Below are 53781 nucleotides of genomic sequence, written 5' to 3'. Positions count from 1 at the left end.
CGCTGCTCTGAAGTCCGCTCCACGAAAATAGGTTTCGGGGGCGACCGAAGAAACCGTCGCCCCCAACTTATCCACAGGTCTCCCAGCGAGGACTCGCCTCTAACTTCTGGAGATCACTGTGTTATTCTGAATGTAATCGAACGGCGTGTCGACTTTTCAACAGTCCGCCCACGTCCGCTTCGCCCTCGGGAAATCGTCCGCATGCCTCCATGGAATGCGGGGGGATGGTACGGCCCCACTGCACCGGCGCTCGGCTCGGCATCCGCCGAGCACACCGATCGAGGTGGGGGTGCAACCGTCGCGTCGAGGTCCATTGCATTGGAAGACAGATCGGCACAGCCGTCCCCCATACCGCCTCACAGAGCTCGGTAGCCCGCAGCGCCCCTTTCGGGGCCACCCTTTGGAGGACCCGGTGCGGCGCAGGACCGCCCCGAGGACGAATCCGAGGTAGCACCGGGTGAGTCCGGGCGTCTATGCCCAACTGCGAAACCTGACTCAAGTATCGAACTTCATTGGCTTAATTTCAGTCCCTGGCGCACTGCGAAAACGGCTTCGCGGCCCCCGCGCTCTGCCCTCCGGACACCAGGCGCCAAAACTCCCGACGCGGGTCGGTGATTTTCACGACGCGCTCACGATTGCAGAGCAAAACCCGCTCATCTCGTCGTCAAGAGGCTAAAGGCAGCTGATTTTCCAGCTTTTTTGGGAACGCGGAGGTCGTCCAGCACAGACCGACCGGCGCGAGGCGTTCTCGGGGGGCCGAGAATTTGTCCCCAGGGCCTCGGTCTGAGGTATGGCGAAGCGATGCGGTCGGGGATCCGGTTGACAAGGGGGGCCCTCCTGGCGCAGCGGCCGTCGCGCCGGGCGGCGTCGACGACCGCCGCGCGGGCCATGGCCTTCTCCGCTGCAGGCGCGCTCGCGCTGGCGGCGGCCGCGGGGCCGGCGGCGGCCGAGGAGCTGCCGCCGCAGCTCGCCTACGCCTACGGAGAGAACGAGACGCCCCGCGCCGCGGCCCTCGGCGGCGCGCTGCGCGCCCTCGGGAACGGGACGTCGGCCATCTTCCTGAACCCGTCCGCCATGGTGGAGACCCGCGTCTACCACCTCCAGGCGCTCTTCCAGGGCAGCCCGGAGGCCGAACGCCACGCCTACGGCGGCGTCGTCGTCGACTCGGTCACGGGGAACCTCGCGGGCGCGCTCTCCTTCGTCGGGGGCTACGTCGACATGGGCGAGGGCGGGCTCAGGCGCTCCTACCTCGACGCGCGGGCGGCCCTCGCCTACCCGATCACCGATCGCATCTTCGTCGGGGTCACCGGCCGCTACGCCAAGATCACGCAGGACGGCACCCGCGGCGGGCGGTGGCTCGACGCCGGCCCGGTCTCCGGCGGCCTGCGCGACAAGGACGACGCCGTCGTGAGGACGAACGCGGCCGGCGAGGCCGAGAGCATCCCGGTGGGGCGCCACTCCTTCGTCAACGAGTTCACGTTCGACGCCGCGCTCACCGTCAAGGCGACCGACAACCTCTACATCGCCGCCGTCGGGCAGAACCTCACCTTCCCGGACCACGGGCTGCTCCCCACGACCGTCGGCGGCGGCGTCGGGTTCGGCACCGACGACTTCTCGATCGAGGTCGACGGGCTCGCCGACCTCCACTCCTACCGCGAGACCTCGTACCGCCTCATGGCGGGCGGCGAGTACCTCGTGGCCGATCGCTTCCCGCTCCGCGCCGGCTACCGCTTCGACCAGGGCGCAGGCCAGCACGCGCTGTCGCTCGGCGCCGGCTACGTGGGCACCCAGTTCGCCGTCGAGGGCACCGTGCGGCGGGCGCTCGCCAGCGGAGGACCCACCACGTTCGTGGTCGGGCTCTCGTACCACCTCGAGTCGAGCGGGCTGACCCGCGCGCAGTCCGAGGGCCTGTAGCCCGCCTCCGTCGCGAGGGCTCCGCGCCGGGGCGCGACGGCTGGCCGCCGCCGCCGCCCGCCTCCCCCTTCTCGCCGCGCCGCGCCTGCTCTAGGTCGGCCCTGCGTGCTGTGCCTGACCCTACCGACCGATCCACGCTGGGCTGACGTGGCGCTCGCCGACCTGCCGGCGCTCCTGACCGACCACGCCCACTGCGAGATGAAGGCGGCGTCGAACGCGCTGTCCCTCGCCGCGCGCTGGCCGTCGATGCCGCGCCTCGCGCGCGCGCTCGTCGACCTCGCCGAGGAGGAGCTCCGGCACTTCCGCGCGCTGCTCGACGTGATCGAGCAGCGCGGCCTCGCGCTCGGCAAGCCGGAGACCGACGTCTACGCGAGCGAGCTGCGCAAGGCGGCCTCCACCACCTGCGCACGCAACGCGAAGGCCGCCCTGGTCGATCGGCTGCTCGTCGGCGCCATCATCGAGGCCCGCTCCTGCGAGCGCTTCCGCCTGCTCGCCGACGGGCTCGCCGCGCGCGCGCACGAGCTCGCGCCGCTCTACGAGGAGCTCTTCGCGTCCGAGGCGCGGCACTACCGGACCCTCGTCGATCTCGCCGTCGAGGTCGCCGGCGACGAGGTCGCGACGCGGGCGCGGCTGGCCGAGCTCGCGCGCGCCGAGGGCGAGATCGCCGGGCGGCTCGGGACGGCACCCGCGGTGCACGGGTAACGGGGGTAGATGCGCATGGAGATCGATCTGCTCCGCCTCGATCGGGACGTCGCTCGAGCGGCGCGCGCGCTCCGCGCGGCGCTCGGCGACATCACCCGGCGCGGTCCGGCCCCGCCCGCCGAGGACCAGGGCGGCCCGAGCGCCGCCGAGGCGCGGGCCCGGCTCGAGAACCCGCTCGAGCCGTTCCGGCGCGCCAGCGCGCGGTCGACCTACCTCGAGCTCACCGGCAAGACCCCCGGCCTCGGCGCGGAGCTCGGGCTCGCGAGCCCGACGGCGGCCGCCGCGCCGGACCCGACCGGCCTCGCGGCCCCGCTCGCCGACTGGGTCTACACGCTCACGCTGGAGCGGGTCGTCTGGCCCGACCGCGTCCGGCTCGCCGCCGCCTGGCACGCGGCGTCGCTCACGATCGATCTGCCCGAGCCGGCGCGGGTGTCGCCGCGCGAGGCGCGGCTCCGGCTGCTCGCCGATCCGACCGACGCCGGACGGCAGACCTTCGCGGAGGTGCTCGCCCGCGGATCCGGCGCGGTCGCCGACGCCGCGCGCATCCTCGTCGAGCGGCGGCACGAGGCGGCGCGGCTGCTCGCGGAGGAGGGCCTGCGCGCCATCGAGATCCCCTGCGACCCCCCGGACGCCGCGATCGCCGCCGCCGAGGCGCTGCTGCGCCGGACCGAGCCGATGATGGAGCGCGCGCCGACCTGGTACGGCGCGCTCGGGCGCGCCGTCGGCCGCGACGCGGCGTCGGGGTGGCCGGCGCGGCTCAGCCCGCGGTGGATCGAGGAGCTGTTCCGCGCGACGAAGCTCACCGAGGGCCTCGCGATCGATCTCGGGCCGCTGCCGCGCCCGCTCGGCGCCGCCTCGTTCGCGCGCGCGCTCGCCCGCTTCGGCGCGGCGCTCGCGCGAGCGTCGGGGCGCGGGCCATTCGCGCTCGCCCGCGCGCCGTTCGATCTCCGCGAGGCGCGCCGCGCCGCGCTGTTCGGCGGCCTCGTCGCCGATCCCGTCTTCTGCGCCCGCGCGCTCGGGCTCGGCCGGGGCCGCGCGCTCGATCAAGCGCGCGCGACCGCGCGGAGCCTCCTCCTCTCGATCCGCCTCGACGCCGCGACCGTGGCGCTCGTGTTCCGCTCCGGCCAGGACGGAGGCGGGCACGTGCTGCTCCGGGGCGCGCGGGACCGCAGGGATCGCTTCGAGGAGGTGACCGCGCGCGCGCTCGGCGCGCCGATCCCGGGAGCGCTCGCCGGGGTCCTCCCGGCGCTCGATCCCGGCGCGACCGCCCGGCTCGCCGGGGCGGTCCTCGCCGCGCGCGATCGCCGCGATCTGATCGAGCGCTTCGACGAGGACTGGTTCCGCAACCCGCGCGCGGCCGAGGCCCTCCGCGACGACGACGGCGCGCCGAGGTCGACGGCGTCGCGGCGCGCGAGCGAAGCCGATCTCGAGGCGGGCCTCGGCGAGCTCGTGCGCGCGCTCGCGAGCCTCTAGCGTCCGGTCCAGCGCGCAAAAAACGCGCGCTCGGAGCGGCCCGATCGCGCCGGCGAGCGGGCGCATCGAGCGGCGAACGCGAGGGGCGCGCAAGCGCTGCGCGGCGCGAAGAGGCGGGCCGGCGGCCCTGCCGAGAGCCCTTCCAGCTTTGACTGACACGTGCTAGGTGCCGGCTCGCGAAATCGCCCCCCTCCGGGGCGCGCGGCGAGCAGCTCCCGCTGCGCCGCCCTCGTCGCCGAACAAGCACCCGTGAATCCGAACGCAATGCACCCTCTCCTCGCGTCCGGCGCCAGCGCCATCTCCGTCGACTTCGATCTGACGTTCCTGGCGCAGGTCGTCCTGTTCTCGACGTTCGTCGTCGTGCTCAAGCCGCTGCTGTTCGATCCGCTGCTCCGCGTCTTCGAGGAGCGCGAGCGGCGCACCGACGGCGCCAAGCGGGAGGCGCGCGAGATGGACGAGCGCGCGGGCGAGCTGCTCACCCGCTACGAGGCCGAGATCGAGAAGGTCCGGCGCGAGGCCGGGGTCGAGCGCGAGCGGCTCCGCGCCGAGACCGCGAAGATCGAGGCGCAGATCATGGCCGAGGCCCGCGCCGAGACGGCGCGCATCCTCGAGGACGGCAAGGCGAAGATCGCGGCCGAGGTCGCCCGCATGCGCGGCGAGCTCGCCGCCGCCCAGCCCGCGCTCGCGGCGGAGATCGCCGCCAGCATGCTCGGCCGCGAGGTGCGCCAGTGAAGAAGACGCTCCGCCGCTCATCGCTCGCGCTCGGCCTGGCCGCGGCGCTCACCGCGGGCACGGCGCTCGCGCAGCAGCCGGCCGCGCAGCCGCAGCCCGCCGCCCAGCCCGGGCTGCCGCCCGGGCACCCGCCCGTCGGCGCGCAGCCGGCGCAGCCCGGCGCGGCCCAGCCCGGCGCGGCCCAGCCGACGCCCCGCCCGCGCGAGGCGCAGCCCGGCCGGCCGCTCGGCCCGGGCGGGCGCCCGCTCGTCCCGGGCCACGGGCTCCGGCCGCAGCCGGGCATGCAGCGCGCGCGCACCGCGCCGCCGGAGACCACGGAGCACGCCTCGCACGGCGAGGAGCACTGCCCCGGCCACGGCCCGACCGATCCGCCGCCCCACGTCAACTGGTGGCACGGCCTCATCGGCGTGAACAACGAGGCGGCCGCGAAGGGCGGCATCAACGCGCTGCTCTGGCGCTACCACAACGAGCAGAACCCCTGCGATCCGAAGAACGAGCCGCCGCCGTTCCTCGCCTCGGTCCTCAACGTCAGCCTCCTCGCGTTCATCATCTACCGCTTCGGGCGGAAGCCGATCGCCGAGGCGCTGAAGAAGCGCAAGCAGACGATCACGCAGGAGCTCGACAACGCCTCGCGCCTCAAGGAGGAGGCCGAGGAGCGGCTCGACGAGTACGAGGACAAGCTCACGCGGCTCGAGGAGACGCTCGCGGAGCTCAAGGCCGAGCACGCGGCGCAGGCCGAGCGCGAGAAGGCCCACGTGCTCGCCGAGGCGGAGCAGCGCCGCGTCCGGATGCGGCGCGACGCCGAGTTCCGCATCGAGCAGGAGCTCAAGGCGGCGCGCGCCATGCTCCTCCAGGAGGCGGTGCAGAGCGCCGTGGCCGCGGCCGAGGAGCTGCTCCGGCAGCGCGTCGGCCGGGAGGACCTCGAGCGGGCCAACGAAGAGTACCTGAAGGCCATCCCCGCGGCCGTCTCCGCCGGCGCGACCCGCCGCGGGGCCCAGACCACCGGAGCAGCGATATGAGCTACGAGGCCGTCGCCCGACGCTACGGGCGCGCGATCTTCGAGATCGGCAAGGAAACCGGCACCCTCGCGGCCCTCGCCAGGGAGATCGGGGACGCCAGCGCGACGTACGCGGCGAGCGAGGAGCTCCGCCTGGTCCTCGACAACCCGCTCATCCCCGAGGCGCAGCGCGAGGAGCTGCTCCGCGAGATCGGCGCCCGCGCCGGCTTCTCGGAGGTGACCAAGAACACGCTGCTGCTGCTCGCGCGCAGGCGGCGGCTCGCGGCGCTGCCCGAGATCTCCCGGCAGCTCGCGCTGCTCGTCGATCAGGAGCAGAACGTCGCCCGGGCCGTGGTCACGAGCGCGGGCCCGCTGACCAGCGATTACCTCGACCGCCTCCGGGCCGAGCTCGAGAGGGCGACCGGCCGGAAGATCTCGATCACCCACAAGCAGGATCCCTCGCTCATCGCGGGCGTGGTCACCCAGATCGACGATCAGGTGATCGACGGCAGCCTCCGGACCCGGCTGTCGGCGTTCCGTGAAAACCTGCTCCGAACCTGAGGGGACGCGAACACGCACCCCTGTTTCCCACGAGGTCGGGGCTCGGCGTTCGCCGACCCCTTGACCTTGACGACGTTGACTCCGAAGCCCAAGCGTCTCCGGACAGAGGACTCCGCATGCAGCTCCGCGCCGAAGAGATCTCTCAGATCATCAAGAAGCAAATCCAGAACATCGACAAGGCCGCCCAGGTCACCGAGACGGGCACCGTGCTCACGGTGGGCGACGGCATCGCCCGCGTGCACGGCCTGAGCCGCGCCATGGCCGGCGAGCTCGTTGAGTTCACCGGCTCGGAGGGCGCCAGCCTGATGGGGCTCGTGCTGAACCTCGAGCAGGACAACGTGGGCGCCGCCATCTTCGGCGATACGAGCCTCATCAAGGAGGGCGACGCCGTGAAGCGCACCGGGCGCATCATGGAGGTGCCCGTCGGCGAGGCGACCCTCGGGCGCGTCGTCAACGCGCTCGGCATGCCGATCGACGGCAAGGGGCCGCTCGAGACGAAGGAGCGCCGCCGCGTCGAGGTGAAGGCGCCCGGCATCATCCAGCGCCAGCCGGTCACCGAGCCGATGCAGACCGGCATCAAGGCGATCGACGCGATGATCCCGGTCGGCCGCGGCCAGCGCGAGCTCATCATCGGCGACCGGCAGGTCGGCAAGACCGCCGTCGCGGTCGACGCGATCATCAACCAGAAGGGCAAGGGCGTCATCTGCGTCTACGTCGCGATCGGCCAGAAGCTGTCGACGGTGCGCCAGGTGGTGGACAAGCTCGATGCGCACGGCGCGCTCGAGTACACGATCATCGTCGCCGCGACGGCGAGCGAGACCGCGCCGCTCCAGTTCATCGCGCCATACACGGGCGTGACCATCGGCGAGTACTTCCGCGACAGCGGGCGCCACGCGCTGTGCATCTACGACGACCTGTCGAAGCAGGCGGTCGCGTACCGCCAGCTCTCGCTCCTGCTCCGCCGCCCGCCGGGCCGCGAGGCGTACCCGGGCGACGTCTTCTACCTCCACTCCCGGCTCCTCGAGCGCGCGGCGAAGATGGCCGACGTCTTCTACGTCGTCTCGAAGGGCACGAAGGTCGAGGGCGGCGACCCGGCGTACCGCGGCGTCGACGGCAAGGCCCACGTCGGGGCGCACGGGATGCACTCGGCGAAGGACTCGCTCTGGAAGACGGTCGACGCGGCCCTCTTCGAGAAGCTCGAGCAGGCGCGCAAGGAAGAGAAGAAGGACGAGATCAAGAAGCTCGAGCAGCAGCTCTCGGATAAGGCGAAGGCGAGCGACTACGAGATCGTCCGCGATCCGAAGTCGGGCGGCTCGCTCACGGCGCTGCCGGTCATCGAGACGCAGGCCGGCGACGTGTCGGCGTACATCCCGACGAACGTCATCAGCATCACGGACGGGCAGATCTTCCTCGAGGCCGACCTCTTCTACTCCGGCGTCCGCCCGGCCATCAACGTCGGCATCTCGGTCAGCCGGGTCGGCGGCAACGCGCAGATCAAGGCGATGAAGTCGATCGCCGGCACGCTCCGCCTCGACCTCGCGCAGTACCGCGCCATGGCGGCGTTCTCGCAGTTCGCCTCGGACCTCGACGCGAAGACCCGCGCGCAGCTCGAGCGCGGCGCGCGCCTCACCGAGATCCTGAAGCAGGGCCAGTACGTGCCGCTCGCCGTCGAGAAGCAGATCCTCATCATCTACGCCGGCACGCAGGGGCTGCTCGACGACCTGCCGGTGAGCTCGCTCGCGCGCTTCGAGGACGAGCTCTACAAGTTCGTCGAGGGCAAGCACCCGCAGATCTTCGCGGACATCCGGGAGAAGAAGGCGCTCGACGACGACCTCAAGTCCCGGATGACGAAGGCGATCGAGGCCTACAAGAAGCGGTTCGTGGTGGACGCGCGCGGCGCCTCGACCGGGGCCGCCGCGGAGGCCGCGGACGACGCGGGCGACGAGGACGAGGAGGCGCCGGCGCCCAAGGCGAAGTCGAAGAACGGGAAGAGCGCCTCGAAGGCCAAGGAAAAGTAGGCAGCCGTGCCCAGCCTCAAGTCCATTCGCAAGCGGATCTCGAGCGTCAAGTCGACGCAGAAGATCACCCGCGCCATGAAGATGGTCGCGGGCGCCAAGCTCAACAAGGCGCAGCAGCGCATCACCGAGCTCCGGCCCTACGCCGTGAAGGTGCAGGAGGTGCTCTGGCAGATCACGCGCGATGCGGTCGCGGCCTCCGCGGCGGAAGCGGCCGCGGCGGCGGGGACCGGGGCGGAAGGCGAGGCGGGCGCGCTCGCCGGGCGGGAGGGGGCGGCGCATCCGCTGCTCGTGACCCGCCCGGAGCGGCGCGTGCTGCTCCTCGTGCTGACGAGCGACCGCGGGCTCTGCGGCGCCTTCAACACGAACATCAACAAGCGCGCCGAGCGCGAGTGGAAGAGCCGGACCGAGGCCGGCCAGGAGGTCCAGCTCGCGGTCATCGGCCGCAAGGGGCGCGACTACTTCAACCGCCGCAACGCGCCCATCCTCGAGTACCTGCCCGGCGTCTGGGACAAGCTCAGCCTGGAGACGGCGCAGGCGGTCGGCGCGAAGATCCTCGCCCCGTTCAACAAGGGCGAGATCGACGCGATCTACCTCGTTTACAACGAGTTCAAGAGCGCGATCACGCAGACCGTCGTCGTCGAAAAGCTCCTGCCTGCCGGCGGGGCGGCGCAGGAGCAGGCGGACGCGGGCGATCACGCCTCGCCCGGGGCGGCCGCGGAGTTCCTCTACGAGCCGGACAAGGGCGCGCTCCTGGAGCGGCTCGTCCCGATGTACGTGGACATCTCGATCCTGCGCGCGCTCTACGAGTCGATGGCCAGCGAGCTCGGCGCGAAGCTCACGGCGATGGACGCCGCGAACAAGAACGCCAAGGAGATGATCGACACCCTGACGCTCGAGTACAACAAGGCGCGTCAGGCGGCGATCACCAAGGAGCTCATGGAGATCATCGGCGGCAGCGAGGCGCTCAAGGAGTAGCGCCGCGCGTCCGCCGGGCCTGCCGGGCCCGGGACGGCTGCCTCGCGGCCGTCGCCGGTCTGCGGCCGGCTCGTCTCTCGGGGCGTCGCCCCGCCCTCTTCCGTCTCAGCAACCGCTCGTCGGGCCGGCAGCGCTGGTCGCTCCTCGCGGCCAGCACTGGCCGAACCGCCCGGGCGACCCCATGGTGTCGGTCCCGTGCTCCAGCCTATCAACCCCGATCATCCGGAGCCGCGCAAGATCGCGCGCGCAGTCGACCTGCTGAACAAGGGGGAGGTCATCGGCTACCCGACCGACACCGTGTACGGGCTCGGGTGCGACCTGATGAACAAGCAGGCGATCGAGCGCGTGTACCAGATCAAGGGGATGCGCCAGAACAAGAACCTCGCGTTCATCTGCCCCGATCTGAGCGACATCGCGCGCTACGCGATCGTCGAGAACCAGGCGTACCGGCTCCTCAAGCGCTACCTGCCGGGGCCGTACACGTTCATCCTGCCCGCGACGCGCGAGGTGCCGAAGTACGTGCACCTCAAGCAGAAGACGGTCGGCATCCGGGTGCCGAACCACCCGGTCGCGCTCGCGCTGGTCCGCGCGCTCGGGCGGCCGCTCATCAGCACCACCGCGGCGCCGCCGGGCGAGGATCCGATCATCGATCCGGGCGAGATCGACGACCGGTTCCCGGGGCTCGCGCTCGTGCTGGACGCCGGGACCGGCGGGTCGGTGCCGACCACCGTGATCGACCTGAGCCAGGGCGACGTGCAGGTCGTCCGCGAGGGGGCGGGGCCGACGGACGAGCTCGTCTGAGGCGGAGCCAGGGGCGCGCGGGGATCCGAGCGGATCGGCCCCCTGGGAGGGAGGCGGTCGCGCGGCACGGCGCGGGGGCCCCGCCGAACTCGCCTGGAACCTCATCCGTCCGGCGCGAGCGCCGGACGAATGAGGTTCCAGGCTCAGACATCGGCCCATCCCCCGCGCCGTGCCGCGCGACCGCCTCCCTCCCAGGGGGCCTGCGGTCTACGCGGACGCCGGGCGAGGCGGCTGCAAACCTTGATGCAAGCGTTGAAACGGGCTTCTCGGTCGACGAGTTGGCCATTTCAAGCCTTGAGATGGGTCACTGGGCGGCCGAGTTGGCCATTTCAAGCCTTGAGATGGGTCACTGGGCGGCCGAGTTGGCCATTTCAAGCCTTGAGATGGGTCACTGGGCGGCCGAGACGGCACTTCAAGCGTTGAAAGAGGCGGCTGCGCCTTGAGGCGCGGCCTTGCAAAGGGGCGACGCCGCGGCTGAGCGCGATCCGTGCGTCGCGCCAGGACCTCCCGGCACGCGGAGCTACGGCTCAGCCCCATCGCGAAGCGCTTCGGGCACCTCGAGCAGGCTGTACGCGATCCCCTCCCGGTCGAGCCGCTCGCGCGCCGTCGCGAACGCGAGCTGGCTGCGGTCGCCGCCGACGAAGCGGCGGCCGAGCCGCGCCGCCGCGACGAGCGTGGTGCCGCTGCCGCACATGAGGTCCGCGACCGTCGCGCCAGGCGCGGACGAGGCGCGGACGATGCGCTCCAGGAGCCGCTCCGGCTTCTGCGTGGGGTAGCCGGTGCCCTCGCGGCGCAGCGGGGTGTTGGCGACCATCCCGGGGATGTCGGTCCACACGCTCCCGAGCCGGCGGCCCTCGTCGGCATAGTACCGGTACGCCTTCCCGCCGAGGACCCGCTCGCGGTAGAGCCGGCCGTCCTCGTCGCGGTGCTTGAAATGCATCGCGAGGCTCGTCTCGGCGAACGGCTCGCGGAGCATCGGATCCGCGGCGTTGTAGACCACCTGGCCGCGCTCGCCCGCCGCGCGGGCATAGAGGAGGATCGTCTGGTGCGTGACCGAGAACCCGCGCGCGCCACGGCCGCCGTTGCCCGGCGCCCAGATGATCTCGCCGAGGAACGCGCCGCGGCCGAAGAGGCGATCGCACGCGACCTTCGCGTCGTGGACCGCGCGGTGATCGAGGTGCAGGTAGAGCGTCGCGCCCTCGGCCATGCGGTCGCGGATGGCCTCGAGGCGCGGGGCGAGCATCGCGACGAGCGCCTCGGCGCCCGCGCGATCCTCGTACGCGTCCGGGCCGCTCTCCGGCCGGCGACGCCCGCGCGCCTGGCCGCGCGCCGCCCGCGCGGCCATCGTCGTGCCGACGCCGAAGGGAGGGTCGAGGTAGACGAGATCGAACCGCACGTCGGCAGGGAGCGCCGCGCAGACGTCGGCCGCGTCGCCCAGGGCGAGGAGGTGGCTCACAGCGCGCTGTCGGGGGCGGCCACGCGGGAGCCCGCAGCGGCACCCCCGGGCAGGAGGTCGTCGAGGATCGCGGCGGCGAGGTCGACGTCCGGCGGCGGGACGAGCTGCGGGACCGCAGGCAGCCACGGCCAGTACGGTCCGCCGCCGAGGCAGCCGGAGAGGAACGCGTCCGGCGTGCACGCGACGCGGAGGTGGAGGTGATCGGCGTGCGCCGTGCTGTCGCCCGGCTGGAGCAGCACGCTCTCGGCGACCCAGACGAGCTCCGGGTCCTCGCCGAGCGCGCGGGCGTACTCGATGATCAGCGCCTCGAGCCAGCGGGCCACGAAGAGCCACTGGACGTGCGCGTCCGGCGAGCGGACGAGCGACTTCACGAGCAACCACTCGCGCTCGACGTCGAGGCGGACGTACTCGTCCGCGTCGGACGACGCGGACGACATCGGCGCCGCGCCGCCGCCGGCGATCCGCGCGAGCCCGTCCGGCCCGAAGTCGATGAAGCCGGGCGAGCGCACCGGGCGGCCGTCCGGGGTGAGCGCGTAGAGCAAGAGGTCCGCGTCGCGCCCGGTGCGGTGCGACCGGTGCCCGCGGGCGGCGCCGCCGTAGCGCGCGGAGAGATCGCCGACGAGGAGCGGCTCGCCGCCCGGCCGCGCCCGCGCCACCTCGGCGGCGGCCCGCTGGACGGCGGCGACCAGCCCGGCCGTCCCCCACCGGACGCCGTTGCTGCGGAGCAGCCGGTAGCCCTCGCCCTGCCTCGGGAGCTCGACGGCGTCGGTGATGACGCCGTGGTGCGGCACGCCGATGGAGCCGCGGAGCGCAGGGGCGAGCGGCGTGGGAGACGCGCCGACGCAGGCCGCGCAAGAGAGCGCGACGAGCGCCAGCAGGAACAGGGTGAGGAGGGCACGGCTTCGCATGACGAGACGACGATCGGGCGCGCCGCCGGCCCCCGCCGCGCCGGCCCGCGCTTGCGGCCCGCGGCGACGCCCCGGCGTCGCTCCTGCCGCGATACCCTCGCCGGCGCCGGAGGGAAAGTTCTCGAGGACGCGGCCCCGCCCGCCGCGCCCGCGCACTCCGGCCGGCGGCAGGGGCGGGGCCGGACCCGCGCCGCAGCAGGGGCGGCGCCGGTCCGGCGCGCGCCGCAGCAGGGGCGGCGCCGGTCCGGCGCGCGCCCCCTGCCCTCACGCCGCGATCAGCGCTAACACCCACCGCCCATGGAGCCCAACCACCGCGCCCCCCAGGGGAACACGAGCGCGGATCGACGCCCGCCCACGCAGGATCGACGCCCGCCCACGCCGATGGGGGACCGGCGGCCGGACGCGGAGGAAGAGCCCGAGGGCGTCGCCTGGAAAGGGGCGCTCGCCGTCGCGCTCGTCGTCGGTGGCCTCGTCGTGTGGCGCGCCTGCTCCACCCCGGATCGCGCCGCGAGCGACGCCGCCGCGCGGCCCGGCGCGAGCGCCGCGGCGCCCGCGGCGAGCGATCCGGCCGACCCCGCGGCGGCGCCGCAGCCGCCTTCGCCGCGCTGCGCGGCCGCGGGCGCGGCGCCGTTCGTCATCGGCGACGCGCCGCCGGCCCCGCGCGCGCCCGACGGCGCGGGGGGCGGCGAGGCGGAGGGCGCCGAGGACCTCGCGCCGTTCGCCGTCGAGGTCGGCCGCGGGACGACGTTCTCCGGCGGGTTCGCCGTGGGCGCGCAGCGGGAGGCGGAGGGCGGGACCGTCGCGATGGTGGCCACGCTGTCGGCCGACGGCGCGCAGGGGAAGCTCGTCCGGCTCGCGCGATCGCGCGGCGACATGGATCCGCCGGTCGTCACCGGCGCGGGCGGCGCGATCCTCGCCGCGATGCTCGAGCCGAACGCCGGCGGGCGCGCCATCAAGGTCGCCAGGATCGAAGGGGAGCACGTCACCTGGGGGGCCGAGCTCGCCGAGGGGCGCGACGAGTCGCTCGCGCTCGACATCGCGGCGTCCGGCGAGCGCGCGGTCATCGTCTGGGACGACGTGACCCGCGACGGCAAGCGGTCGCGGATCATGCTCGCCTCCGCCGACGTGGGCACGCTGCGCTCGGTCACCTCGGCCCGCCCCGTCTCGCAGCCGAGCACCGACGCCGAGATGCCGCGCGTGATCGGCCGGCCCGGCGGCTACTGGCTCGCGTACGTCGCGCGCGCCGAGGAGCCGGCGCGAAAGGCCGCGGAGAAGCCGACCGACGGCAACGAGGACACCGAGGCGGCGGGCGAGACGATCACCCACCAGTGGCTCGAGGTGGTCCCGCTCGACGAGGCCGGCGCGCTCACGTCCACGCCGCGCGCGATCACGCCCAAGGACGGGCACGTGCTCGCGTACGACCTGACGCTCGCCGGCGACGACGGCCTCCTCCTGGCCTTCCGCGACGACGACACCCCGAGCGGCTCGATCGGCGGGCGCATCAGCGCCGTGCTGGCGCGGCTCGGCGGCGCCAGCGAGCCGCGCGTGCTCGTCGGCGGCGATCGCGAGCAGGACGCCCCGCCGGAGGCGGCGCTGGGCGTGGGCGCCGGGGTCCCGGCGCTCCTGCCCGGCGTCCGGGGGCAGGGCGACGGCGCCGCCGCGTGGCTCGCGATCGCGAACGCCTCGGGGCCGACGCAGCTCGCGGCGCTCACCGCGCGGGGCGAGCTCGCCGGCGGGCTGCACGCGGAGCCGGCGCTCGGGCGCGGCGAGCCCATCGCGGCCTCCCAGGAGGCGCTGCTCGTGGCGCACCCGGCCGGAAAGGCGATGAAGCTCGGCCTGCTGCGCTGCGGCTTGACAGCCCCATCCAACAAGTAAACCCGCGCCGGATCGGGGAGCGCGCCGGCGCTCGAAAGAGGAGCGCGCGTGGCTCGCGCAGGCACCTGGACTGTGGATTGAGGGCGCGCGGATGTGTAGCATCCGCGACGGTGGCCCACGGGGACGATCCGCAAGAGGGAGCGTCGCGCCGGCCTGGCTTGCCCAGCTTGCCCGGAATGCCGGACCAAGCTGGCTGGGAAGCCAACGCCGACAACGCTCAAATGACGCGCGCGAGCGCGCAACCTTTGTCCGGCGCGAAGACGCTGCTCGTCGGCACAGGCACGCCGAAGCTCGGCGCGCTGCCGAACGCGAACGCGCCGCCGGGCGGTGAGCCGTCGCCGGGCGCGAGCGCGCCGGCAACGGCGACGCCGCTGCCGAACGCGAGCGCGCCGGCGACGGCGACGGCGACGCCGCTGCCGAACGCGAACGCGCCGGCGACGGCGACGCCGCTGCCGAACGCGAGCGCGCCGGCGACGGCGACGGCGACGCCGCTGCCGAACGCGAACGCGCCGGCGACGGCGACGCCGCTGCCGAACGCGAACGCGAACGCGCCCGCGACGGCGACCCCGCTGCCGAACGCCAGCGCGCCCGCGACCGCGAGCCCGCTGCCGAACGCGAGCGCGCCGCTGCCGCCGAACGCGCCCGCGGGCGCGGGCGCGCTGCCGCCGCCGAACCCGCTGCCGCCGCCGAGCGTGCCGCCGCCGGGACCGAACCGGACGCCGGTCCCGAGCGCGCCCCCGCCCGTACCGAGCCGGCCGCCGCCGCTGATCCGCCGCAAGGACGGCAGCGTCGCGACCGGCCCGCTGCCGCCGCCGCTGGCGCCGCCGTCGAGGCCACCGCCGCCGCTGCCGAGCAGCGCCCCCAAGGCGCCGGCGTCGGCGCCGGGCTCCACCCGGACCGGCGCTCCGCCGCCCGCGCCGCGCGGCGACGTGCCGCCGCCGGCCCGCGTGCCGCGCGTCCCGGGCCAGCGGCCGCCGAGCCCGAACCGCCCCCCCGGCAAACCGGCGCCGGGCTCGCAGCCGGGCGCGCCCACCCAGACGTCGCCGGCGACCGTCAACTTCGACGCGAGCACGACGCCGATGCCCATCTCGGTCGACCCGACCGCGACGCCGATGCCCATCTCCGTCGAGCCGAGCTCGTCGCCGACGCCCATCTCGGTCGAGTCGATCGAGCCGATCGCGGTGCTCGAGCCCGCGCCCGACTCGGCCGCCGCGCCGGCGCCCCCGGCTGCGCCCGCTCTGGCCGCGCCGTCGGCTGCGTCCGCGCCGGCCGCGCCGCCCGCTCTACCCGCGCCGTCGGCTGCGTCCGCGCCGGCCGCTCCGGCCGCGCCGGCCGCCCCGCCCGCGCCCCCCGCTGCGTCCGCTCCAGCCGCCGCGTTCGCGCCGGCCGCCCCGGCCGCGCAGGCCATCCCGCCCGCGGCTGCGTCCGCGCCGGCCGCCGCGCCCACGCCCCCCGCCCCGCCCGTCCAGCCGTCTCCGGCGACGGCGCGCTCGGCCGCCAGCCCGCCGGCCCCCGCGACGCCGCGCTCGGCCGCGAGCGCGCACGCGCCGGCCCCGCAGAGCCCTCAGGCCGCGCACATCGCCGCGCCGGACCCCGTCGCGGAGCTCCAGCAGCGCGCCGAGCGGCTCAAGGCCAGCGATCCGGTCGGCGCGGCGCGCGCCCTCGTCGAGCTCGGCATCCACGAGGAGCGGGTGCTCAGGGACACCGCCGCCGCGCGCCGCTCCTACGAGCAGGCGCGGCAGCTGTCCCGCACGCTCGAGCCCGCGGTCTCGCGCGTCCATCGCCTGCTCAACGCGCGCACCGAGCTCGCCTTCGCGCTCGAGGTCGTCGACGACAAGCTCCGCGTCGCGGACACCGACGCCCTCCGCGCCGACCTCCTCGCCGAGCGGGCGCGCCTGCTCCAGGCGCTCGGTCGCACGTCGGAGAGCTGCGACGCCTTCACCGAGGCGCTGCGGCTCGTCCCGCTCCACGCCGCGTCGCTGCGCGGGCTGGAGATCGCCCTCCGCCGCGAGAGCGCGCGCGGCTCCGAGCAGGCCGGGAAGGACCTCGCGGCGCACCTCGATCGCCTCGCCGAAGCCTACGCCCCCGGGCGCGGGCGGCCGGACGGCGACGCCCAGCTCACCGCCTGGGTCCACGTCGAGCGCGCCGCCGTCCTCGATCGGAAGCTCCACAAACCGGAGCTCGCCCTCGCGTCCCTCGAGGGCGCGATCGCGTTCGATCCGGGGCCCGGCCCCGTGCGGGAGGCGCTCCGCCGCCACCTCGTGCACCACGACGGCATCGTCGGCCTCGTCAGCGCGCTCTCCATGGAGGCCGAGCACGAGCGCGACGACGAGCGCGCGTCGCGGCTGCTCTACACGGCGGCGCGGCTGCTCATCGACAAGATCCGCTCCCCCGCCGACGCGGTGCCGCTCTTGACGCGCGCCTCCTTGCGGGCCCCGTCCGGCTCGCCGACGGCGCGGCGCGTGGTCAGCGAGCTGATCCGCCTGCTCGAGGCGAGCGGCGCGCTCGAGCTCGCCGCCAGCGTGCGCCAGAAAGAGCTCGCGCTCCTCACCGACAACGAGGCGATCGTCCACGAGCACGTCCGCCTCGCGGAGCTCTACGACACCCTCGGCAACGCGGAGCAGGCCGCCCTCCACGCGACGCGCGCGCTCGCGCTCGACCCCGACGACAGCTCGACGCGGGAGCGGCTCGACCGCGCCCTCCAGCGCCTCGGCCACCACGCCGAGCGCGTCGAGGTGTGGACCGCCGTCGCCAACGCGGACCGGCCCACGCACGTCCGCGTCGCGGCGCTCCTCCGCGCCGCCGACATCTCCGAGCACCACCTGAAGCGGCGCGACGAGGCGCTCGCCATCCTGCGCGCCGCGTGGGCGATCGACCCGGGCAACGGCGCCGTCTTCGACGCGCTCTCGGCGCTGCTCGCGCCGGATCCGCTCGCCGTCGAGGAGGATCCGCGCGGCGTGCAGGCGCGGCTCGACCTCTACACGCAGGCCGCCAGCGCGACGGACGACCCCGCGCGCAAGATCGGGCTGCTCGAGAAGCTCGTCTCCATCTGGGAGGACGAGCTCGCCCAGCCCGCCCGCGCCATCGAGGAGATCGAGAAGATCCTCGAGATCGACCCGGAGCGGCGCGCCGCGATCCTCGCGCTGCAGCGCAACGCCATGCGCGCGGGCGACGCGCAGCGGCTCGCGCGGGCGCTCTGCGCCGAGGCCAACCTCACGGGCAGCCCGGTCCAGCAGCGCCGGCTCCTCCTGCGCGCCGCCGAGGTCACCGAGCTCAAGCTCGGCGATCGCGATCGGGCCTCGTCGCTCGTCGACCGCGCGCTCGCGATCGATCCGGCCGATCCGGACGCGCTCCGCGCGCGCTTCCGCCTCGACGAGCGCGCCGGCCGGTACGAGGAGGCGCGGCGCGCGCTGGTCAAGCTCATCCAGCGCGACCCCGCGGCAGACGCGGCGTTCAGCCTCTGGATCGAGGTCGCGTCGCTCGACGAGCGGCGCCTCAAGCGGCCGCACAGCGCCGTCGAGTCGTACCGGGAGGCGGCGCGGAAGCGGCCGTCGCACCCGCTGCCCCGGATCGAGATCGCGCGGCTCCTCCGCGAGACCGGCAACTACGAGAAGCTCGTCGAGGTGCTGAGCTCGCTCGCCGACGAGGCGCAGCGGCCCGACGACCACGCCCGGCTGCTCTTCCAGGCGGCCGAGGTGCAGGAGCTCGCGCTCGGCCGCGATCAGGACGCGCTGCGCCTGCTCGCCCGCGCCGACGCCGCGCTCGCCGGGGGCCAGCCCGATCCGGCGATCCTCGACGCCATGGAGCGCATCTACGTGCGCGCCGGGGGCGCCGGCTTCGGCGTGGGCATCGGCGCGCCCGCCGCGCACCGGCCGACGACCGGCGCGCGCGCGCCCAGCCTGCCGGGGATGTCCCACTCCATGATCGCGAGCGAGCTCGCGGGGCTCTACGCGCGCTGGCTCGAGCGCAAGCCGCCGGCGCTCGTCGATCACGCGCTCCGGATCTCCCTCGCGCTGGTCCTCGCGGAGAACAGCCCGCGGCAGGCCATCGAGATCCTGGAGGGGCTCGTCGCCGTCGTGCCGAACCACGTCCCCGCGCTCCGCATGCTGGAGCAGCTCTACCGGCTGCTCGAGGCGCCGACGTCGCTCGCGACCGTCCTCCGCGCCGAGGCCGAGGTGTTCACCTCCGCGTCGGCGCGCGGCGGCGCGCTCTGGGAGCTCGCGTCGCTCGAGGAGCAGCTCGGGCCGGGCGCCGCGCTCGAGGCGCTCGCGCGCATCGTCAAGGAGGCGCCGCGCGACGCGGCCGCGCACCTGTCGATCCTCCGCATCGCCGGCAAGAACGGCCCGTCCGATCCGGCCGGGGCGCGGGTCGAGGCCCTCTTCGCCAGCGCCATCCGCGACAGCCGGGAGCTGACCGCCGATCCCACCGCCCGCGCGCTCTACTTCATCGAGGAGGCGCTCCTCGCGGAGGCGCAGGCCGACGCGGACCCCGCCGCCGCGCGCGCCGCGCTCGCCGGCTTCCAGAGCGCCCTCGCGCTCTGGCCGGAGAGCCTCCTCGCGGCCCGCGGGCTCGACCGGCTCGCGCAGCGCCTCGGCGATCGCGCGAGCGTCATCGCCGCGCAGCTCGCGCTCGCCGACCTCGTCCTCGGCGAGCCCGCGCGGGCGATGCACCTCGTGCGCGCGGCGGAGCTCACCGCCGAGGAGGCGTCCCCCGAGGGCGCCGCGCGCGCGCTCGAGCTGTACGAGAGCGCGCTCCGCGCGGACCCGGGCTGCGTCGCCGCGGCGCGCGCGCTGGCCCAGCGGCTCGCGGGCGACCCCCAGCGGCTCACCGACCGCCTCGGCGAGGCGCTCGGCAAGGCCACGAGCCGCGAGGCGATCTCGCTGCTCGGCACCGAGATCGCCCGGTCGGTGCTGCAGCACCACGGGCGCCCGGGCGCGATCGACCCGGGCGTGGGCATCGCGGCCGTCCGGCGCGTCATCGCGACGATCCCGAACGACGCGTCGGCGCAGCTCCTCCTCGCCCGGCTGCTCACCGCGCAGCGCGTCTGGCTGGAGGCGCGCGACGCCCTGAAGCGCGCCGTGGGCGCGGCGGCCGACGCCGAGACGAAGATCGCGGCGCAGTTCCTGATCGCCGATCTGTACGAGGGGCCGCTCGCGAACCCGGCGCTCGCCCAGGACGCGCTCCAGGCGGTCCTGTCGATCGACGCGCAGAACCGGCCCGCGCTGGAGCGGCTGCACAAGCTCGGCGTCGCGCGCGGCGATCACGCGCTCGCGCTGCGCGCGCTCGGGCGCCTCGTCGAGCTCTCGACCGACCCGGGCGCGCGCGTCGAGGCCGCCCTGCGCCTCGCCGACGCCTACCGCGACGCCGGCGACAACGCGGGCATGGTCCGCACGCTCTGCGAGGCGATCGTGAGCTCGCCGAGCAGCGACACGCGCGGGTGGACGGCGCTCGCCCGCCTCTACCGCGTCGACACGAGCGAGGGCGCGGCGGCGTACGCCAAGGCGCTCGCGCAGCTGATCGAGCTCGCCGGCGCCCGCCGGGTCTCGCCCGATCCGCGCTGGCTGACGACGCTCGGCCTGCTCGAGTCGACCCTGCTCATCCGGCCGCGCGACGGGCTCGCGCACCTCCAGCAGGCGGTCGCCCTCCCGGGCGCCCCGCCGGAGTCGCGCACCGCCCTCGGCCGCGGCCTCGAGGCCGCGGGGCGCAACGCGGAGGCGGTCCAGGTGCTGCGGGACGTCCTCACGTCCGACGCGGAGGTGTTGACCCGGCTGCCGGATCTCGGCCCCGCGCTCGCCGCGCTCGAGGCCGCGCTCGCCAAGGACGGGCGCGCCGAGGAGCGGGTCACCGTGGAGGAGGTGCGCGCCTGCCTCGGCGAGGTGTCGCCCGACCGCATGGCCCGGCTCAGGGGCCGGCGCGTCCCCTCGGAGGCGCCGTACGCGGGGGCGTTCGCGGGCCCCGAGATCGGCCGGCTGCTCCTGCCGGAGGCCCGGAGCCCGTGGATCGACGTGGCGCTCGCGATCGCGCCGATCGCCGCCAAGGCGATCCGCTTCGAGCTGAGCAACCTCGGCATCAGCTCGCGCGAGCGGGTCAGCCCGCGCGACAACCACCCGACGCGGCAGCTCGCCGAGCGGGTCGGGCGCGCGCTCGGCATCGAGGCGTTCGAGCTCTACCTCGTCCCGTCGTGGCAGGGCGCCGCCCGCGTCTTCCCGGGCGATCCCCCCGCCATCGTCGCGCCGACGTCGTTCACCGAGCTGCCGGAGCTGGAGCAGACCTTCGCGCTCGCGCGCCTGTTCGCGCGGGTCGCGGTCGGCTTCACGTTCCTCGACGAGATCCCGGCCGAGGCCACCGACGGCCTGCTGCTCGCGTCGCTCCGCACGATCGACCCCGGCTTCGGCTCGGGCGCCGTCTCGCCCGCGCGCGAGCACGCCACCCAGCAGATGCTCCCCGGCGTGCAGCGGGCGATCGGCCGCCGGCAGCGCAAGATGCTCGAGGAGGTCGCGTCGACCGTCAACGTGTCCTACGACGCGCGCGCGTTCGTCATCGGCCTGCGCCGGAGCGAGTACCGCATCGGTTACCTGCTCTCCGGCGACGCGCTCGCCGCGGTCGACTACCTCCGCCGGTACGATCGCGACATCGCCCGCTCGACCGAGGAGCCGCGCCTGCTCCTGCAGCACCCGGTCGCGAACGAGCTCCTGCGCTACGCGCTCTCGGCCGACGCTTACGCCGAGCGCCGCCGCGCGGGCTCGGTGTGGCCGGCCGTCTAGACCTCACCGCCTCATCTCCGACGACAGCGGCGCACACGGGCGCTGCGCCCCTCTCGAACAAGCCCGCTGCGTCTCTCGCGTATTTGTCCGACGTGAGCGGCGTTATCGCGTCCGAGGCGCGCGGCGCCGGCCGCACGGGCGGCGCGTGGTATCCTGTCTCCGCGTGACCAACAACCTGGTCCCGGGCGCCCTGGTGGCGAGTCGCTATCGGGTCGATCGCCAGCTGGCCGAGGGAGGCATGGGGGTCATCTGGGCCGCCACCCACCTCGCGAGCGGCGAGCGTGTCGCGTTGAAGCTGCTGCGTCCCGGCGCGACGGAGGACGCCTCGACCCGCCGGCGCCTGCTCCGGGAAGCGCGCGTGGCCGCCGCGGTCGATCACCCGAGCGTGCCGTCCATCCACGACGTGCTGGAGCTCGACAACGGGACCCCGCTCCTCGTGATGGACCTGCTCGAGGGGGAGTCGCTCCGCGACAGGCTCGTGCGCGAGTCGCAGATCCCCCTCCCCGAGCTGTCGCGCATCCTGCTGCCGGTCATCTCGGCGGTCGGCGCCGCGCACGCCCTGGGCATCGTCCACCGCGATCTCAAGCCCGACAACATCTTCCTGCTCGCCCCCGACGTGGCCGCGCCGCCGGGCGCGCCCGAGGCCGACCCCGGCGCCGGCGCCGCCGACGAGAGCTGCAATGTCGCGCCGGCGCCCTGCGTCCCGGACGACGCGGGCGCTCGGGTCAGGGTGCTCGATTTCGGCATCGCCAAGCTCACGACGGCGCACGGCGTGACCGGCTGGACCTCGGGGCGCACCGGGACCGGCGAGATGCTCGGAACCCCGTATTACATGTCGCCCGAGCAGATCCTCGGCGAGCACGACGTCGATCACCGCGCCGACCTCTGGTCGCTCGGCGTCATCCTCTACGAGTGCCTCACCTCGGTCCGGCCCACCGAGGCCGAGAACATGGGCAAGGTGCTGAAGCGGATCCTGACCGGCGCGATCCGGCCGATCGGGGAGATCGCGCCCGCGCTGCCCGCCGACGTCGCGGCGATGATCGATCGCATGCTGCGCCCGGACCGCGCGCAGCGCCCCGCGGATCTCCGCGAGGTCGGCGCGCTGCTCGCGCGCTACGCGGGCGTCGCGCTCCGCCCCTTCGGCCCTCCCGCGGCGCCGAGGGAGCCCGAGGGCGACGCGCTCGCCCCGAGCGCCCGCAACAGCGACGCGCTCTCGGCCGGCGCCGCCGAGCTGGACGGGGAGGCGTCGACCGCGACGCTGCGCGCGGGCAGCCTCCTGCCGGCGCCGCCGTCGAGCGCTCCGATGTCCGCGCGCCGCGCCGCGGCGGTCGCCCTGGAGGCGCACGGCGGCGCGCCGCCCGCGGCCGGCGACGCCGCCCTCGCCGGCGCGAGCGCGGCCGCCTCGCCGGCGAGGGCGCGCGCCGCGAAGAGCGCGGGGCTCAAGCTGCTCGCCGCCGGCGTGCTCATCGCCGCAGGAGCAGGCCTGTCGCTGCTGCGCTGTTCGACCTCCCGGGCCGAGGAGGCGCCGCGCCTCGTCGCGCCGGCCGCGGGCGCGCCGCGCGACACGGACGCGCCGCCGCGCGCCGAGGTGCGCAAGCCAACTACGGATCAGCCGGAGATGCCTTGAAGGGAACACCCGAAGTTCGGACGTACGGCTCGTCCTGACTGCTGTCGTGACGCGTTGAGACGGCGTTCGGGCAGGGTCGGATTCCTGTTGCGCCGCGCTCCTGAACAGGGTGACGCTCTCTCACCTTCTTAGGAGAGAGGCATGCCTACCGAAGTCATCGTCCGGATCCGTTCCCCCCGCGGGATCGTCGACCTGCCTGGCACGGTGGACGCCGTCGGACCGGCCGCGTCGTCCGCGTTCGAAGAGCGCAAATCCACGCCGGGCATTCACCTGCTGGCGGCGGCGACGAGCGACAGCGACTATGCCATCTCGCTCCAGCCGCCGGTGCCCGCCGAAAGCCTCACGGCCCTGCGGGAGCGCGAGGGCGATGCGGTGCTCGTGATCTTCCCGGGGCGCACGCCGGTGCGCCGGCGGCTTCAGGCCGTGTCGGTCTCGACGGTCGAGGTCGTCCCGGATCCGGGCGTGGCGTCGCAGGCGGCCCCGCTCGATCTGACCGCCGGGCGCGAGGGCGCCGCGCCGCTCTGGCTCCTGCCCGTCGGGGTGTTCAGCACGAGCCCGGCCCTCGGCCTCGACGGGGCCGCCGCCCGGGACGCCCTCGTCACCGCCGCCCGGTGGATCTCGTCGCGGCGGACGAGCACCTTCACCCAGCTCTTCCCGCCGAGCGCGTTCCATCCGGAGGAGCCGGTGCGCAAGGAGCGGCTCTCGGCGGGCCGGGGCATGGCGCTGCTCGATCAGGCGCGGGCGGCGATCGAGGTGGCGGCCGTGGGCGGCGAGGAGGCGAAGCGCGATCCGGTCGGGGCCGCGACCCTCCGCTCGGCGGCGGCGACCGTGCTGTCGCACCTCATCGCGACGTCGCTGGACGACCGCGGCTTCGCGCCGGTCGCCGAGCGCGCCGCCGAGGAGATCTTCGCGCTGATCGAGAAGGAGGCGGGCGACGAGACGGCCCGGCCGGCGCTGCGCGCCCACGCGATTCACCTGCTCCAGCTGCGCGCCCCGGCGCTCACGGGGGCCCAGCAGGAGCGCGCGCGGGGGCTCGTCCGCGGGCTGCTCCGCGAGGCGCCGCCCTACGACGAGCTCACGGGCCCGTGGAGCTTCGCCATCTGCAGCGCCTCGGAGTTCCACGAGGGCGAGTGCCGCATCCTCGTGTCGAAATACGGCTTCAAGCAGATCCCGCTCCCGCCCGAGGCGCCCCCGTCGCCGAGCGGCTGGAGCCCTTACCGCGCCTTCGAGGCCCCCTTCAAGACGCCCGCCGGCGAGCCCATCCGCGTCTTTGCCCGCACGGCCATGCCGCGCGACGAGAACCTCGAGATGGGGATGGAGTTCTTCATCGGGCTGCTCATCAACCGGCACGCCCAGCTCGGCGCCTTCGATCTCCGCGCGGCCGCGGTGAAGGTGCGGCAGGAGGGCTACAAGCTGATGATGAACTCGCAATGCGCGGGGCTCACCACGCGCTTTGCCATCTCCCAGATGTTCCCCGACGCGGACATCTATTCATCGTGGGACTCGACGTATTTCCGGGTCGGGTCGGACGGGGCGGTCAGCTCCTCCGAGGGGCTCGATTGCTTCGTCGCCGCGCTGCGCGGGATGAGCGAGCGCGCGTCGCACGCCGAGCTCGACGCGCGCATCCGGCAGGCGCAGTGGCACCACCCGCAGGCGCAGGTCCCCGGGTTCTCGCAGTTCGTCGGGCCCTCGCACCCGCTCGTCGTCGCCCGCTACTCCGACGTGAACCGCGACGGGCGCGCCGATTATTACGACGGCTTCCTCGACTTCCAGCTCACCGAGATCGCCGAGGACATCGGTGCGTCGATGACGCCGCGCGACCCGGGGGTGAGCGCGTCGCAGATCAGCGGAGACGCCGCGGCGGGCCTCAACTGGGCGGCGGGCAGCATCAACCGCGTGGCGCAGTACTCGGACATCTGGGCCGGGCTCGCGGGCCACAGCGAGCTCTATTATGTCTTCCAGTCCGGCGGCTTTTACAGCCACCGCGAGCCGCCGCACGACGTGCCCACCGGCAAGGCCGCGCAGCAGGATCTCGGGCGCCTCCCGGCGGTCACCCGCTATCAGGAGACCAAGGACGCGCTCGGCGGCCTCTCGGTCGAGGTCATGTTCCACAGCCACCTGAGCCACGCGGCCCAGGAGCTGAAGCGCCTGCTCTGCGCGGCCGACGCGATGCGCCGCGCCTTCGATCTCGGCTACCTCTCGGGCGGAGAGGCGCTGTCGACGCCGCGGGGCCAGCGCTGCGCCATGCTCCTCACGATGGCCGGACTCCTGGAGTTCCCCGCGGATCAGAACTTCATCGACGGCCTGTGGTCGATGGCGCTCAAGGCGCTGCGGCTCCCGGAGGTCTCCCGCAGCACGGTGCGCGCCTGCATCACCGACGAGGATCACGAGATGTCGAACTACTACGGTTCGCGGCGCGGGCTGGGCCAGCTCCTGGCGGCGCTCGAGAAGAGCGATCCGGTGACGTTCGAGCAGCTCGGCACGGACGATCCGCTCGTCGGCCGCCTCGCCGAGCTCGACCTCGGCGCGGCCTGACGCCGGCGCGCGCGCTCGTTGGTCGCTGGACGGGGCGGCGAGCGCGCTCCACGCGGCCAGCGCCGGCGGTTTCGGTCAGGGACGGCCCAGGCGACCCGCACGCGACGATTGCGCCATCGTTGGAGCCATCGCGGCGCGCTCGGCGCGCCAAGCGCGCTCGCGAGCGCGCGGCGGCCACGCGCCGGCGCGATGCTTGAGGCGCTCAGTCCATCGTCGTACAATCGATGGCAATGAGGTCGTTGCAGGCCATCGCTCGGATCGGGCTGAAGCCAGGGGACGATCCGGGGCTGCGCCAGCACAAGGTGATTCTCACGGTCACGGCCGCGCTCAAGGCGGGCGCGTGCCCCGTCTGGGCGATCGCCTATGCGGCGAGCGGGGATGTCCGCTCGGCGGCGATCCCGCTCGGCTACGTGGTTTGCACGGTCCTCAGCCTGGTGCATTTCGCCCGGACCAAGGCGTTCTCGGGCTTTCGCTTCCGCCAGGCGCTGCTCATCTTCGTGCTGCCGTTCCTCATGCACGCGAGCCGGGGCGGGTTCGTCGCCTCGAGCGGCGTCGTCCTGTGGGCGCTCCTCGCGCCGCTGACGTTCTTGCTGTTTCACGGGTCGCGCGCGTCCATCCCGTGGTTCACCGCCTACGCGCTCCTCGTGGTGCTCGCCGGCGCCGTGGATCCGCTGCTCGCGGCGCACGCGCCGCCCACGCCCCCGGCCCTCATCGCCTGCTTCTTCGCGATGAACATCCTCACGGTGTCGGCCATCGCCTACGCCGCGGTGCAGTACTTCGCGCGCCAGCTCGCGGAGGAGCAGGACAAGCTCGCGGAGCTCGTCGCCTCCTCGGCGCAGGCGCTCGACGACGTGGCGACGTGGTCGTCCGCCGCCGCGGCGCAGGTCGCGCAGGCCATCGGGGCGCGCGAGGTCGCGGTGTGGAAGGCCGAGGAGCAGCGGATGGTCAGCCTCACCGAGACCGCCACCGAGGCCCCGCCGGCCGAGGCGCTCCGGCGCGCCGCGCTCGCGAGGCGCTTGCTCCCGAGGTCGTCGGACGTCGTGGTCCCCGTCGTCGGCCTGTCGGGCGACGTCCACGGCGCCCTGGTCGTCGTCGGGAGCAGGGCCGCGTGGAGCGACACGACGAGGCGCCTCGTCGACTCGTTCGCTCATCACCTCGGCAGCGCGCTCGAGCTGTCGCGCCTGCGCAAGGAGCTCGCCAGCGCGGCGGAGCGACGGAGGGCGACCCTCGAGGACATGGTGGGCCGCGGGATCGACGTCCTGCACATGTGCCCGAGCTGCCACCGCTGCTACGACCAGAACGCGCAGCAGTGCAGCGACGACGGCGCCCCGCTGAGCATGCCGCGGCCGTTCCCTTACCGCATCGCGGGGCGATATCGCCTGACCCGGGTCGTCGCGGAAGGCGGCATGGGCCGCGTGTTCCAGGCCCACGACGAGCGGCTCGGGCGCAAGGTCGCCATCAAGGCCATCCGGACAGAGCACTTCCACAACGACGACGTGCGCGCGCGCTTCGAGCGGGAGGCGCGCCTCGTCGCGCGCATCCAGCACCCGTCGGTCGTCGAGGTGTACGACTCGGGCGAGCTCGAGGACGGCTCGCGCTACATCGTGATGGAGTGGCTGGACGGCTGCAATCTGGCGCACGCCATGCGGCACAACGGGCCTGGGACGCCGCCTCAGGTCGCGCTCCTGCTGCGCGAGGGGGCGTCGGCGCTCGCGGCCGCGCACGCGGCGGGGCTCGTGCACCGCGACGTGAAGCCGGAGAACATCCACCTGGTGCCATCGACGTCTCCGGGCGGCTTCCGCGTGAAGATCCTCGATTTCGGCATCGCCAAGGAGATGTCCGCCGACGCCTTCGCGACGTCGACGGGCATGTTCCTGGGGACGCCGCTCTACATGGCGCCCGAGCAGGCGAGCGGCAGGCCGGTGGACGCGCGCTGCGATATCTACTCCTTCGCGTCTGTCGCCTATCAGGCGCTCACCGGGCGGCGCGTCGCCGGCGGAGAGGAGATCTCCACGGTCCTGTCGAGCCTCTCGCGCGACGTCCCGCCGCCGGTCTCGTCGCTCCTCCCGGGGACGCCGCCGGAGGTCGACGACGCGTTCGCCAGGGCGCTCGCGCTCTCGCCCGCCGAGCGCCCGGACAGCGTCGAGGCGTGGGTGAGCTCGTTCGTCGATCGGCTCGACGGGCTGCCCCGGCGCTGCCGGGGCTGGCGCATCTCGGGCGTCACGCACGATCTGGACGACTTCGGCTGCGTCGACACGGTCCGGATCAACGAGCCCGCGGCGAAGCTCCCGTCGGCGGCGCCGCGCGCGTCGTAGCGCGCGGGAACGCGCCGTAACGCGCCGTAACGCGCCGTAACGCGCCGTAACGCGCCGTAACGCGCCGTAACGCGCCGTAACGCACGATGGCCCCGCGGCGCGGGAGGAGGGGCCTTGCAAAGAGGGCCGCGGTGGGGCTATGCCCGGAACGGGACCTCCATGCTGTGCCCTCGCTGCCACCGGCGGTACGCGGACGACCACCGCTTCTGCCCGCACGACGGGGAGAGGCTGGTCCAGAGCCTCGACATCCGGCGGATCCGGGCGAAGCCCACCGAGCACGTGGGCACCGTCGTCGCCGATCGGTACCGGGTGCGGGGGCTGATCGGCAGCGGCGGCATGGCGCAGGTGTTCCTGGCCGAGGACACGCAGGGCGGCGCGCCGGTCGCGCTGAAGCTCCTGGAGCCGAGGTTCCGCCGCGAGCCCAAGGTGAAGGCGCGGTTCCTCCTCGAGGCCAAGGCCGCGGCCACGGTGGCGCACCCGAACATCGTCGAGGTCCTCGACATCGGCCTTCACGAGGGGTCTCCGTACCTCGTGATGGAGTTCCTCTTCGGAGAGTCGCTGAGCTCGATGCTCGTGCGCGAGAAGCGGCTGTCGCCGGAGGCCGGCCTCCCCATCCTCCTGCAGGCCGCCGCGGGCCTCGGCGCGGCGCACCGCGCGGGGATCGTCCACCGCGACGTGAAGCCTGCCAACGTGTTCCTCGTGGGCGAGAAGGGCGACGCCTGGGCGGCCAAGGTCGTCGACTTCGGGTTCGCCAAGCTGTACGAGCACTCGGGGCTCACCCAGGCCGGGGTGACCGTCGGCACCCTGGAGTACATGGCGCCGGAACAGACGATCAGCGACCCGCCCGACGCGCGCACGGACATCTACGGCTTTGGCGTGCTCATGTACCGGATGTTCTCCGGCCGGCTCCCCTTCAGCGTCACGCGGGGCTCCTCCCCGGCGCTCTCGCCGGCCATGGAGGAGGCCATGGTGCTGGCCAATCAGCTCATGACGCCGCCCCCGCCGCCCAACCTGGGCGCGAGCCCGGCGGCGAGGTCGCTCGAGGCGGTGATCCTGAAATGCCTGCGCAAGCGGCCGGAGAACCGGTATGCCTCGATGGAGGCGCTCGTCGAGGATCTCGGCCGGCTCGGCCGGCCGGGCGCGCTCGCGGCGGACGCGCCGATCGCCTCGCCCGACGTGTACGCCGCGCAGACGCCGTATGGAGAGCACGCGGCGCGGTTCCTGTACAAGCAGCTCGGCGGGGTGTACGGCGCAGCGCCGTAGCCGCGACATGCCCCGAGCGCGCCGCTCCGCACGACGCCGCGCCCCCGCGCTGGCCGCCTGCGCCGCCCTCCTTGGCGGGCCGCTCGCCGCGGGCGCGGCGCCGGAAGGCCCGCGCCAGGCCGCCGTCGCCGCGGCGCCGGAGGGCCCGCGCGAGGCCGCCGCCACGGAGCCCGATATCCGCCTCACCCTGCCGTGGCTCCTCGTCCAGCTCGTGCCAAGCCCCGAGCTGTGGATCGGCTCGGGCGAGGCGCATTTCGGGGTCCGCTGGCAGGTGACCCCGCTTCTTTACTCGTTCGGGATGAACCGCAAGCTCTCGCCGTGGCGCGCGTTCGTCGTGGAGCCGCTCACGCGCCACGCCGGCTCGCTCGAGCTCTTCGGCTCTCCCGAGTACATCGCCCGTCCGGGCGCGTTCGGAGAGCGCTGGATCTTCCGGGGCGGCGTCCGCGCCTATTTCCCGCTCCTCCACCGGGGGGATTACCTGTCCTGCTCGCTCGGCGGCTCGGCGATCTACGCGCGCGAGCGGCTGGGCGCCTCGTACGAGGCGGGGATCTATACCCTCTTCGGCGCCCTGGGCGCCCAGGTGACAACCACGCCGACAGCCGCCTTGCGATCGACCACGATCACGCTCAGCATCCGTTATTTCTGACGCCGCGCATGGCTCCGCGCCCCTCCTCGACGCCTGCTCGCCTGCTCGCCGCGGCGCTCCTCGCGCTCGCGGGCCTCTCGTGCGTGCCCGCGCGCATCCTCGCGGGCAACATGGGGGTCCTGTTCGACAGCCCGCGGCCCGTGCCGGACAAGGTGCGCGCGCCATACCGCCCCGAGGCGCGGCTCGCCGTCCTCTGGGTCGGCCACGCGACCGCGCTCGTCCAGATCGACGACAAGCTCATCCTGACCGACCCTGTCTTCACGGACACCGTGGGGCTGATCGTGAAACGGCTCGTCGAGCCGGGGCTCGATCCGGAGGACCTGCCGCCCGTCGACGTCGTCCTCATCTCGCACATGCACTTCGACCACCTCTCGCTGGGATCGCTGTCCCAGATCGAGCCGAAGGTGCGGACGCTGCTCGTGCCCCGGGGCGGGCTCGTCTACGTGCCCGATTACCGCTTCGATTCGGTCGAGGTCCCGACCTGGACGACATGGCGGCAGGGCGATCTGAAGATCACCGCGGTCCCGGTGCGGCACTCCGGTTATCGCTACGGGCTCGACCGGGACTGGATGACCGAGAGCTTCACGGGCTATGTCGTCGAGTACCACGGGATCACGGTCTATTTCGGCGGCGATACCGCCTATGATCGCGATCTCTTCGTCGACACGCGCGCGCGGTTCCCCGCCATCGATCTGGCCCTCATCCCGATCGCGCCGGTGGGGCCGCGCGATTTCATGGAGCCCAAGCACGTCGACCCGGCGGAGGCGGTCCAGGCCTTTTTCGACCTCGGGGCGCGGCGGATGATGGCCATCCATTTCGACACCTTCATCAACAGCACCGACACGTTCGGCCAGGCGCCCCGCGAGCTCCGGCGCGTCATGGCGGCGCGCGGGCTCGGGCCGGATCGGGTGATCCTGCCCAGGCACGGCGAGCAGCGGGTCCTGATCGCGAGGGGCGATCCCGGCGGCGCGGCGGGGGCGAGCGCCGCGGCGCCGCAGCGGAGATAGCCGGCTCAGCGGCGCCCGCGGCGCCCGGGCGGAGGCGCGCGCGTCACGACCCGCGCCGCTTCAGACGCTCGATCTCGGCCAGCGCCTCGGCGAGGCGATGCTCGAGCTCCTTGCGCAGGCGCGCCTCCTCCTTGCGCCTCCGCGCCTCCTCCTTGCGCCTCCGCGCCTCCGCCGCCGCGCGTTCCTCGGCCGCGCGAGCGCGCACCTCCAGGCTGTCGAGCATGCCCTCGAGCGTGCTGATCATCTCATCCGCCTCGAGCAGCGCCGAGCTACCGTGGAAGAAGCGGAGGCGCTCGTCCTCGATCGCCAGGTCGAGCCCGAGCACCTGGGAGATGTACCGGCCGCCCTGCGGGATGATCGGCTCGTACCGGCGCGGCCCCGCGCCGGACCGCGCGCTCCCCAGGGGCAAGCGGAACCCCGAGAGCTGGAGCCGGGGCCGATCGAAGACGTAGTACTCCGGGATGCCGAGGCGCGCGTACCGCTCGACGTTCTCGGCCAGATCCTTGCGGCGGCGGCCGGAGACGAGGACCTCCAGCGCGAAGTCGAGCCCGCGGCCCTCCACGCCGACGATCCACTTCTCGCGCCGGTGCGCGGGCACGTCGAGCACCGCCATCACGTCCGGCGCGAACATCCGCTCGCCGGGGTAATACACGGGGAGCTCGCACGCGAGGTACACGCGGCGCCCGATCCGGGCGAAATAACTGCCGAGCGCGGAGCGGGCGCCGATCTTCGCGTTGAAGTGTTCGTCGCCCTCCGGCGGCGTCGCCTCGGAGACGGGGAACTCGGAGGGGAGGCTCGCGATCACGCGCGCACGGCCGGCCGGGCTGAGCCGCGCCCAGACCTCCTCGGTGGGCGCGCGCGGGTCGTCGGGATCGACGCGGTACACGAGAGCTGGCTGGCGCATCCCCGCAAGAATAGCCGGCGCCGGGGGTTCATCCCAGGCCGGGGCTCACGGGCGGCCGGCGCCCTGCCCCGCAGCTTCCGCCGCGCCGGAGAGCTCGCGCAGGGCCGCCGCGTACTCCTCGGGTGTGTTCACGTTGCGCAGCGAGCGCAGCTCCGGATCGGCGGCGCGGAGCGCGGGATCCTCGAGCAGCAGCTCCGGCCCGGCGACCAGCGTGCGCGCCCGCGCGAGCAGGGCGGTCAGCCGCAGCTGGTCCTCCGCGAGCAGGGCCGCCGCCTCGGCGCGCACCGCGCAGGCGTACACCGCGGCGAGCGGGTGATGGCGCCCGTCCGCCTGCGGCATGGCGATGGCATGGCCGCCCGCCTGGAGCTCCGCGAGGCGCCGCACGAAGGCGGGGTGCAGGAAGGGCGCGTCGGTCGAGGTGACCACCGCCCGCTCGGCGAGCGGCGCGACCGCGTCGAGCCCGGCCGCGACGCCCTGCATCGGCCCGCGGCCCTCCACCGGATCGCGCACGAGCAGCACCCCGTCCGGCAGCGGCGGCAGCGCCTGCCCCGGCGCCGCGACCACCGCGATGGGCCAGGCCGCCTCGCCGAGGCGCCGCACGACCCGCTGGAGGAGCGCCTCGCCCCCGAACGGCAGCCACGCCTTGGGGCGCCCCATCCGGCGGCTCTGCCCGCCGCACAGCACCACGCCCGCCAGCCCGGCCACGCGGCCCGCCGCGCCGGGCTCGGCGCCCTGCGCCACGAGGAGCTGCTCCCGCTGCATGGTCACCTCGGCCGCAGCATGGCGCGCCCGCGGGCGCCGGCCACCGGGATCGCCGCGGCGCGCGCGACGGCGGCGACCGCGATAGCGACCCGATGGCTGCGCCTGGGTTTCGCCGGGCTGGGCATCCCCTGCCCGGGGAGGTCCGCGCGCCCGGATTGTTGGGCGCGGGCGCGCGCCCGTGGATAATGCGCGCCGAGAAGCCGCTCGAGATGCGCTCCGCCCCTTTCTTCCTCGCGATGTGCGCCGCGGCCGCGCACATCGGCTGCGAGCGGCCCGCGAACGTGGGCGCCGGTCTCGCCCCGCCGCCCGCCGTCGCGGCGGTCGCGCCCCGCGACGCCGCGGCGCCTCGCGATACGCCCGCCGCCTCGGCCGCGCCGGCCGCCGCCGCGCCGGCCGCCTCCGCCGCGCCGGCCGACGCGATCACGCTCGTCGCGGGCGGCGACGTCTGCCTCGGCAAGGCGCTCGGCCAGGAGCTGCTCCGCAATCCGGCGCACGATCCCTTCGCCCCCGTCGCGGCGCTGTTCGCCTCCGCCGACGTGCGCTTCGTCAACCTCGAGAACCAGCTCAGCGACCAGGGCGGGGAGACCCAGCACCGGCTCCAGCCGCTCGTGTTCACGGGCCCGCCGGCCGGCGCGGACGCGCTCGCGCGCGCCGGCATCAGCGTGGTGTCGCTCGCGAACAACCACATGTGGGATTACGGCAAGAAGGCGTTCCTCGAGACGCTCGACCACCTGGAGCGCGCGGGCGTCGCCTACGTGGGCGCCGGCCGGACGCGGCAGAGGGCCTACGCGCCGGTCGTCATCGAGCGCCGCGGCTTCCGCGTCGCGGTGCTCGCCGTGACCGGCATCTGGAACCAGGGCTCGCTCTGGGAGCACCCGGCGCGGGCGTTCGTCGCGGCCGCGGAGCGGGACGGGCTCGCCGCGGCGGTGCGCGCCGCGCGCAAGCAGCCCGGCGTGGACGCCGTCGTGGTGAGCTACCACGGCGGCACCGAGTACCTGGACACCCCGCTGCCCCCGGCGCGCGCGCTCGCGGCCGCCGCCATCGACGCCGGCGCCGACGCCTTCCTCGGCCATCACCCGCACGTGCTCCAGGGCATCGAGCTCCGCCGCGGCCGGCCCATCTTCTACAGCCTCGGCAACTTCATCATGAAGGTGAAGCGGACCGGCCCCGCGGTCGAGCTCGGCATGCTCGCGCGCCTGCGCCTGCGGCGCGGCGCGCCGCCGCTCGCCGAGATCTGCCCGGTGCGCAGCGAGGGCCTCGGGACGGTCCCGCTCGCGGCAGACCCGCGGCGCGCCGAGACGGAGGCGGCGTTCGCCGAGCGGATGCGCCGCGTCTCGGCGTTCGTCAAGGGTGAGCCGGCGATCGGCCCCTTCGACGAAGGCGGCTGCGCGCGGCTCGAGCCCGCCGCGGAGACCGCCCCCGCCTCGCCGCCGAAGGTCGCCGGGCCGATCCGCTGAGCGACGCCCTCACGGTTGGCCGGCCCGCGCGCGCGGCGATCGCGGTCCGGTCGCGCAGCGGACGGGGTGCGGCCAGCTCAGAGCTTGCGGCACATCCACACGCTGGAGATCTCGACGTCGAACCCCGCCTTCCGGTACGCGCGTCGCGCCGGGGCGTGGCTCGGGTCGCCGCCGGTGCCGACGGTGGCGACCCGCATCCCTGCCTGCTTCATGCGCGCCACCGCGAAATCGTACATCGCCGTGCCGATGCCCTTGCCGGCCTGCGCGGGGTCGACGGCGTTGAGGCCGATCTCGCCGACGAGCGTCTCCGGATTGAGCTGGACCGCCACGAAGCCGGCGACCTCGTCGCCCGATTGCGCCACGTACACCTCCCAGCCCGAGCCGGCCGCCATCAGCGACGTCAGCAGCCCTTCCTGCGCTTCGTCTGTCCGCCGCTGCGCCAGCTCGTAGATCTCGTCGCCGAGGATCGCGCGGAACGACGCGAACACGGGCGCAAAGGCGGCCCGACGGATGGCCTGGAGGCGGGCCGCGTCCTCGGGGCGGGCATGGCGGAAGTGGAGCTCAGGCATTGGACGTTCTCCGGTACGGCGCCCTGTCCAAGCATGGCGGCCGTGAAGCTTCAACCTGCACGCGACCATGCCACGCGGAGCGGGCGCGGCCCGTGCGCACAGGCACCTTACTCCGCGAGCTTCAGCACGACGCTGCCCGTCTTCTGTCCAGACGCGGCGTAGGCGTAGGCCTCCTGGACCGCATCCAGGGAGACGGTTCGGTCGATGACGGGCCGGAAATGCCCCTCCGTAACGAGCCGGCCCATCACCTCGAGAAACACCTTTCGGTCGATGGGTATCGGGAACACGACCCGCTGTCGGCCGAGCGCGGGCGTGAGGAGCGCCAGGAATGGATTCTGCCAGCCAGGTCCGGGCTCCGAGGAGACGTACACGCCCCGGGGCGTCAACAGGCGCTTGCAGGCGCCGAACGTGCTCTTTCCGACCGCGTCGAACACGTAGTCATAGACCTGGTCGTCCCGGGTGAAGTCTTCTTGTTCGTAGTCGATGACCCGGGCCGCCCCGAGCGACCTCAACAGCTCCAGGTTCTTGGTGTTCCCCACCGCGGTCACGGACGCGCCCAGGTGAACGCAGATCTGCAGAAGCGCGGATCCGATCGCCCCGGTGGCCCCGTTGATCAGCACGCGGCTATCCTTCTCGAGGGCCGCTCGCTGGGTAATGCTGTAAGCATACCAGGCGCCCTCGATGGAGGCTGCGGCCTCTTCGAAGCTCAGTCCGCTGGGCATGCGCGCGACCGAGTCGTCTGCGGAGATGACGAGGTACTCTGCATGAGACCCGGCCCCGAGATCGTTGATCCCCCAGACGTCGTCGCCGACCGCAAAGCCGCGCACGCGCGAGCCGATCGCCTCCACCCGCCCCGCGAAGTCGGTGCCGAGCGCCTTGTTCCTGGGCCTGCGAAGGCCGGTCATGAACCGCAGGATGAACGGGCTGGCCGAGAGCAAGGCACAGTCGGTGCGGCTCACCGTCGCCGCGTGGACCCGAACCACCATCTCGCCATCGGCCGGCGTGGGCACTGCCACGTCTTCGATCCGAATGACGGAAGGCGTGCCGTACCGTTCCCGTCGGGCGGCTCTCATGGTTCAGCCATACCGGGAATGGCTGAACATGTCCATGTCGTCGGGACCATTCGGCCTGGCCATCTCCGCCGGGAGATGGGGATCACCCATCTTTTGCTGGAGGCGACGAGCGCACCGGCGCATTCTGGCAGCCATGACGCTACGCCGCGCGCCCATCGCTCCGCTCGCCCTGCTCACCTCCCTCCTCCTCGCCGCCCCCGCCGCGGCGGCCGTCGTGCCGGTCGGCACCACCGACGAGCTCGTCGCCGCGATCGGCGCAGCCAAGGCCGGCGACGAGATCGTCCTCGCATCGGGCACCTACGCCTTCGACGGCGTCTCCTGCGCGGCCGCAGGCACCGAGGCCGCGCCGATCGTCGTGCGCGCCGCCGAGCCGCTCGGCGCGATCGTCGAGCTGTCGGGCCTCGAAGGCTTCAAGGTCAGCGGCCCGAACTGGCACTTCGAGGACCTCGACATCCGCGGCGTCTGCGCCGACGACTCGGACTGCGAGCATGCCTTCCACGTCGTCGGCGCCGCGAGCCGCTTCGCCCTCCGCCGCTCGAAGGTGCGGGACTTCAACGCCCAGCTCAAGATCAACGCCGCGCAGGTGGGCGGCGTCTGGACGGCCCCCGACGACGGGCTGATCGAGCGATCGGAGCTGTTCGACACCCACCCGCGCCGGACCAGCAATCCCGTCACCAAGATCAACATCGACGGCGGCAAGCGCTGGCGCGTGCGCGACAGCTACCTGCACGACTTCCAGAAAGACGGCGGCGACGCTGTCAGCTACGCCGCGTTCATGAAGAGCGGCGGCTCGGACGGGCTCTTCGAGCGCAACCTCGTCGTCTGTACCACCGCCGGCTCGCCGGACGGTGTGCGCATCGGGCTGTCGTTCGGCGGCGGCGGCACGGGCGCGCAGTACTGCGCCCCGGCCTACGACCCCAACGTGCCCTGCGAGGTCGAGCACACCGGCGGCACCATGCGGAACAACATCATCGCGAGCTGCTCGGACGTCGGGATCTATTTGAACCGCGCGACGGACACGCGGCTTCATTTCAATACGCTGATCGCGACGAGCGGGATCGACTTCCGCTTCGCGACGACCAGCGGCGTCGCGCGCGGCAACGTGCTCACGGGCAAGATCCGCGACCGCGACGGGGGCACGCATCAGGAGAGTGACAACCTGGCCGAGGTAGGGCTCGCGACGTTTCAAACGTGGTATGAAAATCCAGGTCTCGGCGACCTGCACCTCAAAGGGGATGTGGCGTCGCTCGTCGGCAAAGCGCCCGCCGAGGCCGCGGTGACCGACGACTACTGCGCGCGCGGGCGGCCGGGCAGCGGGGGCTTCACGCTCGGCGCGCTCGAACATTCGCTCGGCGACTGCGCGACGGTGCCACCGCCGGGGCCCTCCGGCGAAGGGGGCGCGGGCGGCGGCACCACCGGCTCGGGCGGGATGGGCAGCGGCACCGGAGCCGCGGGTGGGATGGGGAGCGGCACCGGAGCCGCGGGCGGGGGTGAGGCGGGCGGCACAGGCGGCGCAGGCGGCGGCACCGGCGCCGCCGGCGGGGGTGACGACGCCTCCAGCGACGGCGAGGGCTGCGGCTGCCGCGTCGCGGGCGTCGGCGGGGATGACACCCTTGGCCTCCTGACGGCGGTCCTCGCCGCGTTCGCCCTCCGGCGACGACAGGCATCCTCGTCGCGGAGCGACGCCAGGTAGGTGGCGTTACAGCTGGGGTCGGGCCGAGCCGTCCGCCCGCGCCCGGCGTGGGAATTCCCCTTGCGGCGCGGGCCGGCCATACTGCGCAGCATGACGAAGGGAAGCTGCCCATGAGGACCACGCGATCCATCCGCGGCAGCGACCATGCGCTGGTGCAGCGGATCACGCGCGTCGCCTATGGCGACGACACGCAGGACCAGTCCCTGCCCGACGGCTGCTGGGACCTGGTGTTCATGAAGCGCCGCGGCCGGCTGCAGGTGCTGCATACCGGGCTAATCACGCACCCGGTGACGCTGGGCTACGAGATCGGCGACGAATACCTGAGCATCGCCTTCCGGCCAGGCGTGTTCATGCCGGGGGTGCCGGCGATGGGCATGCTGGACCAGGGCGTGCTGCGCCCGCTTCCGAACCCGCGCTCGTTCCTGCTGGGGCCGCGAGCCTTCGAGGTGCCCGACTTCGAGAACGCCGACGATCTCGTGGCACGCCTCATCAGGGCCGGCCTGCTGGTGGCGGACCCGGTGGTGTTCCGCGTGCTGCGAGGCGATCCCGCCGGCACCAGCCTGCGCTCGGTGCAGCGCCGGTTCCTGAGCGCCACCGGCCTCACGGCGAAGCAGCTGTCGCAGATCCACCGTGCGCAGGCGGCGCTGCAGCAGCTGATGCATGGCGATGCGCCGGCCGACGTGGCCGCCGCCTGCGGCTACGCCGACCAGGCGCACCTGGGCAATTCGCTGAAGCGGATCATGGGCAGGACGCCCGGCGAGGTGGCGCGGGCCGCGGCCCGGCCCGGGCCCAGGCGCTGAGGGCCGAGACGGTCCGTCGCGGCCTGCGCCTGTCGTATTCTTCCAAGACCGGGCCCACCCCGGTGGATACGGTGGCTCCGCCGGCTCGCACCGGCGAGCTCGACCAACCCGAGGGCCCCCATGCACCGCGACGCCGAGATCCACCCCTTCCGCATCGACATTCCGCAAGCCGACATCGACGACCTGCGCGAACGCCTGGCGCGCACGCGCTGGCCGGCGCAGCTGCCGGGCGGCGACTGGGTGAGGGGCGTGCCGGTGGCCTACCTGCAGCGGCTGGCCGCGCACTGGCAGCACCAGTACGACTGGCGACGCTGCGAGGCCCACCTGAACAGCCGCCCGCAGTTCACCACCCGGATCGATGGCCAGACGATCCACTTCGTGCACCTGCGCTCGCCCGAGCCGGACGCGCAGCCCCTGCTCTTGCTGCACGGCTGGCCCGGAAGCTTTGCCGAGTTCGACCGCGTGGTGGACGCGCTGTCCGATCCGCGCCGCCACGGCGGCGACCCCTCGCGGGCCTTCCACCTGGTGATCCCGTCGATCCCGGGTCACGGGTTCTCGATGCCGCTGGCCGACGCCGGCTGGAACCACGGCCGCTGCGCCCGTGCGTTGGCGGCGCTGATGCAGCGCCTGGGCTACACGCGCTACGGCGTGCAAGGCGGCGACGTGGGCGCGTTCATCGCGGTGGAGCTGGGGCGCGTCGACAGCGAGCATGTCAGCGGCCTGCACTGCAATGCGCTGGTGACGTTTCCCTCCGGCGACCCCGCCGAGCTGGAAGGCCTGACGGCGTCGGAGCAGCAGCGCCTGGAGCGGCTGCAGAGCTTCCGCGACCGGATGATGGGCTTCGCGCACATCCAGGGCACGCGGCCGCAGACGCTCAGCTACGGGCTGCACGATTCGCCGGTGGGCCAGCTGGCCTGGATCGTCGAGAAGTTCAAGGAATGGACCGATCCCGCGGCCGCGCTGCCGGAGGATGCGGTGGGCCTGGACGCGCTGCTGGACAACGTGAGCCTGTATTGGTTCACCGGCACCAGCGGCACCTCGGCCAACCTGTACTATGAAGCCTTCAACGACCCGTCCGCCTGGGCGCCCAAGCCGCGCGGCACCGTGCCCATGGCCGTGGCCGTGTCGCTGACGCAGGACGTGGCGGTGCGCCGGCTGGCCGAGCGCGATCACCACATCGTGCGCTGGACCGAGCTGGAGCGCGGCGGGCATTTCCTGGCGACGGAGACGCCCATGGCCCTGACCGTCGATGTGCGGGAGTTCTTCGGTTCGCTGTCCTAGGGCCGGTGGCGGAGACGGCGCAGCAAGTCCAGAGGCCTGGAATGGCCCGACGACGCCGCGCATGACATGTCATGCGACTACCGCCCTGCGCCCGCCCGCAAAAGCACGCCAAAGCGTCGGTCGCACCGTGACGCTGGCGCGCCCGTCTTGCTTGACACAGTGTAAACTATGCCCCAAGTTGACACCGTGTCAAGCAAGGACGGGGAGACCCGCGCCGTGATCCTCGAGGCCGCGCGCCGGCTGGTGACCGAGCCGGGGCGCCGCGGCGTCTCGATGGCGGAGATCGCGTCGGCGGCCGGGGTGTCGCGCCAAGCGGTCTATCTGCACTTCGAGACCAGGACCCAGCTCTTGGTCGCGCTGGTGCGTCACGTCGACGAGGTGCATGGGTTCGCCGACCTGGTCCGAAAGTGCGAGCGCCTCCCCGACGCGCGCGCGATCCTCTCCGAGTTCATCGGTGCGTGGGCGGGCTACGTCGCCCACATCACCGACGTGGCGCGGGCCATGCAGGCGGCGCGGGCCACGGACGAGGACGCGGAGCTCGCGTGGCGCGACCGCATGCGCGGTTTCACGGGCGTCTGCGCGGGCTTCGTGGCGCGGCTTCAGGCCGAAGGCGCGCTGGCCGACGAATGGTCGGCGTCGGATGCGGCGGACTTCTTGGCCACCCTCCTGTCGATCGGGAACTGGCAGGAGCTCATCGAGGAGCGGAGTTGGTCCCGGCCGCGCTACGTCCGAGCGATGCGTCGGAGCGTGGAGCAGAGCCTGCTCAGGCCGATGGAGATCAAGACGGCACCGAGGAGGCGCTCGTGAGCGGCGCGCAGCCGGAGCTCTTGGCGCAGGGTTCGGTGGAGATCGGCCGGCCCCTGCACGAAACGTTCGCGTACGTGTCCAACCTGGAGAACTTCCCGGCTTGGTTCCCGGGCGTCGCAGCCATGCGCGAGCTCGACACGCTGGAGCACGGGCAGGTCGGCAAGCGCTACCGGGAGACCGTGCGCATGCCCTTCGGGCGCACCGGCACGATCGACATCGAGGTGAAGGAGGCGCGCATCGGGGAGCGTCTGCTGACCGAAGGCGAGGGCTTCCTCTTGCCCCGCATGAGCGTGGGCTTCGCGGCGCTCTCTGATGGCTCGACGCGCGTCGAGTGGCGCATGGTCAGCCGCAATCAGCGGTGGTGGTTTCGCTGGCTCGTGGTCCCGCTCCTGCGCCCCGTGATGCGCGGCCGAGCGCGCGACGGACTGCGTAAGCTGCGCGAGAACCTGGAGCGCGAGCCGTCGGCCAGCTCACCTGGATGAGCCCCCCGGCGCGCCTCACGCCCGCCCCCGCCGCGCGCCCCCCACCTCGTCGACCGCCTCGAGCGCGCTCTCGATCTCGCGGACCATCTCGTCCGCCGCCTGCTGCTCCCGGTCGGCGCGCGCCTCCACGGCCGACGCGTCGAGGCGCATCTCCACCCGCCGCAGCACCTCCGCGACCCGCTGGCCCTCGGCCGAGGCGGCGTCCACGCGCCGCCGCTTCAGCGCGCCCAGCGCGGCGTCCACGGCGGGCAGGAGCGGCGCGGCCACGACCGGATCGGCCGCCTTCAGCTTGGCCCGCGTGCGGTTCGCGAGCCCGATCAGCTGGCCGAGCGGCGAGCGGGCACGCCGGCGCTGCACCGCCCACCCGACCGCGGCGAGCGCGCCAAGACCGAGCAGCACGGCCGCGCCCTGCACATAAGGAACGGCCGCGGGCGCGACGGGCGGGATCACGGCGTCCGGCACCTCGACGGTGATGCCCCCCTGCAGGCAGCTGGTCAGCTCCTGCGCCGTCTGGAGCCGCGCGCGCGCGAGCGGCAGGAGCCGGAGCGGCAGGCACGGGGCCTCGAAGCCCGCGAGCGCGCACGCGGGCGCCGGGTCGCCGGTCGCGATGGCGTGGACCTCGTGGGTCACCGGGTCGCGGCTCGTCACGTGGAAGCCGCCCTGCGCGAAATCGACGAGCCCGCCGCTGTCCACCGAGGCGCCGCCGGGCGCCCCCGCGGGCCACGTCGTCGTCGCCGCGTCGACGACCGACGCGTCGGTCGAGCACACGAGCTTGCCGCGAAGGACGATCTCGCCGCCAGGCGGCACGTCGACGTGCTGCGCCGCGCGATCGCGCCGGAGAGGGAAGGTCTGCGTCATGTCCGCGCCTCGGAGGTGCCGGCGGCTCGCCGCGCTCGGGGCATCATGGCCATGGTCATGCGCCCTCAGCGGAGGTGCGACCGCGAGGCGGTCTCGAGGAGCATCGCGAGCACGAGCGGGTCGCCCAGGCCGTCCGCGGCGCCCGCGTGGCCGCGGAGGCGCGCGAGGCGGTCCGCGTCCTTCAGGAACAGCGGCTCGCCGAGCGCGCCGGCCGCGGCGCGCAGGATGCCCTCCCGCTCGGAGAGCAGCGCGACGGCGCGGGCGCGATCGCCGAGCGCGATCTGCCGTGCGGCCTCGGCCAGCGTCTCGCCCGCGGCGAAGCCCTGGATCGTCTTGCCGACCGACAGGTCGACGCTCGCGGCGCTGTCGGCGTCGCCGGTCGCGTACGCGACCTTGAGCGGCGCCTCGTCGACGACGTTCTTCTTCGTCACCCGGTCCTTGTACTTGAGCTCGATGGACGCGACGGTCCGCGCCTCCGCGCCGGCGGGGAGGCCGAGCTTGAAGAGCAGCGCGTGGCCGTCGTCGCGCGAGAACGCCGGGATGAAGAACCGCATCCCGCCCTCGGCGTCGTCCTCGCGGTCCCTCGCGATGCGATCGCGCCGCGCCGCCTGCGCGTCCGCCGCCACCTCGATCGCCCGCACGCGCGCCGCCTCGGCGTCGCTCAGCCGGCGCGAGCCGTAGACCTGGAGCAGCTTCACGTCCGGCTTCAGCCGCACCCGGAGCTCGACCGCGGTCGCCACCGGATCGAGCCGCTTGTCGAGCTCCGTCGCGAGCGCCGGGGCGATCTGGTCCGGATCGCGCAGGTAGTAGTACCCGCCGGCCCCGTCGCTCGCGATGCCGCTCATCAGCGCGCCGTCGTAGTCGGCGCCGAGCCCGAACGTGCTCGTCTGGACGCCGGCCTGGAAGGCGTCGAGCGCGAGCCTCGAGAGCCGCTCCGAGCTCATGATCCCGGCGTTCGCGCGCCCGTCGGAGAGCAGCAGCACGACCCGCACGGCGCCGTCGGGGATGCCCGGCTGGGCGGCCTGCGCGTAGCCGAGCTCCAGGCCGCGGCCGATGTTGGTGCCGCCGCCCTCGGCGATGCCCGCGATCGCGGCCTTGATCGCCGCTCGCCGGGGCCCGACGGGGCCGTCGGGGATCCTCACCGCGGCGTCGCTCGAGAAGGTGACCAGCGAGAAGTCGTCGCTCGCGTCGAGCCTGTCGACGAGCGCCTGCGCCGCGTCGCGCGCCCGCGCCATCGGCTCGCCGCTCATCGAGCCGCTCACGTCGAGCACGAGGTGCACCGACAGGTGCGGCCGCGCCGCGGGCGCCTGCGCCGTGGAGCGGAGCGCGACGCGCACGTGCACCGGACCGCCGCCCGGCGGGACCTTCGCCCGCTCGAGATCGGTGCGCAGGGCGAGGGTCACGCCCTTCGGGACGTCGATCGCGGGCGCGTACCGGGCGCCGACGTCGCTCACGAGCTCGCGCTCGCCGGCCGGGACGATGCCGCGCGCGACGGCCGACTCGAACGCCGCGAGGTGGCCGCCGCCGGGGCGGTACGTGGTGGCGAAGCGGCCGTTCGGGTCGAGGGCCGCCTCGGGGGCCGCGCCGCGGGCCGCGCCCTCGACCGCCGCGGCGACGGGGGGCGCGGCGGCGGGCGCCGGCAGGCCGCCGGTGCCCGCGCGCCCCTTCCGGACCCCCGCGCCGTCCCCGGGCGCGGCGGTCGCCAGCGCCGCCTCGCGCTTGGCCCCGACCGCCGGCGCCCCGAGCGACACGTCCGCGATCTCCCCCGACGCCGACGCCGGAGACACCGTCGATGACGCCGTCGACTCGGATACCCCCCTGTTGCTGCACGCGAGCCCTCCCGACGAGAGCCCCAGCAGCAGCGCGCCGCCGAGGAGCGCGCGCCTTGCCCACACCATCCCGAGTTCGCCCATGCTCTTCTCCCTCCCCGCGGACCGAGCGGGTGCTCGGTCAGACGGGCCAGCGCCGCATCCGTTGTGTCACGCCGCTCTCCGCGGCGCCGGCGCGGGGGCGGCGAGGAGCTCCGGGGCAGACAACGCCGAGCGAACGAGGTTCGCCCGATCGCGCAGGCGCCCGCCGCGGCGACGCGCGCCGCCGCCGGTCTGGGGCGCCGCAGGGCCGCAGGCACGCGGCCCGGCCGGACGAGGGCGGTGGCTACTCGATGAAGCGCGGGGGCATGAGCGGGTCGTGCGCGAGCGGGGCGGCGGGCGCGGCGCTCGGCGCGCCCGCCGGCGCGGCGCCCGCACCCCTGGAGGGCGCGGCGCTCGACGCGTCGGCGGGGGCGGCGGCAGGGACCGCGCTCGGCGCCGCGGGCCGGGGCCGCGTCTCCAGAGCGCGCTTCCGGGGCAGCGGCAGCTGCAGCTTCGGGGGGAGCGAGCCCGCCTCGGTGATGGCGACCTCGCGCTCGATCTCGGAGCTGCCCTTGAAGACGCGCACCTTGTGGCTGCTCCCGAGCGCGCCCGTGAGCTCGACGGTGCCGTCCTTCAGGGGCGCGGGCACCCCGTCGACCTCGACCGAGGCGTCCGCGGGGACGATCGCCAGCTCGACCCGGTGCTGGACGGGCGCCTGCACGGCCGCCGGGGGCGCCGCCCGCTGGACGGTGGGGAACGCCCTCGAGAGCCCGCGGGAGACGAGGTGCATGCCGGTCATCGCCGCGCCCGTCGGGGCGCGCGCGCGGTGCGTCACGCCCCAGCCGAGGCCCGCCACGAGCAACGCGGCGAGGGCCACGTGCGCCTTGCTCCGGGGGCGCTGCGGCGCCCGCGCCTCCTCGCTCACCCGCGGCGTCTCGTCCGCCTCGAGCGCGGGCACCGTCGCGCAGTCGGTCGACTGGTCGTGCCAGCGCTTCGCGGCGCTCCCCGCCGCCGCGCCCGCGACGCTGCCCCGGCGGTGCACGCGCGGGCTCGCCCGGACCTCGAGCCTCGGCGCCGCGGTCTGGCGCTCCGACGGCGAGAGCGGCACCAGCATGCCCTCGTCGAGCGAGAGCGGGTCGTTCCCGAGGAGCGGCCTGATCGCGTCGAGCATCACCGAGGCGTACGGGTACCGGGCGACGGGCTGGTACTGGAGCGCGCCGTCGACGACCGCGGCGATCTCGGGCGCGACCCACGGCGCGAAGTCCTGGACCGGCGCCGGGAGGTCGGCGACCAGGGTGGCGATGAGATCGCCGAAGGCCTCGACGTCCTCGGTCGGCGTGCGCCCCGCGAGCGCGTGGTAAAGGACGATCCCGAGCGCCCAGATGTCGGTCCGGTGATCGATGTCCTTGATGCCCCGCGCCTGCTCCGGGGACATGTAGCGGGGCGTCCCGAGCATGCTCCCGGACCGGGTGAGCCCCGTCGTGTCCCGGCGCGGCTCGTGGGCCGGCTTGATCTTGGCGATGCCGAAATCGAGCAGCTTCACGATGAGCCCGGCGCCTCCCTCGCGCTGGGCGAGGAACAGGTTGGCGGGCTTGATGTCGCGGTGCACCACGCCGGCCTCGTGCGCCTTCTGCAGGCCGACGCAGGCCTGCGCCACGATCCGGAGCGCGACCCGCGGGGGCAGCGGGCCGAGGCGCGAGAGGAGCTGCGCGAGATCTTCGCCGCGGAGCAGCTCCATCACCAGGAACGGCGAGCCCGTCTCGCGGTCCACGCCCGTGTCGAGCACGCGGACGATGTGCTCGGTCTGGATGGCGCTCGCGGCCCTCGCCTCGCGCTCGAACCGCTCCATCGCAGATCGGCTGTGGACGATCTCGCGGTTCATGACCTTCACGGCCACGCGGCGCCCCTGCTCCGCGTCGTCGGCCTCGTAGACAGCCCCCATCCCTCCTCGGCCGAGGAGGCGGACCAGGGTGTACCGTCCGCTCAAGGTCTTGCCGTCCACAAGAAAGCTTTACTCTAGAAGATGTAGGCGGGGCCTCAATCGCGATGCTACCTCGACCCGCGAGCCCAGGGCATCCGTGCTGCCACGCCGGATTGTTGCGCTCCCACAGGACGGGTCGGGCCAGCCAGACCGGCCCCCCACGCCACGTCAGAACGTGTAGCGCATCCCGATCTTGGGCGCGATCACGACCATCACCGTGCCGGCGAGCGACTCTTGCTCGAACCTGGCAAAGTACCCGCGATCGAGGTCGATCCGGCCGTAGGCGCCCTCCGGGGGGTTCGTCCATACGGGCTCCTTCAGCCGGACCAGGACCGCCGCCGCGAGGCCGGCCGTCACCGCGAGGTGATCCCCGAAGCGCAGGCCCCCGCGCACCTCCGGCGTCATCACGAAGAACCTGGCGGGGTCCTGCGCCACCGTGGGATCGAGGTGGAATTCCATGGCGCTGGCGGAGGTGAACGTGCCGGTGCGCTCGTCGCGCACGGTGCCGAGCAGGGCGCCGGCGCCGAGCCGGACCGAGAAGCGGTGGCGGTCGCCGAGCGACAGGCCGGCCCAGCCGCCCGCCAGGAAGCCGCGGAGCACGAGGGCGTCGTCGGCCGCGCCGGAGCTGTCCGGCAGGCTGTCCTGGATCTGCAGCGACATGCGCCGGGCGGCCACCGTCTGGTGCACCTGGAGGTAGCCGGTCGTCACGCCGAAGCCGAAGCCGGACCAGAGCTCGTAGCCGGCGTGGATCGCGCCGAGGCCGCCTGCGCCGACGCCCATCGAGCACGATCCCGTGCACTGGACCGCGGCGGCGCCGCCGAACGACGGCAGGAACGCCGGGCCCGCGTCGAGCTCGACGAGGAACCGCCCCGGAGGGCGCCCGAGCCGCACGCGCTCGAGCGGCACGGCGACGACCGTGCGCGCGCCGCGGGCGAGGACCACCTCGCGCTGCGCGGTGACGAAGCCGCCCGCGGCGACCTCGATCCGGTGCCGGCCGGGGCTCAGGCGCCCCTCCCAGATGCCGCTGCCGAGCGCCACGCCGTCGACGGTGACGCTCGCGCACACCGGCGTGGGCTCGATCCGGAGCGTCGCGCTCAGCTCCTCGGCGAAGAGGGCGAGGGGCGTCGTCTGCTTGAGCCGGATGATCACCGAGGCGGGCATGGTGCCGAGGTCGCCCGAGCCGCGCAGCACCACCGTGTGGTGGCCGGGCGAGAGCGGCCCCTCCCACGGCGTCTTGCCGACGGTGTAGCCGTCGACGAGCACGTCGAGCGCCTTGCCGTTCCGCTCGATGACGCGCAGGCGCCCCGACTCGACGAGCTTCTGGAGGCGCGACAGGATGCGGACCACCTGCCCTCCGGCGACGTCGACGCGGGTCTCGAACGGCTCGAAGCCGTCCTTGTAGACGCGGATCACGTGGCTCCCCGCGCCGACGCGCAGCGGCGCGGGCAGCGGGTAGTCGCCGCGGCGCTGGCCGTCGACCATGACCGAGGCGCCGATCTCGGCGTCTGCGACGTCGACGGTGCCCACCAGCCCGCGCAGGCGCACGACGGCCTGCTGCGCGGCGTTCCTGGTCTCCGGCGGCAGCCGCTGCGCGAAGTCGCCGAGCAGGGTCTCGAAGAGCGCGAGCGCCTCGTCGTAGCGGCGGAGCTGCTGGAGGCACAGCGCCGCGCTCGAGGTGGCGCTCCAGGTCGGATAGTCCTGCCGCGAGGCGAGGAACTCGGCGAGCGCGGCCTCCCAGGCGCCCTGGCGATACAGATCGAGGCCGCGCTCGAAGTGGGCGCGCGCCTCGGCGACGGGATTGGCGGCCGGCGGAGGCTCGACGGCGTCCGAGGGCGGCGCGGCGGCGGGCGGCGACGCCGGAGCCGCGGCGGGCGGCGGCGGGGCGGCGGGCGGCGGCGCCGGAGCCGCGGCGGCGGGCGGCGAGGCCGCAGGCGGCGCGGGGGAGGCCGGAGCCGCGGCCGGCTGGGCGAGCGCGGCGGCTTGCGCGAAGGCGGCGGCGAGCGCGACGAGCGTGCCGAGAGCGCTGGCGGCGCGGCGTCGACGGCGGCGCGCGACGCCGAGCGCGAGGAGCAGCGCACCGGCCGCGCACGCCGCGACGGGGGCGGCCCGGCCCGGCCCGGCGCTGCAGCCGGACGCGGCCTCCGGCGCGGGCGGCGCCGGGACGCAGTGGCCGCGCAGGTTGCAGACGTAGCCCGACAGGCAGTCATCCATCGAGACGCAGCTCTGCCTGCAGGCGCCGCTCTGTGGATCGCATCGGTAGGCGACGCAGGGCACGCTCACCTGCGCGGGGCACGACGAGGACGCCGTCGTGCACCGCACCGCCTCGAAGGTGTTGAGCTCGCCTTCGCACCTGGCCGGCGCGCAGATCGAGCCGGCCTTCTCCAGGCTGCCCGTCTCGCCGCAGCGCCCCTCGGTCCCCGGGGCGCCGCAGGTGCCGCAGGGACACGGCACGTCACAGCAGGTGCCGTCGACGCAGATATCGGGGGACAAGCAAGCGGTCGTCGCGGTGCACGCCTCCCCCCGGGACAGGCCGAACCGCTCCGTCTCGGCGAGCGTGATGTCAGAGTAACTCCCCCCTGCCACCAGCACCTCGCCGCTCGACAACACCGTGGCGGTGTGCCCGACGCGCGGGGAGCTCATGGAGGTCGTGAAGGCCCAGGAATCTGTCGCCGGGTCGTAACGCTCCGCGCTGCTCAGGTAGAAACCGCTGTCGTTCACTCCGCCCGCGAAGAGGAGCATGCCGTCGGGTAGCAGCGATGCGCTGTAGCCCGCCCGCCGGCGGTTCATCGGGCTCGTCAGCGTCCAGCTCCCGGTCTCCGGCTCGTATCGCTCCGCGCTCGCGATCCAGCCGCCCGTCACCAGGACCTCTCCATTCGGCAGTGACGTCATCGTGATACCGCTGCGCGCGTGGTTCATCGGCTCCTTCGTGAACTCCCACCGATTGGCCTCGGGGTCATACAGCTGCGCCGTGGCGTACGCGCCGGGAACGTAACGTCCGCCCGCCACGAGGACCTTGCCGTTCGAGAGCAGCGTTGCCTTGTGCCCAGCGCGCGGGTCGTCCATCGGAGCCATGAGCTCCCACCGGTCGAGCTCGGGGTCGTACAGCTCCACGCTGTCGGTAAAGAAGGTATTCTTGCCCCCGCCCGCCACGAGGACCTTTCCGCTCCGGAGCAGCGTGGCCGTGTGACCGGTGCGGGCGAGTTGCATCGGCGCCGCTTCGGTCCATGTGCCCGTCTCCGGCTGATAGCGCTCCGCGGTCTCGAGATCGACGTCGACAATGTCGTAGGCACTCTCCACGTCACCGCCCACGACGAGGACCTCGCCGCTCGAGAGCAGCGTCGCCGTGTGCCAGGCGCGCGCGTGCTTCATGCTCCCCGTGAAGCTCCAGGCGTCGGCCGCCGGGTCGTACAGCTCCGCGCTGTCGAACGTGGTGCTCGTCGCGTCGAGAGGGCCGTCGTCCCGCCCGCCCGCCACGAGGACGAGGCCGCTCGGCAACAGCGTCGCGGTATGGCCTTGCCGCGCGACGTTCATCGCGCCATGGGTCAGCACCCACGCCGGGTCCACGAGCACCGCCTCGCCGCCCGCGTCCACCGTGAGCTCGATGCGCGAGCCCCGCGCCCTGAGCGCCATCGCCACAGGCCGCCCCGAGAGCGCATGGGCCCGCGGCGCCGAGACCCGCAGCACCGCCGTCCCCCTCCCCTCCTCGACGAGCTCCACCGCCTCGCCGCGCTCGCGCAGCGTCGCCCCCTCCACCTCCCACGCCGCCACCGCCTCGCCGCCGCGCGCCACGCCCTCGTCGAGCAGCAGCCACTCCTCCACGCCGCGCTCGGTCGCCGACCAGAACGACGTCCCCCCGCTCCGCCGGTAGGCCACGGCCTGCTCCACCGCCATGCCCTCCCCCGCGGCCCCGAGCTCTCGCACCCGCACCTCCACCCCTGCCGGCGTGCGGATCCGGATCGGATCGCTGCCCTCGCGAGGCAGCACCACCTGCGGCCGCGAGGGTCTCCCGCTCACCTCCACCGAGCCCAGATGAAACCCCTCCCCGTCGCCGACGAACGCCTCGCGCGCCTCGAGCACCGCCGCGGACTGGTCCGGGAACTGGCGGCGCAGGGCCGCGGCGGACGCAGGCGGCTCCACCTCGCCGCTGCAGCCGGAGAGGCACGCGGCGGCCCAGAGCAGCAGGGGGAGGCGCGGCAGAACGCGCCTGAGGGAGCCGAACGGGGACATCAGGAGCCTCCCCGCCGCCGTGGGAATCGGCCCCGGAAGACCGAGGCGCTCCGCTGCGCGGCGGCGAGGAGCGCAAGGAGCGCGGCGCCGAGGCCGGCCCTGGAGGCGCTCGCCGCCGCGGTGGCCGGCCCGGCGCTACAACCCGGGCTCGCGGCGGGCGGAGGGAGCACGCAATGGCCGGAGAAGTCGCACACATGGCCCGGCGCGCAGTCCTCCCACGAGCTGCACTCGACCTTGCAGGTGCCGCTGACCTGATCGCAATCGTACGGCGCGCAATCCACGACCTCCCGGCCATCGCTGCTCGCGCCCGCGCAGCTGGCTCCATCGGCGGGGCAGAGGACCTGCGCCACGCTGTGCGTCTGGTCGCGGCACTGCGCCGGGGCGCACACGCCGTCCTTGGGCACGGCGAAGCAGGCGCCGAGCCCGTCGCACGATCCATCGCAGCCCTCGCGCGCACAGTCGCCGCGAGCATCCAAGCCCTTCGGCTGGAGCACGCAGCGGCCGAGCGACGTGGGCATGGCGCACGAGTGACAGGGCTCGGAGCACCGCGACTCGCAGCAGACGCCGTCGACGCAGGCGCCGCGCCCGCACTCGGCGTCCGACGCACACCGGAGTCCGACGATCGAATACCGCTCTGGGTACACGGATTCGCCGACCAGCAGCACATCGCCGCTCAGCAGCCGTGTCGCGGAGTGGTCGTCGTGCAAACCGTTCGTGGGCGCCGTCTCGGTCCAGGCGTCGGTCTCCGGGTCGTACAGCTCCACGCTCCTGTAGGACGCGCTGTCCGAGGAGGAGGGCTCACCCGCGACCAGGACCATGCCGTTCAGCAACGCCGTCGCGCTGGGCGAGGGGCGCCGTCCGACCATCGGGCCCGTGGGGGACCAGGTGCCGGCTGTGGGATTGTACCGCGCCGCTGCCAGCGTGCCCACGGCCAGGACCTCGCCGCTCGGCAGCGGCGCCATGACAAGGGCGTCCGAGGAGAACGAATTGCCTCCGGGCAGCGACCCCGTGGGCGTCCAGGTGTTGGTCGCCGGGTCGTACAGCTCCGCGCTCCTGAGCTCACCGCTGAGTCCCGATCCTCCCGCCACGAGGACCTTGCCGCTCGGCCGCAAGAGCGCCGCAGCGTGGGCTTCGCGAGCGTCGTTCATCGGCGCCGCGGAGGTCCACGTGTCGGTCCTCGGGTCGTACAGCTCCGCGCTGGAGAGAGCCCAGCTTCCCGTCGCTCCGCCCGCCACGAGGACCTTGCCATCCGGCAGCAGCGTCGCGGTGTGCTCAGTCCGCGGCGTGACCATGGATGCTCCGGGCTTCCAGGTGCCGGCCTCCGGGTCGTAGAGCTCCACGGTGTCGACGGGCGCGTCCCCGGAGAGGTTGTTCTGCCCCCCGAGCACGAGGACCTCGCCGCTCTCCAGCAGCGTCGCGGTGTGACGGTAGCGCCCTGCGAGCATCTGGCCCACGAGGCTCCAGGTGTCGTCTGTCGGGTCGTACAGATCCGCGTCGGCGAGCTCCTCGGGCCAGTCGCTACCGCCCGCCACAAGGACCTTGCCGCTCTGCAACAGCGTCGCGGTGTGATCTCGCCTGAGCGCGATGTTGCTGCGCCCCGCCGGCTCCCACGCGGGATCCACGAGCGCCGCCTCGCCGCCCGCGTCGCCAGCGTCGATCGACAGCTCGATCCGCGCCCCCCGCACCCGGAGCGCCACGGTCATGCGCCGCCCCGTGGCCGCATAGGCGCGCGGCGCCGTCACGCGCAGCACCGGCGCGCCGCGCGCCTCGTCCACGAGCTCCACCGCCGCGCCGCGCTCGCGCAGCAGCGCCCCTTCCACCTCCCACGCCGCCACCACCTCGCCCGCGCGCGCGACGCCCTCCTCGAGCAGCAGCCACTCCTCCACGCCGCGCTCGGTCGCGGACCAGAACGACGTCCCGCCCGCGCGCCGGTAGCTCACCGCGCGCTCCGCCATCGCGCCCTCGCCCTCGGCGCCGAGCTCCCTCACCCGGATCTCGCCGCCATCCGCGAACCGGAACCGGATCGCGCCGCTCCCGTCGCGGGGCAGCTCCACCTCCGGCCGCGCAGCCCGCATCCAGGCCCCGCCGGGCTCGGTCGCCGCCAGCCGGAACCCGTCCGCCGCCGGCGCGAACGCCTCGCGCGCCGACAGCACGGCGTCCGCATGCGCCGGGAAGCGCAGGCGCAGCCCGGCGGCCGCCGCGATGTCGTCGGGCTCTGCCCCGCAGCCGCCGACGAGCAGCGCGGCCGCGAGCAGGGGGGATGGCGTCGGAAGCGATCGTCTCAAGGAAGCGGGTGTTGCCGGCACGGCGCGTCTCGTGGCGCCGAGTAGAGCAGCGTTGCCCCGGCCCGCCTAGCCTCCCGGCTGCGACGGCGTCATGCGCGCTCGCGCCGTCGCCGCGGCGGACCTCCCGGGGCGGCGTCGCCGACGGCGCGCGACGCCGAGCGCGAGGAGCAGCGCGCCGGCCGCGCACGCCGCGACGGGGGCGGCCCGGCCCGGCCCGGCGCTGCAGCCGGACGCGGCCTCCGGCGCGGGCGGCGCCGGGACGCAGTGGCCGCGCAGGTTGCAGACGTAGCCCGACAGGCAGTCATCCATCGAGACGCAGCTCTGCCTGCAGGCGCCGCTCTGTGGATCGCATCGGTAGGCGACGCAGGGCACGCTCACCTGCGCGGGGCACGACGAGGACGCCGTCGTGCACCGCACCGCCTCGAAGGTGTTGAGCTCGTCGGCGCACCTGGCCGGCGCGCAGATCGAGCCGGCCTTCTCCGGACTACCTGTCTCGCCGCAGCGCCCCTCGGTCCCCGGGGCGCCGCAGGTGCCGCAGGGACACGGCACGTCACAGCAGGTGCCGTCGACGCAGATATCGGGGGACAAGCAAGCGGTCGCTGAGGTGCACGCCTCCCCCCGGGCCAGGCCGAACCGCTCCGTCTCGGCGAGCGTGATGTCAGAGTAATTCCCCCCTGCCACCAGCACCTGGCCGCTCGACAACCGCGTGGCGGTGTGCCCGACGCGCGGGGAGCTCATGGGGGTCGTGACGGTCCAGGTATTGGCTGCCGGGTCGTACCGCTCCGCGCTGCTCAGGTAGAACAAGTTGTCGGTCAATCCGCCCGCGAAGAGGACCATGCCGTCGGGTAGCAGCGATGCGGTGTAGCTCACCCGCCCGCGGTTCATCGGGCTCGTCAGCCTCCAGCGCCCGGTCCCCGGATCGTACCGCTCCGCGCTCGCGATCCAGGTGCCGTCACGATGCCGTCCGCCCGCCACCAGGACCTCTCCATTCAGCAGCGGCGTCATCGTGAGGCCGCTGCGCGCGTAGTTCATCGGCTCCTTCGTGAACTCCCACCGATCGGTCTCGGGGTCGTACAGCTGCGCCGTGGCGTACGCGCCGGGAACGTAAGATCCGCCCGCCACGAGGACCTTGCCGTTCGAGAGCAGCGTCGCCTCGTGCCCAGCGCGCGGGTCGTCCATCGGAGCCATGAGCTCCCACCGGTTGGACGCGGGGTCGTACAGCTCCACGCTGTCCATGAAGAAGGCGTTCTGGCCCCCGCCCGCCACGAGGACCTTACCGCTCGGGAGCAGCGTCGCCGTGTGATTGACGCGGTCGAGATGCATCGGCGCCGCGTCGGTCCATCTGCCCGTCTCCGGATGATACAGCTCCGCGGTCTCGAGCATGCGGTCAACATCTTGGGGATTCCTCAGCACACCACCCGCCACGAGGACCTCACCGCTCGAGAGCAGCGTCGCCGTATGCCCTGTGCGCCCGTGCTTCATGCTCCCCGTGAAGCTCCAGGCGTCGGCCGCCGGGTCGTACAGCTCCGCGCTGTCGAACGTGACGACCGTCCCGTCGAGAAGGTCGTCCTCGAAGCCGCCCGCCACGAGGACGAAGCCGCTCCGCAACAGCGTCGCGGTATGACCTTTCCGCGCGACGTTCAGCGCGCCATGGGTCAGCACCCACGCCGGGTCCACGAGCACCGCCTCGCCGCCCGCGTCCACCGTGAGCTCGATGCGCGAGCCCCGCGCCTTGAGCGCCACGGCCACAGGCCGCCCCGACAGCGCATGGGCCCGCGGCGCCGAGACCCGCAGCACCGCCGTCCCCCTCCCCTCCTCGACGAGCTCCACCGCCTCGCCGCGCTCGCGCAGCGTCGCCCCCTCCACCTCCCACGCCGCCACCGCCTCGCCGCCGCGCGCCACGCCCTCGTCGAGCAGCAGCCACTCCTCCACGCCGCGCTCGGTCGCCGACCAGAACGACGTCCCCCCGCTCCGCCGGTAGGCCACGGCCTGCTCCACCGCCATGCCCTCCCCCGCGGCCCCGAGCTCTCGCACCCGCACCTCGACCCCGGCCGGCGTGCGCATCCGGATCGGATCGCTGCCCTCGCGAGGCAGCACCACGTGCGGCCGCGCCGGCGTCCCGCTCACCTCGGCCGAGCCCAGATGAAACCCCTCCCCGTCGCCGACGAACGCCTCGCGCGCCT

36 protein-coding genes (1 of these 36 only partly in view) are annotated in these 53781 nt (G+C 74.2%); 23 read left to right on the top strand and 13 right to left on the bottom strand.

Annotated features, from left to right (window positions below; translation table 11 throughout):
* Positions 1-888 precede the first annotated feature (888 nt).
* The 9 genes from WMF33_RS50100 to WMF33_RS50060 all read left to right on the top strand — a co-directional run bounded on the left by WMF33_RS50100 (position 889) and on the right by WMF33_RS50060 (position 10173).
* Entirely contained in the window at positions 889-1914 is a 1026-nt protein-coding gene (locus WMF33_RS50100; RefSeq protein WP_437335200.1) for a hypothetical protein, read from the top strand.
* Positions 1915-2019: 105 nt separating this feature from the next.
* On the top strand, positions 2020-2616 hold the full coding sequence (miaE, locus tag WMF33_RS50095) for a tRNA isopentenyl-2-thiomethyl-A-37 hydroxylase MiaE (RefSeq protein ID WP_061623067.1): 597 nt from the start codon (positions 2020-2022) through the stop codon (positions 2614-2616).
* A 9-nt stretch (positions 2617-2625) separates the two neighbouring features.
* Positions 2626-4089: a hypothetical protein gene (locus tag WMF33_RS50090; RefSeq protein WP_437335199.1), complete on the top strand. Its 1464-nt coding sequence runs from the start codon at positions 2626-2628 to the stop codon at positions 4087-4089.
* Between the two features lie 249 nt (positions 4090-4338).
* Entirely contained in the window at positions 4339-4821 is a 483-nt protein-coding gene (locus WMF33_RS50085) for an ATP synthase F0 subunit B (protein ID WP_236644363.1), read from the top strand.
* Positions 4818-5840 (top strand): F0F1 ATP synthase subunit B family protein, encoded by a 1023-nt coding sequence (locus WMF33_RS50080; RefSeq protein WP_437335198.1) that lies wholly within the window; start codon positions 4818-4820, stop codon positions 5838-5840. The genes WMF33_RS50085 and WMF33_RS50080 overlap by 4 nt, the downstream gene beginning before the upstream one ends.
* Positions 5837-6379: an ATP synthase F1 subunit delta gene (gene atpH, locus WMF33_RS50075; RefSeq protein WP_437335197.1), complete on the top strand. Its 543-nt coding sequence runs from the start codon at positions 5837-5839 to the stop codon at positions 6377-6379. The genes WMF33_RS50080 and atpH overlap by 4 nt, the downstream gene beginning before the upstream one ends.
* 116 nt (positions 6380-6495) lie before the next feature.
* On the top strand, positions 6496-8397 hold the full coding sequence (atpA, locus tag WMF33_RS50070) for a F0F1 ATP synthase subunit alpha (protein WP_437335196.1): 1902 nt from the start codon (positions 6496-6498) through the stop codon (positions 8395-8397).
* A 6-nt stretch (positions 8398-8403) separates the two neighbouring features.
* The gene (atpG, locus tag WMF33_RS50065; RefSeq protein WP_437335195.1) at positions 8404-9372 is read left to right on the top strand and encodes an ATP synthase F1 subunit gamma; all 969 of its coding nucleotides are present in this window, start codon (positions 8404-8406) and stop codon (positions 9370-9372) included.
* Between the two features lie 195 nt (positions 9373-9567).
* Positions 9568-10173 (top strand): L-threonylcarbamoyladenylate synthase, encoded by a 606-nt coding sequence (locus WMF33_RS50060; protein WP_063823771.1) that lies wholly within the window; start codon positions 9568-9570, stop codon positions 10171-10173.
* Positions 10174-10693: 520 nt separating this feature from the next.
* Here the strand turns inward: WMF33_RS50060 and WMF33_RS50055 are convergent.
* A complete protein-coding gene (locus WMF33_RS50055; RefSeq protein ID WP_437335194.1) occupies positions 10694-11629 on the bottom strand; it encodes a DNA-methyltransferase in 936 nt (311 codons plus the stop codon).
* Positions 11626-12537 carry a penicillin-insensitive murein endopeptidase gene (locus WMF33_RS50050; RefSeq protein ID WP_437335193.1) on the bottom strand — a complete coding sequence of 304 codons (912 nt, stop codon included), beginning with the start codon at positions 12535-12537 and terminating at the stop codon, positions 11626-11628. The genes WMF33_RS50055 and WMF33_RS50050 overlap by 4 nt, the downstream gene beginning before the upstream one ends.
* A 297-nt stretch (positions 12538-12834) precedes the next feature.
* Between WMF33_RS50050 and WMF33_RS50045 the strand changes: the two genes are divergently transcribed.
* A complete protein-coding gene (locus tag WMF33_RS50045; protein WP_437335192.1) occupies positions 12835-14412 on the top strand; it encodes a hypothetical protein in 1578 nt (525 codons plus the stop codon).
* 217 nt (positions 14413-14629) lie between these two features.
* On the opposite strand, the gene WMF33_RS50040 is transcribed toward WMF33_RS50045, so the two are convergent.
* Positions 14630-15565, bottom strand: coding sequence for a hypothetical protein (locus WMF33_RS50040; RefSeq protein ID WP_437335191.1), 936 nt, complete (start codon positions 15563-15565; stop codon positions 14630-14632).
* Here WMF33_RS50040 and WMF33_RS50035 point away from each other — a divergent pair.
* From WMF33_RS50035 to WMF33_RS50005, 7 genes are all read left to right on the top strand, one after another.
* Entirely contained in the window at positions 15525-21176 is a 5652-nt protein-coding gene (locus WMF33_RS50035; protein WP_437335190.1) for a cellulose synthase, read from the top strand. The two genes, WMF33_RS50040 and WMF33_RS50035, sit on opposite strands and share 41 nt — an antisense overlap.
* Positions 21177-21339: 163 nt before the next feature.
* Positions 21340-22803, top strand: a complete 1464-nt coding sequence (locus WMF33_RS50030; protein WP_437335189.1) for a serine/threonine-protein kinase — start codon at positions 21340-21342, stop codon at positions 22801-22803.
* Between the two features lie 141 nt (positions 22804-22944).
* Positions 22945-25338 carry a hypothetical protein gene (locus WMF33_RS50025; protein WP_437335188.1) on the top strand — a complete coding sequence of 798 codons (2394 nt, stop codon included), beginning with the start codon at positions 22945-22947 and terminating at the stop codon, positions 25336-25338.
* 230 nt (positions 25339-25568) lie between these two features.
* The gene (locus tag WMF33_RS50020; protein ID WP_437335187.1) at positions 25569-27653 is read left to right on the top strand and encodes a serine/threonine-protein kinase; all 2085 of its coding nucleotides are present in this window, start codon (positions 25569-25571) and stop codon (positions 27651-27653) included.
* A 159-nt stretch (positions 27654-27812) separates the two neighbouring features.
* Complete coding sequence (locus WMF33_RS50015) at positions 27813-28916, top strand: serine/threonine-protein kinase (protein ID WP_437335186.1); 1104 nt, start codon at positions 27813-27815, stop codon at positions 28914-28916.
* 7 nt (positions 28917-28923) lie between these two features.
* On the top strand, positions 28924-29562 hold the full coding sequence (locus WMF33_RS50010; RefSeq protein WP_437335185.1) for a hypothetical protein: 639 nt from the start codon (positions 28924-28926) through the stop codon (positions 29560-29562).
* A gap of 8 nt (positions 29563-29570) precedes the next feature.
* Positions 29571-30569: an MBL fold metallo-hydrolase gene (locus WMF33_RS50005; RefSeq protein WP_437335184.1), complete on the top strand. Its 999-nt coding sequence runs from the start codon at positions 29571-29573 to the stop codon at positions 30567-30569.
* Between the two features lie 43 nt (positions 30570-30612).
* Here the strand turns inward: WMF33_RS50005 and WMF33_RS50000 are convergent, their stop codons facing one another.
* Together WMF33_RS50000 and mobA are read right to left on the bottom strand one after the other, a co-directional pair.
* A complete protein-coding gene (locus WMF33_RS50000; RefSeq protein ID WP_437335183.1) occupies positions 30613-31473 on the bottom strand; it encodes a Uma2 family endonuclease in 861 nt (286 codons plus the stop codon).
* A gap of 45 nt (positions 31474-31518) precedes the next feature.
* Positions 31519-32235 (bottom strand): molybdenum cofactor guanylyltransferase, encoded by a 717-nt coding sequence (gene mobA / locus WMF33_RS49995; protein WP_437335182.1) that lies wholly within the window; start codon positions 32233-32235, stop codon positions 31519-31521.
* 209 nt (positions 32236-32444) lie between these two features.
* Here mobA and WMF33_RS49990 point away from each other — a divergent pair, with 209 nt between their 5' ends.
* Entirely contained in the window at positions 32445-33692 is a 1248-nt protein-coding gene (locus tag WMF33_RS49990; protein WP_437335181.1) for a CapA family protein, read from the top strand.
* Positions 33693-33769: 77 nt separating this feature from the next.
* Here the strand turns inward: WMF33_RS49990 and WMF33_RS49985 are convergent, their stop codons facing one another.
* The gene (locus WMF33_RS49985; RefSeq protein ID WP_437335180.1) at positions 33770-34261 is read right to left on the bottom strand and encodes an N-acetyltransferase family protein; all 492 of its coding nucleotides are present in this window, start codon (positions 34259-34261) and stop codon (positions 33770-33772) included.
* A gap of 107 nt (positions 34262-34368) precedes the next feature.
* Positions 34369-35334, bottom strand: a complete 966-nt coding sequence (locus WMF33_RS49980) for an NAD(P)-dependent alcohol dehydrogenase (RefSeq protein ID WP_437335179.1) — start codon at positions 35332-35334, stop codon at positions 34369-34371.
* A 133-nt stretch (positions 35335-35467) separates the two neighbouring features.
* On the opposite strand from WMF33_RS49980, the gene WMF33_RS49975 reads away from it, so the two are divergent.
* The 5 genes from WMF33_RS49975 (at position 35468) to WMF33_RS49955 (ending at position 40397) form a co-directional block, all read left to right on the top strand.
* Positions 35468-37027, top strand: coding sequence for an MYXO-CTERM sorting domain-containing protein (locus tag WMF33_RS49975; protein ID WP_437335178.1), 1560 nt, complete (start codon positions 35468-35470; stop codon positions 37025-37027).
* A 110-nt stretch (positions 37028-37137) separates the two neighbouring features.
* Complete coding sequence (locus WMF33_RS49970; protein WP_437335177.1) at positions 37138-37827, top strand: helix-turn-helix domain-containing protein; 690 nt, start codon at positions 37138-37140, stop codon at positions 37825-37827.
* A 120-nt stretch (positions 37828-37947) separates the two neighbouring features.
* On the top strand, positions 37948-39108 hold the full coding sequence (locus tag WMF33_RS49965; RefSeq protein WP_437335176.1) for an epoxide hydrolase family protein: 1161 nt from the start codon (positions 37948-37950) through the stop codon (positions 39106-39108).
* Between the two features lie 186 nt (positions 39109-39294).
* On the top strand, positions 39295-39915 hold the full coding sequence (locus WMF33_RS49960) for a TetR/AcrR family transcriptional regulator (protein ID WP_061624763.1): 621 nt from the start codon (positions 39295-39297) through the stop codon (positions 39913-39915).
* Positions 39912-40397 (top strand): SRPBCC family protein, encoded by a 486-nt coding sequence (locus WMF33_RS49955; RefSeq protein WP_437335175.1) that lies wholly within the window; start codon positions 39912-39914, stop codon positions 40395-40397. Before WMF33_RS49960 ends, WMF33_RS49955 begins: the two co-directional genes overlap by 4 nt.
* Positions 40398-40412: 15 nt before the next feature.
* Here WMF33_RS49955 and WMF33_RS49950 read toward each other — a convergent pair whose 3' ends face one another.
* The 6 genes from WMF33_RS49950 to WMF33_RS49925 form a co-directional block, all read right to left on the bottom strand.
* Positions 40413-41255: a hypothetical protein gene (locus WMF33_RS49950; RefSeq protein ID WP_437335174.1), complete on the bottom strand. Its 843-nt coding sequence runs from the start codon at positions 41253-41255 to the stop codon at positions 40413-40415.
* 65 nt (positions 41256-41320) lie between these two features.
* On the bottom strand, positions 41321-43168 hold the full coding sequence (locus tag WMF33_RS49945; RefSeq protein WP_437335173.1) for a vWA domain-containing protein: 1848 nt from the start codon (positions 43166-43168) through the stop codon (positions 41321-41323).
* A gap of 241 nt (positions 43169-43409) precedes the next feature.
* Entirely contained in the window at positions 43410-45107 is a 1698-nt protein-coding gene (locus WMF33_RS49940) for a serine/threonine-protein kinase (RefSeq protein ID WP_437335172.1), read from the bottom strand.
* 147 nt (positions 45108-45254) lie between these two features.
* The gene (locus WMF33_RS49935; protein WP_437335171.1) at positions 45255-49313 is read right to left on the bottom strand and encodes a kelch repeat-containing protein; all 4059 of its coding nucleotides are present in this window, start codon (positions 49311-49313) and stop codon (positions 45255-45257) included.
* Entirely contained in the window at positions 49313-51598 is a 2286-nt protein-coding gene (locus tag WMF33_RS49930) for a Kelch repeat-containing protein (protein ID WP_437335170.1), read from the bottom strand. Before WMF33_RS49930 ends, WMF33_RS49935 begins: the two co-directional genes overlap by 1 nt.
* Before the next feature lie 66 nt (positions 51599-51664).
* Positions 51665-53781, bottom strand: partial view of a kelch repeat-containing protein gene (locus WMF33_RS49925; protein ID WP_437335169.1) — the 3' portion only. 157 nt of this gene lie beyond the right edge of the window; 2117 of the gene's 2274 nt are visible here — the last part of the coding sequence; its start codon lies off the right edge, out of view; its stop codon occupies positions 51665-51667.

The sequence above is a fragment of the Sorangium sp. So ce394 genome (genome assembly GCF_051474665.1).
Lineage (GTDB): Bacteria > Myxococcota_A > Polyangia > Polyangiales > Polyangiaceae > Sorangium > Sorangium cellulosum_D.
This window is presented reverse-complemented; position numbering and strand designations above follow the sequence as displayed.

Bases quoted from the DNA above. Each gene is read 5' to 3' on its own strand.
- WMF33_RS50100 (WP_437335200.1), top strand. From the start codon at position 889: ATGGCCTTCTCCGCTGCAGGCGCGCTCGCGCTGGCGGCGGCCGCGGGG.
- WMF33_RS50090 (WP_437335199.1), top strand. From the start codon at position 2,626: ATGCGCATGGAGATCGATCTGCTCCGCCTCGATCGGGACGTCGCTCGA.
- atpH (WP_437335197.1), top strand. From the start codon at position 5,837: ATGAGCTACGAGGCCGTCGCCCGACGCTACGGGCGCGCGATCTTCGAG.
- atpA (WP_437335196.1), top strand. From the start codon at position 6,496: ATGCAGCTCCGCGCCGAAGAGATCTCTCAGATCATCAAGAAGCAAATC.
- WMF33_RS50050 (WP_437335193.1), bottom strand. From the start codon at position 12,537: ATGCGAAGCCGTGCCCTCCTCACCCTGTTCCTGCTGGCGCTCGTCGCG.
- WMF33_RS50045 (WP_437335192.1), top strand. From the start codon at position 12,835: ATGGAGCCCAACCACCGCGCCCCCCAGGGGAACACGAGCGCGGATCGA.
- WMF33_RS50035 (WP_437335190.1), top strand. From the start codon at position 15,525: ATGCCCATCTCCGTCGAGCCGAGCTCGTCGCCGACGCCCATCTCGGTC.
- WMF33_RS50040 (WP_437335191.1), bottom strand. From the start codon at position 15,565: ATGGGCGTCGGCGACGAGCTCGGCTCGACGGAGATGGGCATCGGCGTC.
- WMF33_RS50025 (WP_437335188.1), top strand. From the start codon at position 22,945: ATGCCTACCGAAGTCATCGTCCGGATCCGTTCCCCCCGCGGGATCGTC.
- WMF33_RS50020 (WP_437335187.1), top strand. From the start codon at position 25,569: ATGAGGTCGTTGCAGGCCATCGCTCGGATCGGGCTGAAGCCAGGGGAC.
- WMF33_RS50015 (WP_437335186.1), top strand. From the start codon at position 27,813: ATGCTGTGCCCTCGCTGCCACCGGCGGTACGCGGACGACCACCGCTTC.
- WMF33_RS50010 (WP_437335185.1), top strand. From the start codon at position 28,924: ATGCCCCGAGCGCGCCGCTCCGCACGACGCCGCGCCCCCGCGCTGGCC.
- WMF33_RS50005 (WP_437335184.1), top strand. From the start codon at position 29,571: ATGGCTCCGCGCCCCTCCTCGACGCCTGCTCGCCTGCTCGCCGCGGCG.
- WMF33_RS50000 (WP_437335183.1), bottom strand. From the start codon at position 31,473: ATGCGCCAGCCAGCTCTCGTGTACCGCGTCGATCCCGACGACCCGCGC.
- mobA (WP_437335182.1), bottom strand. From the start codon at position 32,235: ATGCAGCGGGAGCAGCTCCTCGTGGCGCAGGGCGCCGAGCCCGGCGCG.
- WMF33_RS49990 (WP_437335181.1), top strand. From the start codon at position 32,445: ATGCGCTCCGCCCCTTTCTTCCTCGCGATGTGCGCCGCGGCCGCGCAC.
- WMF33_RS49985 (WP_437335180.1), bottom strand. From the start codon at position 34,261: ATGCCTGAGCTCCACTTCCGCCATGCCCGCCCCGAGGACGCGGCCCGC.
- WMF33_RS49980 (WP_437335179.1), bottom strand. From the start codon at position 35,334: ATGAGAGCCGCCCGACGGGAACGGTACGGCACGCCTTCCGTCATTCGG.
- WMF33_RS49975 (WP_437335178.1), top strand. From the start codon at position 35,468: ATGACGCTACGCCGCGCGCCCATCGCTCCGCTCGCCCTGCTCACCTCC.
- WMF33_RS49970 (WP_437335177.1), top strand. From the start codon at position 37,138: ATGAGGACCACGCGATCCATCCGCGGCAGCGACCATGCGCTGGTGCAG.
- WMF33_RS49965 (WP_437335176.1), top strand. From the start codon at position 37,948: ATGCACCGCGACGCCGAGATCCACCCCTTCCGCATCGACATTCCGCAA.
- WMF33_RS49950 (WP_437335174.1), bottom strand. From the start codon at position 41,255: ATGACGCAGACCTTCCCTCTCCGGCGCGATCGCGCGGCGCAGCACGTC.
- WMF33_RS49945 (WP_437335173.1), bottom strand. From the start codon at position 43,168: ATGGGCGAACTCGGGATGGTGTGGGCAAGGCGCGCGCTCCTCGGCGGC.
- WMF33_RS49935 (WP_437335171.1), bottom strand. From the start codon at position 49,313: ATGTCCCCGTTCGGCTCCCTCAGGCGCGTTCTGCCGCGCCTCCCCCTG.